The sequence below is a fragment of the Solirubrobacter ginsenosidimutans genome, assembly GCF_027587205.1.
Genome location: NZ_JAPDOD010000006.1, coordinates 1 through 56638 on the forward strand (window position 1 = coordinate 1; position 56638 = coordinate 56638).

The following is a 56638-nucleotide window of genomic DNA, read 5'->3' on the forward strand; positions in this document are numbered from 1 at the left end:
CGCCCGCCGGCGCGCGGCCGTCCGCCGCGCCGCGATCGCCCGCCGCGCCACGCTCCGCCGCACTTCCGCCCGCCGCGACGCCGCCGCTCTCCGCGCCCACCAGCGCGTCGCACCTCGCGGCCACGGACCGCACCCACGGGCGTGTGCGGTCGAGCGCGGCGACAAGCGCGCGGGCCTCGTCGTGGCGGCCGAGCAGGACCTTGGCCTCGATCGCGTCCGCCTGGTGGCGAAACAGCGCCGGTTCGCGCAGCTCGGTCTGCTCGATCCGGTCGCGAAGCGTGTCGAGGGCGGCGTCGGCGAGCGCGATCTCGCCCGCGGAGAGCTCGAGGAAGCCGCGGATCGCCAGCAGCTCCAACGCCGCCGGGCCCGTCCCCACGCGCTCGGAAAGCGCCAGCCCCTCGGCGATCAGCTCGCGCGCCCGTTCGATCTCACCGAGGTGAGCCAGGACCATCGCCTCGATCGTCAGCGCGTACGGCCGCTCACCCACCTGCCCGCTCTGCTCGACGGACTCGACGCACTCCGCCGCGTGCGCGCGGGCGGCGTCCCACTCGCCCAGCAGCAGCTCGGCGCGGGCGAGCTGGAAGAGCACGAACGGCAGCGAGTGCTCGTCGCCGCGCTCCAGCGCCTCGGCGTACAACGCCGCGAGGCAGTCCCGCGCCTCGGCCAGGCGCCCATCCCAGAAGAGCAGCATCGCCCGGATCCAGTCGGGCCGGCCGAGGATCTGGGTCCATTCCGGGTCCGGCTCGAGCGCGAGCGCACGGTCGATCGCGTCCATCGCCATCCCGGCGCCGCCCGTGGAATCCAGGAACGCGACGTGCGAGAGCGCGTGCGCCAGCAACGTGGGCTCGCCGAGCGCCTCGGCCAGCGCGAGCGCCGTGCGCCCGTGCCGCTCAGCCGGCCCGATCCCCTTCAGCGAGTGCATGCACCACGACAGGCCCTGGTGGATCTCGATCTTCAGCGCCACGTCGTCGGTCGGCTCGGCCAGTGCCTCCTCGAAGACGACCGCCGCGGCGCGGAACCCCTCGCGGTGCGCCCGCACCCACCCGAGGCGGGCGAGCGCGTACGCGCGATCGCTGCCGGACGGGATGTCGCCCAGCGCCTCCTCGAGCACGGCCTGCGCCCGCGCCGCGTCCCCCGCTTCGAGATGCCGTTCCGCGGCCTCGACCCCGCGCCGCCACGACGGCCCGGGTGTCAGCCGCCGGGCCTGTTCGAGCAACTCCGCGGCGGCGTCGGGAGCACCGCGTGCCCGTGCCCGGCGAGCCGCGTCGACGAGCGCGGAGGCGACCTCCTCGTCGGGCGCCTCGGCCGCGAGCGCGAGGTGCCGCGCCCGCTCCTCGGGATCGTCGACCAGTTGCGCGGCACGAGCATGAAGCGCGCGCTTGTCGGCCACCTGCTCGTAGGCGACGGTGGCGAGGAGCGGGTGGGTGAAGCGCACGCGGTCGCCTTCCACCTCCAGGACCCCCGGGGCACTCGTGGCGTCCACCAGCGCGGTCGTCGGGCGTGAGAGCGCGGCGGCCAATGCCGCCGCCTCGCGGCCCTGCGGCGACAGGGCGGCCAGGCGGCCGGCGACCAGCGCGCGCAGGCCCTCCGGGAGTATCTCTCTCCCCAGCAGTTCGAGCGAGTAGTACGGGTTGCCGCCGGTCGTTCGGTGCAGGCGGGCGAGTTCGGCGCGGGCCACGGGCGACCCGCTGCGCTCGGCGAGCAGTCGCCCCAACTCACCCGCCGCCAGCGGCCCGACCGTCACCCGCGCGTCCTCAGGCAGGTGCAGCGGCATCGCACCACTGCCGCGGCGGGCGACCAGCAGGCCGACCCGCGCATCCTCGAGCCGCCGCGCGACGAATCCCAGCACCACCGAGGACGGGTGGTCGAGCCATTGGACGTCGTCGACGGCGACGATCGCCGGCCGCGCCCGCAGCACCGCGAGCAGGCCCAACGCCACCGCCCGCTGCGGCGCGCCGCGCGAGCCCGGCTCCCTCCGCAGCAACGCGACCTCCAGCGCGTGCCGCTGGGGGTCGGGCAACGCGACCAGGTCCTCGTCGGACAGCTCGGCGAGCAGGTCGCCGAGCGCGGCGTAGGCCAGCTGGGTCTCGGCCTCGACCGGCCGGCACGCCAGGACGCGGTACGGCGAGCGCGCGATCGCCTCGCGCCACAGCGCCGTCTTCCCCACGCCGAGCTCGCCCTCGAGCAGCAGCGCAGCCGGCCCGTCGGCCACCGCGGCCAGGAAGGCGTCGACGCGGTCAAGCTCGGCTGCGCGCCCCACGATCATGAGAACTCACAGCATCCTATTCCCGGGGCTGACCGCCACATTACGGGGGGTTGCCCGCGTTCTTGCTTCGGCTGGCTCTATCGGAGTACGAGCCTCGCGGTGGGATCGTTACCGACCATGTCCAAGTCACTCCCCTACACCTTCGCCGCCCTGCTCGCCCTCGCTACGGCGGTCTCGGGTCTGTCCGCGTTCTCGTCAACGTCAAAGCGGCAAGCAGCACGATGAACGGGTCGATCGCCGTGCGGTAGCGCGGTGTCTCGACCACGAGGAAGACCACCCCCAAGTACATGAGCAGCGGTATCGCCCACAGCCACAATGGCGCCGCGCGCGCCCGTCGCGTCGTCGCCCCGAAGATCGCCAGCACCCCGAAGATCCAGAAGCAGATCACCCCGGCGATCGCCCAGCCGCGTGAGGCGCTGATCGTCCCCGCGGTGTGAATCGACCACTCCATCCCGGCGAGGTCGAGCATCCGGCGCGTCGTCCACCACGCGACCGTCAGCACGTAGCCCGGATGGGCCTTGATGAAGTCGACTGATGCGCTGCGCAACTGCTGCTCGAGCACCGGCTCGGGCGTGCTGCGGATCTTGCTGTAGATCGGCCGGTAGTCGTCGACGCGTTTGAGCGTCCGCCACGACGCGGGATTGACCTTGTCCGCCCGCGCCTCGCTGTTGTACGTCCCCGCCAGCGCCGATCCGAACTGCGTCGAGACCGGCACGAAGGCGTGGAACGTGTCGTAGTTGCGGATCGTCCACGGCGCGACCGTCAGCGCCGCGATCACACACAGCGCGACCGGTGCCTTCAGGCCCCATGGTCGCTTCCAGACCGCGAACGCCAGCGGCGCGAGCAGGATCAGCGCGTTGGCGCGACCGAGGATCGCGAGCCCGAGCAGGACGCCCGCCGCCGCCACCCACCCGGAGGCCCGGCTGTGCAGGATGCAGGCGATCGACCCCAGCATGCAGAGCACGAACAGCGGCTCGCTCATCACCGACTGCCCAACCAGGATCAGCGGGATGTAGATCGCGCCCAGTGCCATCGCGGCGAGCGCCTCGCGCCGCCCCCACAACTGGAACGCGATCAGGCCGATCAGCGCGACGATCCCGACACCCACGAACGCGTTGGCGATCCGCGCCCACTCGACCCGCTGCGCCTTGTCCCCGGTCCCGACGACCTTGTAGACGGCGGCGAGGAAGAACGGGTACGCCGGAGGGCGGAACGCGGTCGGGCGCCCGTAGCTCAAAGCGAAGCCATGGCCGTTGGCGATCGACGCCGCGTGCCGGTCGTAGTCGATCGCGTCGTGAACGAGCGTGTAGTTCGGGGTCGCCAGGACGAAGGCCACGCGAATGATCAGCGCGACCAGCAGAATCCCGGCGGCTATCCGCGTTCCGCTGCGATCCATGCGGCGGGACGGCGGAGCAGCGCCCAGCGACGGTCGAGCCGGTAGCGCGCCAGCACCCACAACGTCTTGAAGGCGTAGCGAAGGCTGGTGAGGAAGTCGACCGACGACGCCTCGTGGAAGTAGCGCGTCGGGATCGGGATCTCGCGCACGCGGGCGCCGCGCGCCAGCATCTGGGCGAAGATCTCCTGGTCGAAGACGAAGTCGTCGGAGTTGCGCAGGAACGGGATCGAGCGCAGGAAGTCGGCGCTGAACGCCCGGTAGCCCGTGTGGTACTCGGAGAAGCGCACCCCGAACACGCGGTTCTCGATCGTCGTCAGCAGCCGGTTGCCGACCCACTTCCAGCGCGGCATCCCACCCGCGATCGCGCGGTCGTCGAGCAGCCGCGAGCCGATCACGATGTCGGCCTCGCCGGCCAGGATCGGCGCGGCCATCTCGGCGATCAGGCTCGGGTCGTACTGGTTGTCGGCGTGCACCATCACGACGACCTCGGCGCCGTCGCGCAAGGCTCGCACGTACCCCGTCTTCTGTGAGCCGCCGTAGCCGCGATTCGTCGGGTGGCGGAGCACGTCGAGCCCGTGCTCGATCGCGACCGCCGACGTCGCGTCGGGCGAGTGGTCGTCGATCAGCAGCGCACGGTCGGCGACGTGGGCCGGCATCTCCTTGACCACGTCCGGGATCGTGCGCACCGCGTTGTAGGCGGGCAGGACGACGTGCACCTGCGCGTGGCCGTTGGTGCTGTGCAGCAGCGGCTCGAGCGGGTGGCGGACCGGCGTGCGGTGGGCGAGGATGACGCGCTCGTCGCCGAGCGAGAGGCTGATCGGAAACGGCGGCATGCGCTCGGCCGCCGCCATCAGCACGCCGCTCGCCGGCCCGAGCCGCTCCGCGAGCCCGGTCACCCAGCGCTTCGCCGCGAACGTCCGCACGAACGGCACGTCGGCGGAGATCACCAGGCCGCGGGCGGAGATCAGCTCGCGCAGCGTCCGGCGCGGGAGCAGCACCGTGTGCGCGGGGAGATAGCCCCACCAGCGGCCGCCCGCCACCTTCGCGGTCAGCGACGACGGATCCGGCGTGACGACGCACAGCACACCCGCCGGCCGCAGGAGGCGGGCGCAGCTGTCGATCGCGGCGACCGGATCGTCGAGGTGCTCGAGCACGTCGGCCAGCACGATCGCGTCGAACTCGCCGGGCGCGTCGCCGTTGCGACTCTGGCTGAAGGACTCGAGCGGCACTTCGCGGACGTCCAGCCCGAGCGTCTCGCGCCCGTAGCGCGCGCCCTCGCGGCTCAGTTCGAGCCCCACGGTGCTGTAGCCCCGACCGCGGGCTTCGTCGAGCAGCAGCCCATGCCCGCAGCCGATGTCGAGCAACCGGCCGGAGGGAACGTGCTCGCCGATCAGGTCGAGCAGGCGGTTCGCGGTCGCGCGCCGCCCGGCCTCCTCGCCGAGGTACTCCTCGTCGCGCATGTCCCGGTAGAGGTCGTGCAGCTCCGCGCCCTGGGGCAGGATCGGCTGCTGGACCGTCCCGCACTCGACGCATTCGAGCAGATCACCGTGGCCGCCCACCGCGTGAGCGGACGGCGACAGCGCGGCGGCCGTGACCGTCGCGCCATCTCCCTGCACCTTCAGCTCCAGATCTCCTGAGCAGATACGGCAGCCCGCCATGCGGCGCGCACGCTACCAAGCGAAAGCGGCGGGGCGGTGAGGTCCCCACGGGCGCGCGTCCTCGATCTGCTGGGAAAGGGCGAACAGCGTGCCTTCACCGTGCGGGCGGCCGACGAGCTGGACGGCCAGCGGGAGCCCATCCGGGGCGAAACCGGCGGGCACGGACGCCGCGGGCTGGCCGGTCGAGTTCCACAGGACGCCAAAAGGCACCCAGCCGCTCTCCCACAGGTACGTGACCGTGGCGCCGCGGCCCTCCATCAGCTGCGCGGGGACCGCGGGAGCCGCCAGGATCGGCGTCAACAGCACGTCGACCTCGTCCCAGAGGCGGCCGACCCGCTCGGCGAGCCGGCGCTCGGCGACGAGCAGCTTGTCGACCCGCCGATCCGAGACCAATCGGCCGGGACGGGCGAGGTGCCGGCTGCGCCGCTCCAGGCGCTGCGGGTGCTCGATCTCGTCCACGATGTCGCGGATCCCGCGGAACATGATCGCCAGGACGATCGGGAGGTCACGGACGCGGAAGTCGGGCCCCTTGTCGACGACCTGATGGCCCAGGTCGCGCAGGAGCGCCTTCGTCTTCCGCATCGCGGCCCGCATCTCGGGCGTCAGCTTTCCGCGCGTGCCCGGCGGGAACTGCTCGGAGTAGGCGATCTTGAGCGGGCGGGGCTCGGGGATCTCGATGCCCGGGGCGATGACGTCGAGCAGCAGCTTGGAGTCCGCGACCGAGCGGGTGAGGCCGCCGAAGCAGATCCAATGGCCATCCTCGTCGTGCGGCGTCTTCGGCACCCGCCCGCTGTGCGGCTTGAGGCCGAAGAGCCCGCAGCAGGCGGCGGGGATGCGGATCGAGCCCGCCCCATCCGCCGCGACGGCCGCGGGCACGAGGCCGGCGGCGACCGCGGCCGCCGAGCCGCCGCTGGAGCCGCCCGGTGTGCGGTCGGTGTCCCACGGGTTGCGGGTCACGCCCCAGGTGATCGACTCCGTGAACGGCCAGAGGCCGAGCTCGGGCATCTTGGTCTTGCCGACCACGATCGCGCCCGCTTCTCTCAGGCGGCGGACGATCTCGGAGTCGGCGGGTGCCCGCTCGGTGATCGCCCCCGTGCCGTGGCTGGTGATCTCGCCGGCGATGTCCATCTCGTCCTTGACCGCGATCGGCACGCCCGAGAGCGGACCGGGCCGCGGGTCCTCGGCCGCGCGGCGCGCCTGCTCCGCGTAGACCGCCGCGAACGCGTTCAGCTGCGGGTCAAAGCGCGCGATCCGCTCGAGGCTCAGGTCGACCAGCTGCCGCGCGGTGACCTCGCCGTCGCGGACGAGCTGTGCCTGGCGGGCGAGACCGGCGTAGGCGAGATCGGCGGGCAGCACACTCTGAGCCTACGTGGCCGAATGGAGCCCGGAACACCTCGTCGACGAAGTCCTCGCGCGAGCGCAGTGCTTCGAGCCCGACACGCTGCACCCGCTCGGCGGCCGTTCTACGACGGTGCGCCGATCCGCGGCGAGGAACTCGCAGACGCGCAGCTCACCGATGAGGAGCGCTGCGCACTCGGACGTCCGCTCGAGCACTTCCTGCGATCTCAGTGAGTGCGTCGCGCGCGTTGAAGACGTCGTCCGTGGCGATCACGACCTTGCTGCCACCGAGCGCCGTGTAGGCGAGATCGACGTTCACGTTGGCCTCGGACAGCGCGAGCATCACGTCCGTCAGGCCGCCGGGACCGACGTCGGCGACGATCACCTCGCGCGTGTCGGCGAGCTTCATCTTGGCCTGCTTGAGGGCCTTGGTCGCCTTCTCGACGTCGCCGTCGTCGACGAGCGCGTGCACGAAGCCGCGGCCTTCGCCCGTGAACGCGGCCATGCCGCGCAGGCACACGCCCGCGGCCACGGTCACCTCGCCGAGCCGGGCGAGCTCGCCGGGTTCATCCGCCAACACCACCGTGAGATCGGTCGGCATCGCCGACGCATCATCTCACCCGCGGTCAGAAGATGCGATCAAAGCGGCGCGCGAAGAGGGCGGTGGGGAGGCTGCCCTGGCCGATGCCGACCGGATCGCCGTACGCGTGCTCGATGTCGAAGTCGACCGACGTCCAGCCCTGGGCGCGTACGCGCACCACCACGGCGCGCGGCGGGGAGCCCGGCGCGGTGGGGTAGCGGCCCGTCCAGACGGTGCCGTCCGGGACCTGCATCAGGCCGCTCCGGCGTATTCCCGCGAGCGCTTACGAGCGGCGTCGCGGAAGGCGGCGTAGGCGAACGGGTGATGGAAGACGTCGAGCGCGCGCTCGCCCGGCCCGACCTCGACCTCGAAGCCCTCTCCCGTCTTGGCGTCGTGCAGCGCGACACGCACACGATCGGTCTCCGCGTCCCAGAGGAGGCGGATGTCCAGGCCGTCGTTGCGGCGGTGGGCGAGTTCGCGGGTGGAGGTGGTGGAGGTCGTCATGGCCGGGTCCTGTTCTGCGGGGGCGACTGACGTGAATAGTCCTATCTGTGAAGTTCTCGCCCCAGGGGGTTCACACCTGTTTGACGCGTGGCCTCCCCGTCTATTCCGGTCGGGCCAGCCGTACTCCGGCGTGGGGTTAAAGCGAACCGTCGGCGGCCGCGATAGCGGCGAAATCCGCGATGCGCCGTGACCGGCGCGAGGCTTCGTGTGCCAGCAGGACCTCGTCGGGCTCGGCATCGGTGACCGACACGTAGACGATGTCGGGGCGGGTGTAGTGCTTGGTGGCCGAGAGCGGCAGGACGATGATGCCGTGGCCGGTCGCGACGTATTCGAGCTTCTCCTCGACGCTGCGCAGGACGGTCGTGCGGGCGCTTGAGGTCTTCAGCGGCTCGAGGTAGCGCAGGTGGCGCTCGCCGGCCAGGTCGGCCTCGGTGAGCGTTTGACGAGTGGCGAGCGGGTGGTCGGAGCGCAGCGCGGCGAGCCGGCGCTCCTCGTAGAGCGGGATGAGCTTGAGACCGCGCGGGTCGATCGGACGGCGCACGTACGCGACGTCGACCCGCCCGCTCAGCACCGCCTGCTCCTGGTCGTCCCACTCCAGGCGTTGCACTTCGACGGTGACGTCCGGGTGCGCGGCGGAGAACGCGCGCACCGCGGCGGTCGGGATGATCCCGGTGCGGAAGCCGACGACGAGCGCGTTGGTGCCGCGGGCGGCGCGCTGCACGCGCCGGCGGGTGGCGTCGGCGGCGGCCAGCAGCGGCACCGCGTCGTCGAGCAGCTGCCGTCCCGCCGGGGTGAGGCTGACCGAGCGGCGGTCGCGCTCGAGGAGCTTGGTGCCGAGCTGCTGCTCGAGCGCCTGGATCTGCCGGCTCAGCGCGGGCTGGGCGATGTGCAACGCTTCCGCTGCCCGCCGGAAATGCAGCTCCTCGGCGACGGCGACGAACCCGCGGACCTTGACGAGATCGAGGTCTGTGATGCCGTGATCGTATCACCGGCGACCACATCGGTCTTGGAAAAGCGGGCGTTCGCGGGGCACGGTAGATGCCATGAACGTGTTCATCACCGGAGGTACCGGATACCTCGGCCCGGCCACCATCGCCGCGCTCAACGCAGCCGGCCATTCCGTCTCGGCGCTCGTGCGCACGCCCCGTGAGGTGCCGGGCGCGACGACCGTGCTCGGCTCCCTCACCGACCTCGACGTGCTGCGCTCGGCGGCGTCCCACGCGGACGCGGTCATCCACCTCGCCGCCGACTACGGCGGCGACGGCGCGCGGGTCGACCGCGAGGCGGCGCTCGCGATGCTCTCGGCGAGTGGCGTGTACGTCCACACCGGCGGCGTCTGGGTCTACGGCGACACCGACGGCATCGCCGACGAGGACGCGCCGCAGAACCCGCCCGCGATCGTCGCCTGGCGCGCGGAGAACGAGCGCTTGGTGCTCGAGGCGGGTGGGCGGCTGGTCATGCCGGGCCTGGTCTACGGCGGCCACGCCGGCCTGATCGAGCAGTTCTTCGCGGGGCCGCTGCAGTACATCGGCGACGGCGCAAACCGCTGGCCGCTCGTGCACCGCGAGGACATCGCGGATCTCTACGTCCGGGCGCTGGATGCGCCGGCGGGTGCGCGCTACCTCGGCGTCGGGCCGGGCGAACCGACCTTGCGCGAGGTCGTCGGCGCGCTCGGCGGGTCGTCCTCGATCTCACTGGAGGCGGCGCGCGCGTCGATGGGCCCGATCGCGGAGGCGTTCGCCCTCGACCAGCGCTTCACCTCCGCCCGCGCCCACACGGAGCTCGGTTGGACCCCGCGCTTCCCCGACCCGCTGGGTGAGCTCGCCCGCCCCAGATAACCTCCGGGCGGTGGACCGGCCGTTCGTGGATCTGGGGTTCGCCCGCGTCGACACGGACCGCGAGGCGCGTCAAGGCGCGCCCGAGGCGATCTATGCCGAGGGCAAGACGCCGGAGGAGATCGCGGCGATCGCGACCGCGCTGCTGGACGGCGGGGCGAGCAGCGTGCTCGTCACCCGCGCCGACGAGGCGGCTCGCGCGGCGCTGCGGAGCGTCGCGGCCGACGCGCAGGAGGACGAGCGCGCGCGGCTCGCCTGGGTGGCGCGCGAGACACCCACTCCGCGCGGCGTGGTGACGATCGTCTCGGGCGGGACCTCCGATGGCCCCGTCGTGCGCGAGGTTCAGGTGCGAGCGGAGCTGCTGGGAACGACCGTCGTCGTCCACCGGGACGCGGGCGTGGCGGGGCTGCACCGGCTCGAGCCGGCGCTGGAGGACTTGAAGCGCGCGGATTGCGTGGTCGTGGTCGCGGGGTGGGACGCGGCGCTGGCCTCGGTCGTCGGGGGGCTCGTCGCCGCCCCGGTCATCGCGGTGCCGACCAGCACCGGCTACGGCGCGACGTTCGGCGGCGTGAGCGCGTTGCTCGCGATGATCACGTCCTGCGCGGCGGGGGTGGCGGTCGTGAACATCGACGATGGGTTCGGCGCGGGCACGATCGCGGCCCGGATCGCGAGGCAGTCGGCGCCGCGCGATCACGACGCGGCGACGCGGGCGACGGCCGGCGGCCATGCCGCCGCGGAGCGGCCGGAATGACGCGCGTTCTCTACATCGACTGCATCGGCGGTGTCGCCGGGGACATGCTGCTCGGTGCGCTGATCGACGCCGGCGCGCAAGTCGAGCTGCCCGACCTGCAGGTCGACGGGCTGCGGATCGAGCTCGGAACGGCCGAGCGGCACGGGATCTCCGCGACGACGGTGACCGTCCACGGAGACCCCGGGCAGCCGCACCGGCACTGGTCGTCGATCCGCGCGCAGATCGACGCGGCGCAGCTTCCCGAGCGGCCGCGAGCCCGCGCACAAGCCGCGTTCGAACGGCTCGCGATCGCCGAGGGCCGCATCCACGGGATCGCCCCGGAGGCGGTGCACTTCCACGAGGTGGGTGCGGTCGACGCGATCGGCGAGGTCGTCGGCGTCGCGCTCGCGCTCGAGTCGCTGAACATCGAGCGAGTCGTCTGCTCGCCGCTCCCCGTCGGCCGCGGATTCGTCGACGCCGCGCACGGGCGGCTCCCGCTCCCCGCTCCCGCGACGCTCACGCTGCTCGAGGGCGCGCCGATCCACGGGGTCGACATCGCGATGGAGCTCGTCACGCCCACGGGCGCGGCGCTCGTCGCCTCGCTCGCGGACGAGTTCGGCGACATCCCGGCGATGCGCGTCGAAGGCTCGGGCTACGGCGCCGGGTCACGTGACCTGAAGCAGCTGCCCAACGTCGTGCGGGTGATCGTCGGCACCGAAGCGCGCACGCCCCAGGGCGTCTCGTTGATCGAGGCCAACCTCGACGACCTGATCCCCGAGCTCGCGCCCGACGCCGCCAAGGCCTGCTTCGACGCGGGCGCGCTGGACGTCTGGACCACGCCGATCCAGATGAAGCGCGGCCGCCCGGCGTTCACCCTGTCGGCGCTGACGCGACCGCAGGATCAGCGCGCGGTCGCCGAGGCGATGCTGCGCGAGACGAGCACGCTCGGCGTGCGCATCGCCCACTTGGACCGCGTCGAGCTCGCCCGCGAGTGGTTGAGCGTGGACGTCGGCGGGGAACCGGTCCGCGTGAAGGTGGGCAAGCTCGACGGCCGGATCGTCAACCTCGCGCCGGAGCACGCCGACTGCGAGCGCGCCGCGCGCATCCTCGGCGCCCCCGTCAAGGTCGTGTGGGCCCGGGCGCTCGCGAGTGGTCACGAATCCACCCAGGAGGTGGATTCGTGACCACTCTTGCCGAACTCGAGGCCCGGATCGTGCAACTCGACAGCGTCGTCGTCGCGTTTTCCGGCGGCGTCGACTCGAGCGTCGTGGCCGCGATCGCCCACCAAGCGCTCGGCGACAAGGCGCTCGCCGTGACCGCCGTGTCACCCGCCGTCGCGCAAGGCGAGCTCGACGGCGCGAGGCGCGTCGCCGCCCACATCGGCATCGCCCACGAGATCGTCAACACCAACGAACTGGCACGCGCGGGCTATCGAAAGAACGCCCCCGACCGCTGCTACTTCTGCAAGTCCGAGCTCTACGACACCCTCGCGGCGCTCGCGACGCACCGCGGCTACCACGCCCTGCTCTCCGGCGCCAACCTCGACGACCAGGGCGACTGGCGTCCCGGCCTCAAGGCCGCGGCGGAGCACGACGTCGTCCACCCGCTGCACGACGTCCCCAAGACCCAGGTCCGCGAGCTTGCGCGGCACTTCGCGCTCCCCAGCGCCGAGAAGCCCGCCACGCCGTGCCTGGCCTCGAGAATCCCCTACGGCACCGCCGTCGATCCCGACACGCTGAAGCTGATCGACCGCGCCGAGCGCAACGTCCGCGCCCTCGGCTTCCCCGTCCTACGAGTGCGCCACCACGGGATCATGGGCCGGCTCGAGGTCGACGCGAGCGACCTCCAACGCGCCCTCAACCACGAGCCGCAGATCCTCGCCGCCATCAAAGCCGCCGGCTACCGCCACGCGGTGATCGACAAAGAGCCGTTCCGCTCGGGACGGCTCAACGCGGCGCTAGTGCGTCCCGCAGCATCGCGGTGAGCGCGTCGCGGAAGCGCGCACGCGCCTCCGCCGTCATCGGGTCGATCCCGCTCAGCCGCGCGCGGAAGCCCGCGTCGGAGAAGTAGGTCGAGACGGCGCCGTAGACGAGCTGCATCAGCTCGACCGGGTCGTGCGGCCGCAGCCGCCCCGCCGCGACCTCGCGCTCCAGGAACGCCACGGCACGATCCAGGAACGGCCGCATGTGCTCGGCCATCGCGACCTCAAGGCGCCCGCCGCCCTCGATCGCCTCGCGCCGCCAGATCACGACGAAGTCATGATGGGTGGCGAAGAACTCCATGCCCGCGTTGACCAGCGCGGCGACGCGCTCAAAGCCGACCGGCGCCGCGGACACGGCGAGTGAGGTCATCGCGGCCCAGTCGAGCATCGCCTGCTCGATCACCGCGGCGTAGAGCTTCTCCTTGGAGCCGAAGTGGTAGAGCAGCGTCGGGTGGGTGAGACCCGCGCGCTCGGCGATGTCCTGCAGCCGGGCGCCATAGCCGTGAAGAGCGAACTCTCCACGCGCCGCTTCCAGAATGCGGTCCTGGGAGGCCATCTACTGACACGTTAGTAGAGAGGGTGGTACGGTGCCCCTCTGCCCGAGGAAGAGGTACTCAACGTGACGATGCAGGAGCGGCTCGCCGGTAAGGCGCTGCTGCTGACCGGTGCCTCCGGCTTCGTCGGCAAGGCCCTGCTCGCCCAGATCGTCCGCGAGCTGCCCGACACGCGCGTGACGGTCCTCCTGCGCGGCGACGCCGGCGACCGGCTCCAGAACCAGGTGCTCACGAGCGCGCCGTTCGAAGGTCTCGACGGCAGCGCGGTCCAAGCGATCAGCGGCGACCTCGGCGACGAGCACCTGACCGTCGAAGGGCACTACGACGTCGTCATCCACTGCGCCGCCTCGGTCTCCTTCGAGCAGGCGATGGACGAAGCCCTGGAGCTCAACAGCAAGGGCCCGACCCGGCTTCTGCAGGCCGTCCGCCACGGCGGCAACGATCCGTACTTCATCCACGTCTCGACCGCGTACGCCGCGGGCTCGCGCACCGGCCTCGTGCTCGAGCGCCCGAGCGGCACGGCGCCGGGTGAGCCCTGGCTGGACCTCAACGCGGAGCTCGACGCCGCCAAGGCCTGGCGCCGCGACATCGAAGCCGAGTCGCGCCTCCCGCTGCATCAGCACCGCTTCGTCAAGGAGGCCCAGCGCGACGTCGGCCCCGCGGGCGGCCCCGCGACCGGCACCCGCGCCGAGATCCTCCGCTACGCCTGGGTCCGCGACCAGCTCACGGAGCGCGGCCGCGAGCGCGCGCGAGCCCTCGGCTGGAGCGACACCTACGGCCTCAGCAAGGCGATCGGCGAGCGCACGCTGATGGCGGCCAACCCGCGCCGGCTGACGATCGTGCGCCCCGCGATCGTCGAGTCCGCCCTCCACACCCCGTACCCGGGGTGGATGGAGTCGCTGAAGGTCGCCGACCCGATCCTGCTCGGCTACGGCGCGGGGATCATCCCGGGCCGCTTCGCCGCCAGCCGCTCGATCCGGATGGATCTGATCCCGGTCGACTTCGTCGCCAACGCCTGCCTCGTCGCGTCCGCGTTCCCGCCGGCCGACGGCACCGTCCGCACCATGAACGTGTCGACGGGCATGCGCAACCCGTTCACGATCCACGACATGGCCGTGATCACCACGCGGTACTTCCGCGACCGGCCGATCCCGGACGAGGACGGCCTCCCGGTCGACGTGCCGGAGTGGCGCCTCTCCAGCCGCGCGGAGATCATGACCGCGCTCAACCGCGCGGACAACGTCCTCAAGAAGGGCCGCGAGCTCCTCGACCGCCTGCCGATCCCGCGCAGCGACGACATCGAGCTGCGCCTGCACAAGGACCAGCGCAAGGTCGACCGGCTGCGGCGATTGAACGAGATCTACTCGCCCTACGGCGCGCTGGACTGCGTCTTCGACGACCGCAACACGCGCGAGCTGCTCGACCAGCTGCACCCGGACGACCGCGAGCGCTTCGGCTTCGACGTCGACGAGATCGACTGGGACCACTACCTCGGCGAGGTCCATCTGCCGGCGCTGCGCGCGATCGCCGTGCCGCCCGCCGCGGGCCCGAAGAAGACCCGCTCGGCCGGCCGCCGGCCCGCGCCCGAAGGCCCGCCCGCGCTGGCGGTCTTCGACGTCGAGGGCGTCGTCCTGGACTCGACCGTCGCCCACTTCTACGCCTGGCTGCGCACGCGCGACATGCCGGAGCTGGACAAGCTCGTGTGGTCGGCGGGCGTCGCCGCCCGCGTGCCCGGCTGGATCATGGAGGACCGGCGCAGCCGCACGGCCTTCAACCGCAGCTTCTACCGCCTCTACAAGGACCTGCCCGCGCGCGAGCTGCGCCGCCAGGCCAAGGAGGCGCTGCCGGACTTCATCCAGCCACGCATCCAGCACGAGGCGATCCGCCGCATCCGCGAGCACAAGCGCCGCGGCGACCGCGTCGTCCTCGTCACGGGCGCGCTCGACTTCCTCGTCGAGTCGCTCGAGCACCTCGCGGACGAGCTGATCGCCGCCCGGCTGGTGGAGCGCGTGGGGCGGTTCACGGGCGAGCTCGCCGAGCCGCCGCTGACCGCCGACGGCCGCGCGAGCCTGACCGCCCGCCTCGCCGCCGACCACGGCGTCGAGCTGAGCGACTGCCACGCCTACGGCGACAGCCTCGCGGACCTCCCGATGCTCGAGCTGGTCGGCCACCCGCACCCGATCAACCCGGACTTCCGGCTCTCGCGGGAGGCCCGGCGCCGCCGCTGGCCGATCGAGACGTGGACGACCGAACGGGCGGCGGTGTAAACCGTGCAGGCGCTGACCTACACCCCGAGCCTCGCGAAGTACGTCGCGGCCAAGGCGAACCTTCCGGGCGCGGGCGCGCTGGAGCTGAGCGAGATCCGCCCGCCGCGCGCTCCCGGCAAGGACTGGCTGCCGATCCGCCCCACGCTCACCGGCATCTGCGGCTCCGACCTCGCGCTGCTCTCTGGCAAGGCGTCGCTGCACCTCGCAACGCTGACCAGCACGCCCTTCGTCCCCGGCCACGAGATCGTGGGCGAGATCGGCGCCGGCCCGCGCCGCGGCGAGCGGGTCGTCGTGCAGCCCGCGCTCGGCTGCAGCGCCCGCGGCCTGACGCCGTGCCCCGAGTGCGCGCAGGGCCTGATCGCGCTCTGCCGCCAGACGACCGACGGCACGATCAGCGCCGGCCTGCAGACCGGCTTCTGCCGCGAGACCGGCGGCGGCTGGAGCGAGGGCCTGGTCGCGCACGAGTCGCAGCTGCACACCGTCCCGGACGACCTGTCGGACGAGGACGCCGTGCTCGTCGAGCCGCTCGCCTGCGCGCTGCACGCCGCCCGCATCGCCGACATCCAGCCCGGGGACAACGTCGCGATCATCGGCGCGGGCACGATCGGGCTGCTCACGCTCGCGGCCGTGCGCGAGGCCGCGCCGAGCGCGACGCTGATCGCCGTCGCCAAGCACGCGGGCCAGCAGACCGCCGCGCGACGCTTCGGCGCCGATGACGTCTGCGCGCCCGATCGCATCTACATCGAGGGCGCGCGGATCACGAATTCCCGCAGGCTGGTCGGTCATCAGAACCGCGAACTGTTGCTTGGCGGCTTCGACCGTGTACTTGACTGTGTGGGGACCGGAGCGAGCCTGGAGCAGGCCACCACGATCACGCGGGCGCGAGGCCGCGTGATCCTCGTCGGCATGCCCGGCGAGCTGAAGGCCGACCTCGCCGCGGCGTGGCTGCGCGAGCTGCAGATCCAGAGCGCGTACGGGTACGAGAACGACTTCCCGGCCGCGCTGGAGTTCGCCAAGACGCTCAAGCCCGGCCGCCTGATCGACCGCGGCTGGCCGCTGCGCTCCCACAAGAAGGCCATCGAGCACGCCCCGAAAGCCGCGCGAGCGGGCCACGCCAAAACTGTCTTCGAGATAGCCGCCTGATGAGCATCGCGCCCACCCGCATGATCGAGCGCTCCAAGCGCCGCCACCCCGCCGCCGAGCGCGAAGCCTGCGTCGTCGAGGTCCACGAGAACTCGCCGCCGACGCTCTTCCACTCCGGTGAGACCTTCCGCCTGGAGCGGCTCCCGGTCGGCAGCCGGATCGTCTACCCGCCGCCGCCGCTGAAGGGCCTCATCGACGTCGACGCCGCGATCGCCGCGGCGCTGGACTCCCCGCTCGGCATGGACCCGCTGGACTCGCTCCTGAGCCCGGGCATGAAGCTGACGATCGCCTTCGACGACATCAGCCTCCCGCTGCCGCCGATGAAGCTGCCCGACATCCGCGGCCGCGTCATCGAGCACGTGCTCGAGCGGGCGTATCGCGCGGGCGTCGAGGACATCCACCTGATCGCCGCGCTGGCGCTGCACCGGCGGATGACGCCGAACGAGCTCAAGCGCGCCGTCGGCGACCGGATCTTCGACGAGTTCTACCCGGACCGGCTCTACAACCACGACGCCGAGGACCCGACGGAGATCGTCGACCTGGGCGAAACCCGCCACGGCGAAGCGGTCGAGCTGTCCAAGCGCGCGGCCGAGTCCGACCTACTGATCTACGTGAACATCAACCTGGTCACGATGGACGGCGGCCACAAGTCGGTCGCGGTCGGCCTGGGCACGTACAACAGCGTCAAGGCGCACCACAACGTGCACACGATGCGCCACTCGAAGTCGTTCATGGACCCGTCGAAGTCCGAGCTGCACAACAGCGCCTCGCGGCAGGGCGACGTCGTCGAGGCCGTCGTCCCGATCTTCCACATCGAGACGACGCTCAACAACGACATGTTCGACGGGCCGCTCGCGTTCCTCGCCAAGCCCGAGGCCCGCTGGACGCCGCGCGACCAGGCGACGTTCGCGGCGCTGAAGCGCACGACGGACCGGATGAACCCGAAGCTGCGGCGCGCCGCGTTCCACAAGTCGACCGCGCCGTACGCGGTGACGGGCGTGCAGGCAGGCGCCGTCGCCCCGGTCCATGAGGTGACGCTCGAGCACTGCGCGGCCCAGCAGGCGGTCGGCGTGCGCGGGCAGGCGGACATCGTCACCGCCGGGCTGCCCTACGTCGGCCCGTACAACGTCAACTCGATCCTCAACCCCGTGCTCGTGATGTGCATGGGCCTCGGGTACTTCTTCAACCTCTACCACGGGGTCCCGCTCGTGCGCGAGGGCGGCGTGATGATCTTCACCCACCCGGTCACGCGCGAGTTCCACCCGGTCCACCACCCCTCCTACGTCGACTTCTACGAGGAGGTGCTGGCGACCACGACGGACCCGATCGAGATCGAGCAGCGCTTCGAGAAGTCCTACGCCGAGGACGAGTGGTACCGCCACCTGTACCGGAAGAGCTACGCCTACCACGGCGTCCATCCGTTCTACATGTGGTACTGGGGCGCGCACGCGCTGCAGCACCTCGGCGACGTGATCTTCGTGGGCGGCGACCCCGAGGCCTGCCGCAGGCTCGGCTTCCGCCGCGCGGACACGATGCGCGACGCGCTGGAGATGGCCGAGCAGGTCGTCGGGCGCGATCCGTCGCTGACCCATTTCCACTGCCCGCCGCTGTTCTACGCGCAGGTCGAGGCCTAATGAAGTTCGCCTCTGGAGGCCGCCGGCTGGAGAAGCTGGCGGGCTCCAACCCCACCCGCCGGGAATCCACACCCCGCAAGTGGCGGACGGTCAGCGCCGGCAAGGACCCGTGGGCCGAGCGCGGCGTCGAGGACCAGGCGTGGCTGCGCGAGCCGCGCCCCGCGCTGCTGCGCGAGATCGCGCAGCAGACCCTGCTCTTCCCGGCGACGAAGCTCGTCTCCCAGCCGACGGTGGTCGGCGCCGAGGACCTGATCCATGCGCCCCAGCCCGCGATCCTCGCGCCCAACCACGAGAGCGACATCGACACGCCGCTCGTCCTGCTCAGCCTCCCGCACTCCTGGCGCTCGCGCACGGTCGTCGGCGCCGCGTCGGACCGCTTCTACCGCAAGCGCGGCTACGCGCTGGCGTCCGGGTTCTGGATCAACACCTTCCCGTTCGACCGCGGCGGCGGCCAGCGCCGCGGTCTGGCCGCGGCGGCCGCGCACCTGCGCGACGGCCGCAACGTGATGCTCTTCCCGCAGGGCACCCGCGGGGCGGGGCCGGACGGTTACCGCCACGGCGTCTCAGAACTCGCGCTGACCGCCGGCGTCCCGATCATCCCGGTCCACATCGAAGGCTCGGCGCTCGTGATGCCCAAAGGGCGCGGGCTCAACCGCCGCGCCCGCACCACGGTCACCTTCGCGCGCCCGCTGCATCCCCGCCCGGGCGAGACGCCCGCCGAGCTCACGCAGCGCCTGCACGACGCGATCGAGGCCTGAGCCTCAACTGCCGTTCTGCCAGGCCTTGCAGAGCTTGGCCTGTGCCTTGGAGGATGACCGCAGCCAGGCGACGACCCGGCTGCCGACATCGGTCGATGCTCGAACGTGACCACGCCGAGCGCGTGCAAGTCGGTCTGCGGCGAGATCTCGGTCCCGATCGCCTGATCCGGGGCCATGTAGGTGGGCGTGCCGATCATGAACCAGGTCTGGGTGAGGTGCTGGCTGACGCGCCCGAACGCCTTGGCGATCCCGAAGTCCGCGATCTTGACGCCGCCGTCGGCGGTGACGAGCAGGTTCTCCGGCTTGAGATCGCGATGCACGACGCCGGCGTCGTGGGCGTGCGCGAGCCCGGCCAGTACCGCCTCCAGCACGCCGGCGACCTGCGCGACCGTGGTCAGCCCGACGTAGCTCCGCAACGACCCGCGCTCGAGGTACTCCATTGCGATGTAGGGCGCGCCGTCGTGCTCGAAGAACCGATGGACCGTGACGATGTTCGGATGCCGCAACGAGCCGGCGATGCGCGACTCCGCGAGGAAGCGCTCGACCAGCCGCGGATCCGAGGACCGCAGGTCGAGTTCCTTGAGCGCGACGTGGCGGTCCAGGCTGGCCTCGTAGGCGAGATAGACGACCGCCATCCCGCCGCGGACTCCTAACCTTTCGGTCATGATCGACCGCGCCGCCGCCGCGCGCGCTCCCCGAAGAAACCTAAAGGGGACTGTCCCCTTTATCTTCAGGGCGTGGCCGAAGAAGCGGTAATCGAGCTCGCCGGGCGCGAGGTGCGGATCACCAGCCCGGACAAGGTGCTCTTCAACGAGCGCGGTGAGACCAAGCTCGACCTCGTCCGCTATTACGCCGCGGTCGCCGAGCCGCTGCTGCGGACGATGGGCGGGCGGCCGGTGCTGATGCAGCGCTTCCCGCAGGGCGCCAGCGGCAAGTCGTTCTTTCAGAAGCGGGTGCCCGACAGCGCGCCCGACTGGCTGCAGACGACGACGGTCGAGACCGTCAACGGCACGCCGTCGCGCGCGCTGGTTGCCGCGGACGCCGCGCACGTGGCGTGGGCGGTCAACCTCGCCTGCCTCGGCTTTCACGTCTGGCCGTACCTCGCCGAGGATCCCGCACACACCGACGAGCTGCGCCTCGACCTCGACCCGACGCCCGGAACCGGGTTCGCTGAAGCTCGCGCCGCGGCGTGGGAGCTCAAGGCGCTGCTCGACGAGCACGGCATCGCCAGCTTCCCCAAGACGACCGGCAACCGCGGACTCCACGTCTACGTCCGCCTGCAGCCGCGCTGGGACTCCTACGAGGTGCGGTCGGCGGCGGTCGCCGTCGCGCGCGAGCTCGAGCGCCGCCGTCCCGACATCCTCACCGCCGCGTGGTGGAAGGAGGAGCGCGGGAAGCGCATCTTCGTCGACTACAACCAGAACGCGCCGCACAAGACGGTCTTCGGCGCCTGGTCGGTGCGGGCGCGCAAGGGCGCGCAGGTCTCGACGCCGCTGAGCTGGGACGAGCTCGACGACGTCCACCCCGACGAGCTGACGCTCGCGACGGTCGTCGGCCGCGACGACCCGTGGGCCACCATCAACGAAAACCCGCAGTCGCTCGAGCCGCTGCTGGAGATGAACGCCCGCGACCGCGCCGGCGGCCTGATGGACGCGCCCTGGCCGCCCGTCTACCCGAAGCAGCCCGACGAACCGCCCCGCGTCGCCCCCAGCCGCGCCCGGCGAACATAAAGGGGACTGTCCCCTTTATGTTGTGAGGATGATCAAGCGCGCCCCCTTCGGCGCGACCGGACACGAGTCCAGCCGCGTGATCTTCGGTGCCGCGGCGCTCGGCGACGTCTCCAAGACGGACGCCGACCGCACGCTCGAGGTGATCCTCGAGCACGGCATCAACCACATCGACGTCGCGGCCAGTTACGGCGATGCGGAACTGCGCATCGCGAACTGGCTCAAAGGCGACCACGAGTTCTTCGTCGCGACCAAGACCGGGGAGCGGGAGTACGCCCCGGCGCGCGAGCAGATCCGCCGCTCGCTCGACCGGCTCGGGGTCGACCACGTGGACTCGATCCAGCTGCACAACCTGTGCGACGTGATCGAGTGGGACATCGCCCTCAGCCCCGGCGGCGCGCTGGAGGCCTGTCTCGAGGCGCGCGACGAGGGTCTGGTGCGCTTCATCGGCGTCACCGGCCACGGCCTGAGCATCCCGAAGATGCACCAGCGCAGCCTCGCCCGCCACGACTTCGACTCCGTGCTGTGCCCGTACAACTGGGTGCAGATGCAGGACCCGCGCTACGCCGAGACCTTCGACGGCCTCGCGGCGATCTGCAAGGAGCGCAACGTCGCGCTGCAGACGATCAAGAGCCTCGCCTACAAGCCGTGGGAGGGCCGCGAGCACACCGCCTCGACCTGGTACGAGCCGCTCACCGACCAGGGGGACATCGACCTCGCCGTCAGCTGGGTGCTGTCCAACCCGCAGACGTTCCTCCTGACCACCGGCGACGTCGACGTCCTGCCGAAGCTGCTCGACGCCGCCGAGCGGGCGGGGGAGCGTCCGCCGGACGAGGCGATGGCGAAACTCGACCTCGCGCCGCTCTTCACGTAGAAGAGGGCGCCGATCACCCCGCCCACGGCAACGTGACAGGTGGGAAGGTGAGCGAGCGTCGACTTTCGTGAGCAGAGCGCGAGAAACTCGACGCTCGCGTCGCGAGCGCGAACCTGATCAAGACCCGCGCACGGGCCCTCAAACGCGCACGGTCGACCACGGCGACCGGGACAAAGCGCGCGCGGAGTTGACGTTCGACCTAAGAGCGATCAAGCAGTTCCCGCAGCGTTCGCAGCAGCGTCTCGCGGTCGAACGGCTTCTCCAGGAACGCGCTTCCCGGCGGGAGGTTCCCACGACCGTGCACGGTGTCGCGCGCGTAGCCGGAGACGAACAGCGTGCGCAGACCGGGCCGCGAGTCCTGCAGGCGGCGGGCCAGCTCCGGCCCCGGCATCTCGGGCATGATCACGTCGGTCACCAGCGCGTCGATGTGCGGGTCGTCGCGGGCGAGCACGGCGGTGGGCCGCGCCTCGCTCAGCACGCGGTAGCCGGCGCCCGAGAGGATCAGCTCCACGAGCGCGCGCACGCCCTCCTCGTCCTCGCACAACAGGATCGTCTCGTGCCCGCCCACCGGTTCCGCGCCCGCGACCGCCGCAGGAGCCGTGGCGTGCCCGGACGTCACCGGCAAATAGACCTCGAACGTCGTGCCGATCCCCGGCTCGGACTCCACCCGCACGTGCCCGCCGGACTGCGTGATCGCCCCGTGCACGGAGGCGAGCCCGAGCCCCGTCCCCTCACCCACCGGCTTGGTCGTGTAGAAGGGCTCGAAGACGTGCGGCAGTGCCTCCGGCTCGATCCCAATGCCGGTGTCGGTGACGCGCAGGCACACGAATCCGTCGGAAGCAGCGGTCTCGATCAGCAGCCTGCCGCCCTCGGGCATCGCGTCACGCGCGTTGACCGCCAGGTTGATCAGCACCTGCTCGATCTGCGCGGCGTCCGCGAACACCTCGGGCAGCGCGCCGGGCGAGCGCAGTTCGACCTCGATGTCCTCGCCGATCAGGCGCTCGAGCATCGGCGTCAGCCCGCGCGCCACCGTGCTGAGATCGAGCACCTCCGGATCGAGCATCTGCCGGCGCGAGAACGCCAGCAGCTGGCGCGTCAGGACCGTCGCGCGTTCAGCCGCCCGCTCGATCTCCCCCAGCTCGGCCGCCCCGTCGCCCGCGCCGATCCGCGCCAAGGCCAGCTGACCGTACCCCGAGATCACCGTCAGCAGGTTGTTGAAGTCGTGCGCGATCCCGCCGGCGAGCTGACCCACAGCCTCCATCTTCTGCGCCTGGCGCAACTGCTCCTCGAGCTCGTGGCGGGCGGTGATGTCGCGCGCGATCAGCGACAGCCCGACGAACGCGCCCGACGCATCGGCGATCGCTGAGACGGTCGACTCGGCGGGGAACTCGGCGCCGTCGCGGCGCATGTGGCGCGACTCGGTCCTGATCGTCCCCGCTGCTTGCAGCAGAGCGAGCTGCGACTCGAGCTCGTGCCAGCGGTCCGGTGGCCAGATCACCTCGGAGATCGGGCGCCCGATGGCCTCGTCGCGAGCGTACCCGTAGACGCGCTCCGCGCCGGCGTTCCAGCTCGTCACCTTCCCGTCCAGTCCGATGGCGACGATCGCGTCCCACGACGACTCGACGAGCGACGCGAGATAGCGCGCCGCCAGCTCGCCCTGCAACCGCTCGGTGACATCGCGCACATGGCCCACGAACAGCGCCGGTCCGCGATCCAGGAGGCGGGAGATCGTCACCTCGGCGGGGAACTCCGACCCGTCGGCGCGCAGCGCGGTGAGCTCGACGGGGCGCCCGATGATCGACGACGAGCCGGTCGCGACCGCGTGGGCGAGCCCGCGCCGGTGCGCTTCGCGATGCTCCGGCGGGATCACGAGCGGTGCCAGCTCGCGCCCGATCACGTCCCCGCTGCGGCGGCCGAACAGCCGCTCGGCGGCGGGGTTGAACTCGCGCACGCGGCCGCCCGCGTCGAGCGTGATCACCGCGTCGACGGTCGCGTCGATGATCGCCAGCTCCCGGAACCGGTTGCGCTCCAGCGCGCCGCCCATCATCACGCCCAGCGCGCCGAAGATCAGGATCAGGCACGCCCCGAGTAGGCCCAGACCCTCGCGCATGCCGAACACCCCGTGCCGCTGACCTTCGAGGCACAGGAAGGTGAGCGCGACCGGCAGGACGATCACCACCGGCGCCAGCCGCCGCAGCAGCGCACCGCCCGGCCCGTCGCTGACCCACAGCGCCCGCAGCCCGCCTTCGCGGCGCACGGCGAGCAGCCCCGCGCTCAACGCGAGGATCGCGAAGGCGGTCGGCAGCGCCATCGGGGTGAACGGCGACGAGCGCAGCCCGCGCTGCAGCTCGGGCACGCTGAAGAGGTAGCCGATCAGGGCCAGCCCCGCGATCACGGCGGCGACCAGCGCACACCCGTCGGCGAAGCTCGGGCGCCGGTCCAGTGCGAGCAGCGCCGCCCCGATCAGCACGACGCAGACGGCGGCGTTGACGGGGATCTCGTTCCCGCTCGGGAGCAGGCCGGCGAGCGCGACGACACCGCCGAGCACCAGCGGCGCGCCGAGCGCCCGCCAGCGCGCCAGCCCCGCCGCCGCGGTCAGGATCGCCAGCGCGCCGACCGGGAGCATCGCCCGCGCTCCCCCGAAGTCCTGCAGCACCTCGATCTCGAACAGCGCACCCGCCAGAACCAGCACGGCGATGGTCGCCGCGGTTGCCGCCCCCAGAAAACCGAGATCCCTGCGCATTCAGGCCAACTGCGGCCGATCGTACCTACGCTGCGGGCGGTGCGGCGGCGCGATCGCGGAGCCAGCCCGTGAGCGCCGTGGCCGTCATCGGGCGGCTGAGGTAGAAGCCTTGCGCCTCGTCGCACTGCAGGCCCGCGAGCGTGTCCCAGGTCTCCAAGGTCTCGACGCCTTCGGCGACGACCCGCATCCCGAGCCGGCGGCCGAGATCCACCGTCGTGTGCACGATCGCGGCGTCGCGGGCGTCGTCGGCGAGCCGCATCACGAAGGAGCGGTCGATCTTGATCTCGTCGAGGTCGAGTTGCTTGAGGTGGCCGAGCGACACGTGCCCGGCGCCGAAGTCGTCCAGCGCCGTGGCGACGCCGATCGCCCGCAGCCCCGCAAGCACCTCGAGCGTGCGCTCGGGGTCGGCCATGACCACGTCCTCGGAGACCTCCAGGCGCAGGCACGACGGCGGGAAGCGCCGCTTCTCCAGCGCCCGGTCGATATCGCTGGGCAGGCCGAGGTCCAGCAGGTCCGCAGGGCCGAGGTTGACGGCGACGCTGAGGTCGAAGCCGTGGCGGCGGCGGTCCCCGATCTCCTGCAGCGCGCGATCGAGCACGTACGCGGTGAGCGAGCGGCCGAGGCCGGAGTGGTCGGCGAGCGGCAGGAAGTCCGACGGCATCAGCAGGCCGCGGCGCGGGTGCACCCAGCGCACGAGCGCCTCGACACCGTGCACCTCGCCGGTCGCGATGTCGGCCTTGGGCTGGTAGTGCAGGACGAGCTCGTCGCTCGCCAGGCCGTCACGCAGCTCGCCCAGCAGCTCCAGCCGGCGGCGGCTGTGATGGTCGCGCGCGGGCAGGTAGACCTCGTGGCCGGTGCGCGTGCGCTTGGCCTCGTACATCGCGACGTCGGCGCGCTGCAGCAGCCCGAGCGCGTCGTCCGCGTGCTCGGGGAAGAGCGCGATGCCGATGCTGGCGTCGATGTGGACGCGGATGCCGCCGACGCCGAACGAGCGCTCGAGCGCGGCGCGCACGCGCAGCCCCGTCGCGCTGGCGCTCGCCTCGTCACCCGGGTCCAGGACGACCGCGAACTCGTCGCCGCCGAGGCGGGCGAGCGTCGCGCCCTCGCGCAACGCGTCGTGCAGCCGCGGGCCGATCTGGCGCAGGACCTCGTCCCCCGCGGAGTGCCCGAGCGTGTCGTTGAGCTCCTTGAAGCCGTCGAGATCGATCAGCAGCAGAGCGACCTCGTGGTCCTTGTCGGAGATCGACTCCCCGAGCCGGCTGAGCAGGTAGCGCCGGTTGCCGAGCCCGGTCAGGTCGTCGGTGACGGCGTCGCGCTCGCTCGCGCGCAGGCGTTCGACGATCGTCAGGCCCGCCCGCGCCATCCCGGTCAGCACGGTGACCGTCGCGAGTGTGGCGGCGACCGGCGGAAGGCTCACGAACTGGCCGATGACGAGCAGCGTCAGCGCCGTGCCGGCGAACGCGAGGATCGAGGCGAGCACGACCGGACTGAACGACGGCCCCTCCTCGGCTTCGGGCTCTGGCACCCAGACGGCGGCGATGAAGGGCAAGGCCGCGAGCAGCGGCGCCTCGCCGAGCGCGACGACCCCTACGAGGCCGCAGCCGAGCGCGATCGTCACCCGCCAGCGCGCGAGCCCGAGCGCGGCGGCGACGGCGACCGCCGCGAGCGTCGCGGGCAGCTCCGCCCCGGTCGTGACGGCGAGTGAGCCGACGGCGCAGGCGCCCATGGCGGCGTCCAGGAACGACATCGTCAGCGGCCGGCCAAGGCGCAGGAGCACCATCGAGACGACCCCGCCGAACGCCAGGCCGGTCGCGACGTCGTCGAAGGCCTCACCGGCACCGAAGGCATCCGCGGCGGCCGCGGCCAGGGCAGCTGCGAACCACACAGCCGCGACGCGACTGCGATGCCGGAGAACGGCCGATCCCACACACACCAGGCTCGCCGCGGCGAGCAGACCACCAACCATCAGCCCTATCCAACCAGTCTCGGGCCTGATCGACCAACGGACCCGTTTCCAGGTCATACCCAAGAACGACCCCACTTCGTCCGAGCGATGGACGACAAGGCTCCGTCGCGCTGGGAATCTGTCGCGGTGAAACTCCTCCTCGCCACCGCAGCTGTCCTGTTGGTTCCACCCGCGCCGCGGCGCTCGGCGGCTCACGCTCAGCGTGGGTGGCAAACGCGCGAGCGTGAGCTTCCGGGTCAGGGCCTGATCATCTCGAAGAGCTCGGTGACGGTGGCGTAGTCGCCGCGGTAGCCGCAGCGGGCGATCGGCCTGACGCCCGCGGTGTCGAAGCGGCCGTCGACGATGTGGCGCTCGTCGACGTGCACGCCCACGACCTGGCCGAACGTGACGATGTTGTGGGCGAGCTGCACGCGTTCGATCACGCGGCATTCGAAGGCGACCGGAGAGGCGGCGACCCGCGGCGGCTTGACCAGCCGCGACGCCGCCATCTCCAGCCCCGCGTGCTCGAACTCGCTCTCCCCGCGCGGCAACGCCGCCGAGGTCTGATTCATCGCCTCGCGCAGGTCGAAGGTGACCATGTTCCAGACGAACTCCTCGCACGCCTGCGCGTACGTCGCGGAGTCCTTCGGCCCGTCGCTGGAGAACATCACGGTCGGCGGCTTGTCACTGACCGCGTTGAAGTAGCTGTACGGCGCGAGGTTCACTTCGCCGTCCGGGCCGACGGTGGAGACCCACCCGATCGGCCGCGGGGCGACAAACGCTTTAAAGGGGTCATGCGGCAGCAGGTCGCGGTCGCGATGTTCGGGTTCATAGAAGACCATTGAGAGGCATACTCCTTGACGTGGGAGCGACCAGCGAGCGGCGGCGCACCTGGCGGACCGAGATCTCGCTCCAGTGCACGCTGCACCGGCGCACGGGCAAGATGATCGAGGCGCAGACGGTCGACGTCGGCCCGGGCGGCATGCGCGTGCACACCAACCGGCCGCTCGGCGTCGACGAGACGCTCGACTTCGAGCTCCCCGACCACGGGCGCATCAACGGCCGCGCCCGCGTGCTGCGCGAGCAGGCGTACCGCATCTACGCACTGCGCTTCGAGAAGCTCGGCGACGAGGCGCGCGCGGAGATCGCGAGGCTGACGCAGCCCCGCGATCGCGCCGCCGACCTTTAGGCCCTTTCGAGGACCACGATCGGGATCTCCCGATCGGTCTTCTTCTGGTAGTCGTCGTAGGCGGGCCATTCCTTGGTCATGGTCGGCCACATCGCGGCCTTCTCCTCGGGCGTCGCCACCCGCGCCTTGGCCTTGAAGCGATCCTCCTTGACCTGGACCTCGACCTCGGGATCGGCCTCGAGGTTCAGGTACCAGGCGGGCGGCGCGTCGGCCCCGCCCTTGGACGCGACGATCAGGTACGTGTCCTCCCAGGGGGCGTAGATCAACGGCAGCTCCCGGAGCTCGCCGCTCTTGCGTCCCTTGGTCGTCAGCAGCAGCGTCTGCGTGCCCTGCCAGTCATGACCGACCTCGCCGCCGGTCTCGCGGTACTTCCGCGTGTGTTCCTCGCCGAAAAGCATGCCTCACACGCTACCCCGCGCGCCCGATCAGGTTCCGGACCTCGCGCAGCGCGACCGGAAGCGTGGTCAGATCGAAGGTGCCGCCCGAGCGGATCTCACCGAGGATCTCAGCGGCGCGATCCGCGGCCTGCCGGTTGGCGGCAAGCCACGCGTCGATGCCGCCGTAGCGCAGCACGTCGGTGGTCAACTCGGCGTGCAGCGAGAACAGGTCGTCGCGCAGCGCCGCGCGCGCCATCGCCTGCCAGCGGTTGGCGCGCGGGAGCAGCGCGATGCGGTCGCGCAGCCAGTGCAGGTTGAGGTTGCCGCCCAGGAGGAAGTGCAGCGCCGCGACCTCGTCCACCGGCCGCTCCGTCGCGCCGGCGACCTCGACGATGTCGAGTGCGCTGAAGAGCGCGCCCTGCGCCGCCACCCGCCCGGCGACGGCCTCCGGCACACCCGCCTCGGTCAGCTTGCCCACGCGCTCGCGCCACGCCTCCTGCTCGGACTCGACGAGGATGCCCGGGAGCGCGCCCGCCACCGTCTGCGCGCCCTCGGCGTAGCGCAAGCTCAGCGCGCTGATGTCCAGCGGGAGCGGCCGCGTGCGCAACAGCCAGCGCGTCGCGCGCTCGACCGACCGGCGTGACGAGAGCAGCATCTCGCCCTGGACATCGGCGGCGACGACGCCGTCGAGCGCCTCGATCTCCTCCCACAGCGACCGCACGCCGAAGACCTCGCGGGCGACGATCGAGGCGCGCGCGATGTCCGCCGGCGACGCGCCCGTGTCCTCGCGCAGGCGGAAGACGAACGTCGTCCCCGCCCGGTCGATCAGGTCGTTGGTGACCCGCGTGGCGACGATCTCGCGGCGCAGGCGGTGCCGGCGCATGACGTCGCCGAAGCGCTCGGGCAGCGGCGCCGGGAAGTACAGGTCGAGCTCGTCGTCGAGCGCGGTGTCCTCGGGCAGGTCGGACTCCAGCAGCGCCGCGTAGAGCGTGATCTTCGCGTAGGCGAGGACGACCGCCAGCTCGGGCTGCGTCAGCCCCAGGCCCGCCGTGCGCCGCTCGGCGACCGTCTCGGCGTCGGGCAGCGCCTCCAGCGCGCGGTCGAGCCGCCCCTGCGCCTCGAGGTCGCGCATCGCGCGATCGTGCACGTCGAGCATCGCGGGCGCCTGTGCGCGGGCGAGCGACAGCGCCTGCGTCTGGGTGTAGGACCCGCGCAGCACCCGCTCGGCGACCGCGTCGGTCATCTCGGCGAGCAGCGCGTTGCGCTGCTTGACCGTCATGTCGCCCTCGGCCACCACCGTGTCCAGCAGGACCTTGATATTGACCTCGTGGTCGGAGCAGTTGACGCCGCCGGCGTTGTCGATCGCGTCGGTGTTGACCCGCCCACCGCTGAGCGCGAACTCGATCCGCCCGCGCTGGGTCAAGCCGAGGTTGCCGCCCTCGCCCACGACCTTCGCGCGCAGGTCGCCGCCGTTGACGCGCAGCGCGTCGTTGGCCTTGTCGCCGACGTCGGCGTGGGTCTCGGACTTCGCCTTGACGTAGGTGCCGATGCCGCCGTTCCACAGCAGGTCGACGGGCGAGCGCAGGATCGCCGACATCAGCTCGTTCGGCGTCAGGTGCTCGGCGGTGACGTCGAGCGCCTCGCGGACCTGCGCGCTGAGCGGGATCGACTTCGCGGTGCGCGGGAAGACCCCGCCGCCCTCGGAGATCAGCGCCGTGTCGTAGTCCGCCCACGACGAGCGCGGCAGCTCGAACAGCCGCCGCCGCTCCGCGTGCGAGGTGGCCGGGTCGGGCGTCGGGTCGAGGAAGATGTGGCGGTGGTCGAACGCGGCCACGAGCCGGATGTGCTCGGAGAGCAGCATGCCGTTGCCGAACACGTCGCCGCTCATGTCGCCGATCCCCGCGACGCGGAAGTCCTCGCTCTGGACGTCGACGCCGAGCTCGCGGAAGTGGCGCTGCACGGACACCCACGCGCTGCGCGCCGTGATGCCCATCGCCTTGTGGTCGTAGCCGACCGACCCGCCGGACGCGAACGCGTCGCCGAGCCAGAAGCCGTAGGACTCGGCCACGCCGTTGGCGATGTCGGAGAACGTCGCCGTGCCCTTGTCGGCCGCGACCACGAGGTACGGATCGTCGCCGTCGTGGCGCACGACGTGGGCGGGCGGCACGACCTCGCCCGCCGCGTTGTAGGTGTCGGTGATGTCCAGCAGCGCGCTGATGAACGTCGTGTAGTTGGCGACGACGTCGTCACCCGCCCGCTTGACCACGAAGCCGCCCTTGGCCCCCACCGGCACGATCAGCGCGTTCTTGACCATCTGGGCCTTCATCAGGCCGAGCACCTCGGTGCGGAAGTCCTCGCGCCGGTCGCTCCAGCGCAGACCGCCGCGCGCGACCGACCCGCCGCGCAGGTGCACGCCCTCGACCCGCGGCGAGTGCACGAAGATCTCGAATTTCGGCTTCGGCAGCGGCACCAGCGGGATCTGCGTCGGATCGAGCTTGAACGACACGTAGGGCTTCGGTCCCGGCAAGTAGTAATTGGTGCGCAGCATCGCCTCGACCACGCAGAGGAAGCTGCGCAGGATGCGATCCTCGTCGAGCGAGTCGACGGCGTCGATCTCGGCTTCGATCTGCTCCAGCACCGCGCCCGCGTCCCCGCTCGTCTGCGCCGGGTCGAAGCGCGCGTGGAAGAGCTTGACCAGCCCCGCCGCCACGTCCGTGTGGCAGAGCAGCGTCTGCTCCATGTAGCGGTCGCTGAACGGGATCCCGGCCTGGCGCAGGTAACGCGCGACCGAGCGAACCACCGTCACCTCGCGCCAGTCCAGCCCGGCGCTGATGATCAGCCCGTTGAACCCGTCGAGCTCCGCCTCGCCGCGCCAGACGCGCGCGAACCCGTCGTGGAAGCGGTCGCGGATCGCGGTCACGTCGGCGTCCGCCGGCGCCACCAGGCCGAAGTCGTAGATCCAGGCGGGCGCGGCGTCGCGCGGCGTGACCTCGTACGGGCGTTCGTCGGTGACGGTCAGGCCGAGCGACTCGAACATCGGCAGCACGTCCGAGAGCGACACCCGCCCACCGCGCCGGTAGAGCTTGCAGCGCAGCACGCCGGGCGCGGCCTCCAGCGGGCGGTAGAGCGACAGGTCGAGCGCGTCGCCGCCGCTCAGCGCCTCGATCCGCTGCACGTCGGCGAGCGCCGAGCGCGCCATCAGGTCGTCGCGGTACGCGGCCGGGAACGCCGATCCATAGCGGCGGAAGAGCGCGGTCCCGGCCTCCTCGCCCGCCTCCTCGGTCAGCACGGCCGAAAGCTCGTCGTCCCACGTGCGCGTCGCCTCGACGACCTTCGCCTCAAGCGCCCGCACGTCGACGTCCGGGAGCGTCCCGGGCGCAAGCCGCAGCGTGTAGTGGATCCGCACGAGCACCCACTCGGTCAGCCGCAGCTCCCAGTCGACGCTTTCGGCTCCGTGTGCCTCCCTGAGCAGCTCCCCGATCCGCAGCCGGTTGGCGGTGTTGAAGCGATCGCGCGGGATGTAGACCAGGCAGGAGACGAAGCGCTCATAGCGGTCCGCGCGCAGGAACAACCTGACGCGCTGGCGCTCGCCCAGTTCCAGGATGCCGCGAGCGACCTCGTAGAGCTCGTCGGCGCTCATCTGGAACAGCTCGTCGCGCGGGAACGTCTCGATGATCTCGTTCAGCGCCTTGTCGTCGTGGCTGCCCCGTGGGAAGCCGGCGCGCTCGAGCACCTCGTTCACCGTCCGGCGCAGCAGCGGGATGTCGCGCGGGAGCTCGCGGTAGGCGACGGTCGTGTAGAGCCCGAGGAAGCGCCGCTCGCCGACGACCTTGCCCGCCTCGTCGAAGCGCTTGACGCCGATGTAGTCCAGGTAGCTGGGCCGGTGGATCGGCGAGCGGGCGTTGGCCTTGGTCAGCACCAGCAGGTGCGGCTCCAGCGCGAACGCGCGCACCTCGGGCGGCAGCTTGGCGAACGCGGTCGAGACGTGCCCGACCGCACCGCGCAGCAGGCCGAGCCCCGAGCCCTCGACGGCCCGCAGATCGTCGCCGTCCAGCGAGTACTCGCGGTAGCCGAGGAACGTGAAGTGGTGGTCGCCGATCCACGCCAGCAGCGCCTTGGACTCCTCGATCTCGGCGGGGTCCACGCCCGCCGGGGCCGGCTCTTCGACCAGCGCCTGCAGGCGGTCCTTCATCGGCTGCCAGTCGTCGACCGCCGCGCGCACCTGCGCCAGTACGTGGCGGAGCGCGTCGGCCAGCTCCTCCAGCCCGCCCGCCTGGCGATCGATCTCGATGTGCATGTAGGACTCGGCGCCGATGACCGGGTGCACGAGCACGTGGATGCCGGCCTCGCGGCGGCTGAGCTCCATGCTCACCGAGTCCACGAGGAACGGCATGTCGTCGCAGACGATGTCGATCGCCGTGTGCTGCGACTGCCAGCCGTTGGCCTCGAACGTCGGGTTGTACACGCGCACCAGCGACGCACCCGCCTCGCGCTCGCGCCCGAACGTCCAGTGCGACAGCGCAGCACCGTACAGGTCGACGGGCTCGCGCCCGCGCAGGTCCTCCGCCGGAGCGCCACGGTAATACGCGCGGACGAACGCCTCGGCTTGCTCGACCTCCTCGGGCGCGACGCGCTCGCGCACCCGCTCACAGACGGATTCGATGAGCTCCGATTCGACGGCCTGCGTACTCGTGGACATAGCGCCCCACGCTACGCCTCCGAGCGCGATGAGGTCAACGCGCCTCGAGCTCGAGTACACGAGCGCGCAACGCGTGCAGGCGCTCGGCCACGGCGAGGCGCATCGCCAGCTGGTTGCGATCCAGCGGCTTCGTGAGAAAGTCGTCCGCTCCGGCGTCCATCGCGGCGCGCACATGGGCCTCGCCGGACAGTGCCGTGAGCATGATCACGTAACAGGACTCGCCGTGGACCTCGCGCACCTTGCGGCACAGATCCGGCCCCGCCAGCCCGGGCATCATCCAGTCGGTGATCAGGACGTCCGGGACGCCTTGGGCGAGTTGCGCCCAGGCCTGGTCACCGTCCTCGGTGACGTCGCACTCGTGACCCATGCGCTCGAGCACGGCCTCGAGCACGCGGCGGGAGACGGCGTCGTCCTCGGCGACCAGGATCCTCATGCAGGTGTTTTGCCCAGTGCGGCGTGAGTCAATTCCACGGCATCGGTCAGGCGTGTCAGCCAGAGAGCGGCCGCGTCGAGGTCTCCGGCGCCCGCGAGCCGCTCGATCTCGGAGGCGGCACCGGCGACCATGACCGCCCCGACATTCGCCGCGCTGCCCTTGAGCGTGTGCGCGTCGGTGCGCAGGCGCGCCAGGTCCGCCTCCGCCGCGGCGGCCTTCAGCGCCGCGACGCGCGGGCCGGTCTCGGACAGGAACAGCTCGCAGATCTCGTCGACGATCGCCTCGTCCCCGACGTCGCGGGCGAGCGATTTGAGGATCGAGCGGTCCATTACGGTCGGCTCGGTCGCGGCGATCCAGCGCTGCAGCACCGCGTCGAGATCGTCGGCGTGCAAGGGCTTTGAGACGTAGTCGTCCATCCCCGCGGCGATGCAGCGCTCGCGGTCGCCCTCCATCGCGTGGGCGGTCATGGCGATGATCGGCGTCCGCCCCGCCGCGCCCTCCAGGCGGCGGATCTCAGCGGTCGCGGCGTAGCCGTCGAGCACGGGCATCTGGCAGTCCATCAGCACCGCGGCGTACGTCTCGCGACGTACGGCGTCGACGGCCTCGGCCCCATGGGCGACCACCTCCACGCGGTAGCCGCGACGGCGCAGGATGTTGACGGCGACCGCTTGATTGGTCGCATTGTCCTCGGCGAGGAGGATCGATGCGCCGCGCCCGCGCGAGGCCGCCACGGTCTGGGGTTCCTGCCGCGGCGGCGCGCCGCCGCTCATCGCCGTGGCGATCGCGTCGTAGAGCCGTGAATCGCGGACCGGCTTGGCGAGCGTTGCGCTCACGCCCGCCCCGCCGCGGGTCCGGCCGGCGGACGAGAGCAGGATCACCCGCGGGCCCGCGCCCGCCAGCGCGCGCACGACGCCGGTGCCGTCCAGCCCGGGCATGTGCTGGTCGAGCAGGACGAGGTCGTACGGCCGGCCTTCGGCCTCGCGGAGGCGGATGCGCTCGAGCCCTTCCTCGCCGCCGGACGCGACCTCGCAGCTCATGCGCCACGACGCGAGCCGCCGCTCGAGGATCTCGCGATTGGTCGCGTTGTCGTCGACGACGAGCACGCACAGGCCTTCGAGGTCGCGCGGCGGGGCGGGCGGCTTGACCACCGCCGCGCGGACGTCGACGGTGAACCAGAACAGGCTCCCGCGCTCGAGCGCGCTCTCGGCGCCGATCTCGCCGCCCATCATCTCGACGAGCTGGCGGCTGATCGCCAGCCCGAGCCCGGTGCCGCCGTAGCGGCGCGTGGTGGAGCTGTCGGCCTGCGAGAACGCCTCGAACAGGCGGCTGAGCTGCTCCGGGTCGATGCCGATGCCGGTGTCGTGGATCTCGAAGCGCAACTTGGCGCGCTCCCAACGGACCGCAACGAGGATTTCACCCTCGTGCGTGAACTTCACGGCGTTGCCGATGAGGTTCGTGAGGATCTGGCGCAGCCGCCCGTCGTCGCCGTGGACCGTGGCGGGCACGTCGTCGGCGATGCGGGTGACGAGCTCGAGCCGGCGCTCGTGCGCGCGGCTCGCGAGCATCTCCATGACGTCCGCGACGGCATCGCGGAAGTCGAAGTCCGTCGGGTCGAGCTCGAGCCGTCCGGCCTCGATCTTCGAGAAGTCCAGGATGTCGTCGATGATCGACAGCAGCGCGTCGCCGGACGTGCGGACGGTCTCGGCGAAGCTGCGCTGCTCGGCGTCGAGGGCGGTGTCCAGCAGCAGATCCGTCATCCCGAGGACGCCGTTCATCGGCGTGCGGATCTCGTGGCTGACGTTCGCGACGAACTCGGACTTCAACCGCGCCGCCTCGAGCGCCTCGTCGCGCGCGATCACCAGCTCCTGCTCGGCGCGGCGGCGCTCGATGAACTGGCCGAGGAACCCGGCGATCGAGGTCATCGTGCTCTCGAAGTCGAGGTCGCGCTCGTGCTTGACGCTGTCGACGAACTCGAGCGCCCCGAGGCAGCGGCCGTCGCTGAGGATCGGGACCGCGAGCCCGACGCGAAGGGCGCGGCGGCGGATCACCGTCGAGTCGGCCGGCCGCTCGTCGCCGCCGAGGTCGCCGATCCAGACCGGTGCGCGCTCGGACCAGGCGGTTCCGACGAAGCCCTCGCCGCGCCCGAACGCCTTCCGGTCGCCGCCCGCCTCGCGGATCGCGTCCAGCAGGTCGGGGTCGGGCGACCACATCGAGGTCATCCGCAGGACGCTGCCGTCGAGCAGCCAGACCGCGCCGAAGCTCCAGCCCAGCGCCTCGCAGACCGCGTGGCTGAGCCGCTCGGCGGCGTCGGAGATGCTCGTCGCCTCGGCCAGGACGCGCCCGGCGGCGTGCTCGGCCTCGGTCCGGCGCTCCCGCCGCGCGCGCTCTGAGACGTCGCGGAAGATGATCGTCGCGCCGGCGATCCGCTCGCCTTCGCGCAACGGCGTGACGGTGTAGTCGACGAGCGCCTGGGTGCCGTCCGGGCGCCGGCTGGGGTGGGCGTGGCCCTCCCGGCGCTTGCCGTCGGCGAGCGTCTGGAAGGCGGGCGAGCCCGGCGGCGCGGCGGACTCGCCGGCCCGCTCCTCGCCCCCGGCGCGCTTCGCGGCGGCGTTGGCGAAGACGGTCTTGCCGTCACGGTCGACGGTGACGATGCCGTCGGCGACCGAGTCGAGGATCGCCTCGTTCTGGTGCGCGAGGTCGCGCAACTGGATCCGCGATCGCCGCAGCCCGAGGCCGGCGGCGATCGACAGCGCGAGCAGGAGCGCGCCGAGGCCGATCTCGAGCCGCAGGAGGAAGCGCTCGTCGTCGCGGCGCGCCTGCTCGATCTCCCGCAACGCGACGTCGCGGTCGGCGAACATCGCGATCAGCGCGGCGTCGTTGCGCGGCTCGCGCAGCACCACGTCGACGTCCGTGCAGAAGCGCCGCACGCTCGTTCGCAGGGCGCCTTCCCGGGCGTCGGCGAGGAAGCGCCGGCAGGCGGTCGTGGCGCGGTCCCCGGCGACGGCCGCGTCGCGTGGCCGGCCTTGGTTGGCCCGCAGCGTCGCGAGCGTGGCGTTCCCGCGCGCCGTGGAGAGCAGCTCGCGCCACGTGGAGGACTGGTTCAGGGTGCCGCGCGCGTTCTCGTGCTCGAACCCGAGGACAGCGGCGGCGACGAGGACCGCAAGCACCAGGAGGAGCGCAGCGCCGGATACATGTGCAGCCGACCGCCCGAGTCTCACTCGCTCACAGGTCCTCTGCGGTCACGGCGCCTTAAACTACTGGGACCGTTCCGCGGAAACTCACGCCTGTGAGGTTCTCCGAGAGGACCCACAGCTTGCGAGCGGTCTCCTCGTCGGTCGCGGCCGTGCTGCGCGAGACGAGCGTCGGGTGCCCGCGCATCTCGAAGCGCCCGTCCGGTCCGGCGTAGCTGTTGCCCGGGATGTCGGCGGTGGCGGCGAAGAGGGTCGGCTCGGCGCCCATGTCGCCGGTCTGCGCGAACAGGCGGTTGCCGATGCCCATCAGCGTGTCCTCGATCCGGTTGCCGGAGCGCGACTGGAGGTTGGTCGAGGCCCAGCCGGGGTGGGCGCCGACCGAGCGCACGCTCGAGCCGGCCTCGTCGAGGCGCCGCTGGAGCTCGGCCATGAACAGCAGGTTGGCCAACTTCGCCTGCCCGTAGGCGAGGTGGCGCTTGTAGCCCTGCTCCCAATTGAGGTCATCGAGGCGGATCTTGCCGTAGCGGTGCGAGCCGGAGGCGACGGTGACGACGCGGTCCTTGATGTGCGGCAGCAGCAGGTTGGTCAGCGCGAAATGCCCGAGGTGGTTGGTGCCGATCTGCATCTCGAACCCGTCCGCGGTGTGCTGCAGCGGCACGTTCATCACGCCGGCGTTGTTGATCAGGACGTCGACGTCTGTGTGGGTGGCTTCGGCGAAGGCCCGGACGGAGGCGAGATCGGCGAGGTCGAGCGGGCGGACCTCGGTCTCGCCGCCGATCGTCCGCGCCGCCTCCTCGCCCTTGGCGGTGTTGCGGACCGCGAGGACGACGTGCGCGCCCTTGGCCGCGAGCGCCTTCGCGGCGCCGAGCCCGATGCCGCTGTTGGCGCCGGTGATGACGAAGGTGCGGCCGGTCTGGTCGGGGATGTCTTGCGGGGTCCAGGAGGAGGTCATGCGATTCAAAGTAGACGATGACAACAATGATGTCAACGACAACATGTAAGATCGTCGGTGCCTTGACGACGTCCGCCCGCACCTACCACCACGGCAACCTGCGCCCGGCGCTGCTCGCGGCCGCCGAGAGCGCCCTGGCGGCGGGGGAGGATCTATCGATGCGCGAGCTGGCGCGCCAGGTGGGTGTGAGCCACGCGGCGCCGCGCCGGCACTTCCCGGACAAGCAGGCGCTGCTGGACGCCCTGGCGGAGGACGGGTTCGTCCGGCTCGGGGACGAGTTGCGCGACGCGATCGCCGAGGGGGACTTCTCGGCGCGGCTGCTGGGGTTCGCGCGGGCCTACGTCGCCTTCGCGGTCGAGCACGCGGCGCTTTTGGACCTCATGTGGGCGGGCAAGCACCGCCTCGAGGCGGTGCGCGTCGCCTCCGATCAGGCGTTTCGCGCGCCGCTGGCCCTGATCGCCGAGGGCCAGGCGGCGGGCGAGGTGGTCGCGGGCGACCTCGAGGAGGTCGGAACCGTCGCCGTCGCGACGCTGCACGGGCTGGCGGCGATGGTCAACAACGGCATGCTCGACGCCGCCGCCCTGGACGAGATCGTCCCCGCCACCGTGGAGCGCTTGCTGCTGGGCTTGCGCCCTAGGGCTCCTAAGCCTTGAGCCAGCGGCGCAGACGCTGCCAGGGCCCGATGAACACGGCCCGCAGCACAAGCGTGCCGTCGGCAGTGCGGGTCGGGATGTACTCGAGCTTGCTCATGAGTTGCAGATTGCCACCAAGTCCTGAAGGACACATCAACTTTGTCTGGTGAGATGCGGGCGCCGATGCTCCGGATCTTGCTCCTTTGCTGGTTGGCGGTCGTCGCCGCCGGGTGCTCCGACCTCACGGTCGTGGCGGAACCGCCGACGGTCACGCCGACACCGGCGGTCGCGGCGCGTTCGTGCGTCACCCCAGCGGGCGTCGTGAACATCTCCTTCTCCAAGACCAAGTACCCGAACATCCGCCGCCACTACTTGGCCGCGATCCGCGAGGGCTGGCCCAAGGTGCTGACCGTGCACCGGGCGGGCGCGGACACGCGCCGTGACCGGCTGCTGCGCGGTGTCGCCACCCGCCCGGGGATGGATCGCGACGAGTACCCGCCCGCGGTCGCCCGCGGCTCCTTCCGCGCCGACGTCGCGTACGTGCCGAGCTCGGAGAACCGCTCGCACGGCTCCACGATGGGGTTGAAGCTGCGCCGGTACTGCGACGGCACGCGCTTTCGCTACGTCTTCTACTAGTCCAGGTCGAAGCGGGCGAAGACGGGCGCGTGGTCGGAGCCGTCGGAGGCGGGTCGGGGGCCGGTGATCGACGGCAGGTCGGTCGTGCCGGTGTCGACCGCTTGGAGGGCTTGGGCCAGTGGATGGCTGACGAGGATGTGGTCGATGAGCTCGGGCCGGCCGCTGAAGATGCGGCTGAACGCGCGGCCCTCGGGGAGCATCGGCGCGAGGTTCCACAGCCGTTGCGGATCGCCCTTGTCGGGCTTGTCGAACCCGCCCGTCTTGAACTCCGAGCCCGGCGGGCCGAGCAGGATCTGGGTGGTCGCCGCCAGCGGCTCGTCGTTGAGGTCGCCGAGCACGACCACCGTGCGGCCCTCCTTGAGCAGCGTCGTCGCGTGGTCGCGCAGGGTGATCGCCTCGGCGGTGCGGAGGGCGAGCGCGTAGCCGGCGTAGCGGGCACGCTGGTCCTCGTCCTTGGGCTGGAAGCGCCCGGCGTAGGTCAAGAGCTTGGACTTAAGGTGGGTGGTGATCAGGTCGATGCCGGCGACCTGGACGCGGAGCGCGCCGCGGCCCATCTGCGTCGTGGTCGTGCCGTCGTCCTCGAGCCGCACGGGGTCCGTCTCGGCGGGGAACGCCCGGATCCGCTCGACGTCGGTGAACGGCTCGCGCGAGAGGAAGCCGACACGGATGCCGCGGTCGTCGGCGTCGGGGGAGAGCTCGGCGTGCCACTCACCCTCGAGCTTGGCGCGCAGGTCCTCGAACGCCTGCGCGTCGCCGACCTCCTGCGCGGCCAGCACGTCCGGCGCGATCTGCGTGATCATCGCCGCCAGCGAGGCGAGCTTCGTGTCGTAGGTCGCCTGGTCCGGCGGTCCTGCCTCGGTTCCGGGGAGAAACAGGTTCTCCAGGTTCCAGGTCGCGATCGTGAACGTCACCCGAGCAAGGCTTGCAGCTGCCGGCGCACCGCGTCCCGCAACCACGCGGGATCTTCACCGGAGAGCAGGACGGTCAGGCGCAGGCCGTCGAGCGTCGAGACGATCAACCGGATGTCGACCTCGGGGGTGTCCTGGAGGACGCGCTCGCCGAGCGCGCGCAGCCCTCGACCCCAGTTGTGGTGGGTCTCTTTCGCGCGCGGCGAGTCGGCCAGCTCGATCTGCAGGCGGTACAGCGCGACGACGACGTCACGCTCGGTTGTCACCTGCTCGATCAGCCAGTCGGCCAGTTCCTGCGCCCAGGCGTGCGGGTCGAAGGCGGCGTCTCCGAGCCGGTCGGCGATCTCCGCGATCCGGGCGACCTCATGGTCCGCGGTCCAGCGCAGCGCGGCCTCGAGGATGTCGGCCTTGGTGGCGAAATGCCAGGTGGTGGAGGAAAGCGACACACCGGCCTCGGCGGCCACGCGCCGGTGGGTGAGGGCGCCGACGCCCTCACGCGCGACGATCGCGACGGTGGCCGCGACGATCGACTCGCGGACCCGCTGAGAAGCCTCTGCGCGCGTCACTGCCGGAATCCTAACCAGTACGTTCGTACTTGCGAAGGCAGTACGCCCGTACTAGATTCTCCGGCGGTCATGGGGTCCGGGTCACTCAGCACTCGTCGCTCGTTCTTCGGTGCCGCGGGCGGTGCTGCCCTGCTGTGCACGATCGGCGGCGAGACGGTGACCATCGACGGTCCCCGCTCCTTACGGAAGGCCGACGCGGCCGCCGCGCGGGTTGGTCGCCCGCGCGGCGCCGCGCTATCTCAGGCGATCCTGCCGATCCAGCCGGCGCCCGGCGGCGTGCGCAAGGAGTACTGGATCCAGGCCGAGACGGCACGGCTGGCGATCACGCCGGGGCGCCGCGACGAGTGGCACGACAAGGCGGTCCCCGGCGGGCGCAACGAGTTCACCGCGTACGTCTACCGCGAGATGACGCCCGGCTTCGCGGAGTACCGGTTCGGCGCCGCGATGCCCGGGCCGATGCTCACCGCCGAGGTCGGCGACGTGCTCGTGGTGCACTTCCGCAACGGCGACACCAAGCTGCGCCAGGCGGTCACCATGCACCCGCACGGGGTCAAGTACAACCCGGAGTACGACGGCTCGTACATGGGCGAGTTCACGCGCGCGGGCGGGTTCATCGCTCCCGGCGAGTCGTTCACCTACCAGTGGGAGTGCACGCCGGACTCGGTGGGTGCGTGGCCGTACCACGACCACGGGCCCAACCACACGCTGAACACGTTCCGCGGGCTGTTCGGGTCGATCGTCGTGCGCCCGCGCGGCGCGAAGTGGCCGGACCGCGTGTACACGCTCTTCGCTCACACGCTCCCGCCGCCGGTGACGGGGTTGGAGCGGGCGTTTCAGTGCTTCAACGGGCGCGCGTACGCGGGCTCGACGCCGATGCTGGTGTCACGCGTGGGCGAGGACGTCGAGGTCCACGCGATCGGCATGGACTCCAACTTCCACACGTTCCACATCCACGGCCACCGCTGGCGCGATCCCGCGGGTGCCTTCATCGACAACCCGACGTTCGGCCCGAACGAGACCGTGACGGCCCGCTTCGTCGAGGACAACCCCGGTCGCTGGCTCTACCACTGCCACGTGTTCTCCCATCAGGACGCGGGGATGGCGGGCTGGTACGTGGTCGAGTAAGCAGTAGGAGAGAGGGAGAGGTCAATGCGCAAGACGTTGCTCGCCGTGCTGGTCGTGGGGCTCGCGGTGCCGGCCACCGCCGCCCGTGCCCAGACGTACCCGGAGCCCAAGCAGCCCGGGCCGGTCGAGTCGGCGCCCAAGGGGCCGCACAAGACGTACACCGTGTGCAAGTCGGGGTGCGACTTCATGGCGATCCAGAAGGCCGTGGACAAGGCGCGCGCGGGCGACACGGTGCGGGTGAAGAACGGCACGTACCGCGAGGCCGTGAAGGTCAACGGCTCCGGCAAGCGCTACCTCAAGCTCGTGGGCAACGTGAAGGACCCGTCGAAGGTGTTGCTGAAGGCGAAGGGCTCGATGCAGAACGGGATCTTCGTCAACGACGCCGACGAGGTCACCGTCGACGGCTTCATGGCCCGCGGCTACAAGTCCAACGGCTTCTTCTTCACCAACCTCAACGGCTACACGATGAACCACCTGATCGCGCGCCAGACCGGGGTCTACGGCCTCTACGCGTTCAACACCATCGGTGGGTCGATGCTCAACTCCGAGGCCTACTACGTCAACGACGGCGCGTTCTACATCGGGCAGACGCCGCCACAGGCCAAGCCGATCCGCTCGATCGTGCGCAACGTCTCCGGGTGGGGCTCACCGATCGGCTTCAGCGCCACCAACATGCGCTACGTGACGATCACCAAGAGCCGCTTCTACAACAACGCGCTCGGGATCGTCCCGAACGCGCTGGACAGCGAGAAGTACCCGCCGGCCGAGGACAACGTCATCACCGACAACGACATCTTCTGGAACAACTTCAATTTCCATCAGGGCAAGCCGCCGTTCGCGGTTCGCTCCGAGGGCACCGCGGCGCTCGCACCGGTCGGCACCGGCGTCCTGCTGCTCGGCGGGCGCGGCAACCGGATCGAGAACAACCGCATCTACGGCAACTTCATGACCGGCGTGGCGGCGGTCGAGGGCATCCTGCTGGCCAAGAACCCCGATGCGCGAGCGCTCGCCAACAACGTCGTCCAGAACAACCAGTTCGGCCTCAACGGGACCGACGTCAACGGCTACGACATCTCCTACGACGGCAACGGCACCAACAACTGCTTCTCGATGGCGGGCGTGACGTCGATGTTCCCCGCCGACGGTTCGACCTTCGCCGGCTGCGGCGGCGCGAACGCGTTCAGCAAGCCGACGCAGGACGCGATGACCGGCTGGATCGGCGAGAACGCCCTGAAGTTCTGGAACAAGCACCCGCACCCGGCCAAGCCGGGCTTTGAGCCGCTGGAGGTCTTCGGCTCGTGATCCGAGGGTTGGTCATCGGCGCCACGCTGCTGGTCATGGGCGTGGCGCCGGCGTACGGCGCGGCGTCCAAGACGATCAAGGTCGGCGACAACTTCTACCTGCCCAAAACCGTCACGGTGAACCGTGGGACCACGGTGACGTGGAAGTGGCCCGGCTACGACGAGGCGGGTGACGTGCATGACGTCAAGCTCAAGACCGGGCCCAAGGGCGTCAAGAAGTTCCAGTCCGAGGCGGCGTCGACGGACTACTCGTTCAAGCGCAAGCTCACCGTCGCGGGGACGTACAAGCTCATCTGCACGCTGCACGAGGAGATGACGATGACGATCAAGGTCCGGAAGTAGGCGGGGTCCAGCCCGGACCCTTCAGTAGCGTCGCGAACTTCGTCTTGATGCCGTGCGCGTCGCGTGTGTCGCGGGCGAGCGCGATGTACTCGTGGAACGCGACCTTGAACGGGTGGTGGGTGGTGAGCTGGGTCGTCAGGCCGTACTTGACCCGCTCCTGTTCGGGCTCGTAGGTCCCGAACAGCCGGTCCCAGATGATCAGGATCCCCGCGTAGTTCTTGTCCAGGTACTGGTGGTTCATCCCGTGGTGGACGCGGTGATGTGACGGGGTGTTGAGGACGGCTTCGAGCGGCTTTGGCAGCTTGGTGATCCGCTCCGTGTGGATCCAGAACTGGTAGATCAGCGACCACGCCTGCGCGAGCAGGATCATCCAGACCGGGAAGCCGAGCAGCGGTAGCGGCAGCCAGAACGGGAAATAGGTCATCGGCACCCACGTCTGCCGCAGCGCGGTGCTGAGATTGAAGTGCTGCGAAGAGTGATGGACCACGTGGCTCGCCCAGAACACGCGGCTCTCGTGGCTGACCCGGTGAAACCAGTAGTAGGCGAGGTCGTCGGCGAAGAAGAGCGCGATCCAGGTCAGCGGGTTGTGCGGATCGAGGCGGAGTGGGGTGAGCTCGTATAGGGCGGCGTAGATCGCGACCACGACGAGCTTCCACCCCACGTTGATGATCACGTTGCCGATGCCCATCGAGAGCGACGTCCCGGTGTCCTTGAGGTCGTAGCCGACGAGGTCGCTCTCGTCGTCGTCCTTGAGGTGCCGGAACGAGGCGTACTCGGCGATCAGCAGCAGGACGAAGAACGGGATCGCGTAGTAGAGGACCTCGGCCATGGTGCGTCAGATCGACCGTTCGAGGAGCTCGCGGGCGCGCGCGTGTGCTTGCTCGTCCTCACCGTCAGCGATCGCGCGGGCGAGCGCGCGGATCGCTTCTGCGTCCGTCAGCTCTCGCTTCACCGCGTCGGTGTCGATCGACGCGATCTTCTGCCGCGCGACCAGGGTGGTCAGCGCGAGCCGGTAGGCGATGTTGTCGGCGCCGTCGACGATCTCATCCCAGAGGATCTCGTAGTGCGCGTTGCGGGCGGCGAGGTCCTCGACGGCGGCGAGCTGCTCGGCGCGGGCGACGAGCTGCGCGCGCTGGGCGGCGTCGGCGCGCTGCGCGGCGCGGCGGGCGGCATCGGCGCCGATGCACGCCCGCATCTCCATCGCGGCTCTCGCCGCATTCAGCGACTCGGGCACTTCGCCCTCCAGCAGCAACTCGAGTCCGCCGTGGTGGCGCCAGTCGCGCACCCGCGTCGCGCCGCCCTGGCTGATGGCGACGAGCCCGGCCTGCTGGAGCCGCTTGAGCGCCTCCCGCACCACGTGCCGGCTTGTCTGCAGCTCCTCGCTGAGGTTGCGTTCCGAGGGCAGCGCGTCGCCGGGCGCGTACCGACCGCCGAGGATGTCCGCGCGCAGGCGAGCATGAACCTGGCTCGAGAACGTACTGGTTGAACCAGTCATCTTCGCTGGTTATACCAGTTGCGTCTTTGCAACGGAAGTGCACCGAAACACGCGTTCGGGGGTGGTACGCCCGGACCGCCTTGTACGGTCGGCGGGGAATGTTCGATGGCGAGCCCGGGGCGGCGTTCGAAGACGAGGTGGTGATCCGGCGGCTGCGCTTCACGGCCGAGGACACCGGCTTCGCGGTCGTGGACGCGGACCGCGGGGGCGACGACGTCGTGCTCGTCGGGACTTTGGCGCACCTCGAGGAGCGCGAGCGGGTGCGGATCGAGGGCATCTGGGCCGACGACAAGCGCTTCGGCATGCAGGTCAAAGTGCGCGTGGCGGAGTCGGTCCCGCCGTCGGGCGAGGAGGCGCTGCTCGCGTATCTGAAGCGGGTGAAGCACATCGGCCTCGGCCGTGCGGGTCGGTTGCTCGACCGCTACGGGGACGACGTGCTGTTCGCGATCGACCAGGACCCGGCGGCCGCGTTCCGGATCGCCGGGCTGAACCCCAAGCGGGTCAACGAGGCGATCCGCTCCTGGAACGCGCTGCGCTCGACCCGCGCCCTGCACCTGCTGCTCGCGCCCCACGGCCTGGCGTGGCTCGTCCCGCGAATCGCCGCCGAATACGGCGACCGCGCGCACGACGTCGTGCGCAGCCGCCCGTATGAGCTGACCAGCGTGTTCGGCGTCGGGTTCGCGATCGCCGACACGATCGCCCGCGCCGCGGGCGTCCCGCGCGACTCGATCGGCCGCACCCGCGCGGCGGTCATCCACGTCCTGACCGAGGCCGAGCGCGACGGCTCGACCTGCCTCCCGGTACCGGACCTGGCGACATCAGCCGCGAAGCTCCTCGGCGGCCCAGCGCCGGACGCCGCGCTGCTGCAGGACATGTTCGCCGCCGAACAGATCGTGCTGGTGCAGGACGCGACCGTGCTCTGGGCGTATCGCCCGCCGACCGCCAAGCTCGAGGCGGAGCTCGCCGACACGATCCGCCGTCTGCGCGAAGCCGAACCGGTCCTCGAACCGGCTCACCTCCCCGGCCCCGCCCCGGCAGTCCCGGCGACCGCCGGCGGCGTGTCGCCCGGCGCCACCGGCGAGCTCATCCCGGCCCCCGAGCAATGGGCCGCGGTCGAGGCGGCGTTCGCATCGCGGCTCTCGATCGTCACCGGCGGGCCCGGCACCGGCAAGACCGCGACGATCCGGCTCATCTGCGCGGCGGCCAAGGCGCAGCGGGCGTCGATCGCGCTCGTCGCCCCCACCGGCCGCGCGGCGCGCAGGATGGCCGAGTCGACCGGGATGGACGCGTCGACGATCCACTCCGCGCTCGGCTGGATTCCCGGCCAGGGGCCGACCAAGGACGAGATCGACGCCGACCTGCTCGTCGTCGACGAGACCTCGATGGCGAACCTCGAGCTGCTGGTCACGCTGCTCCGCGCCGTCGGCGACGAGATGCACGTGGTGCTCGTCGGCGACGCGGATCAGCTCGCGCCTGTGGGCGCGGGCAAGCCGTTCGCGGAGCTCGTCGCCACGAAGGTCGTCCCGGTCGCCGAGCTCACCCACATCTTCCGCCAGGCGGCCGGCAGCATGATCGTCCGCGGCGCGCACGCGGTTCGCAAGGGCGAGCCGCCGAGCTTCGTCGCGGGCGAGAACCTGCGGCGGGACCTCTTCCTGATCGAGCGCACCGATCCCCAGCAGGCGCTCGACGAGATCGAGTCGCTGGTCACGCAGCGCCTCCCCGCCCATTACGGCGTCGACCCGCTGACCGACATCCAGGTCTTCGCTCCGATCTACCGCGGCGCGCTCGGCATCGACGCGATCAACACGCGCCTGCGGCATGCGCTCAACTCGCGCGGGGAGCAGGTGCTCGGCGGTCGGCTGCGGATCGGCGACAAGCTGATGCTCTCCGGCCGCAACCTGCACGAGCTCGGGCTGATGAACGGCACGATGCTGCGGCTGCTCGAGCACCGCGACGAGAAGCTGATCGTCACCGCCGACGGGATGCTGGTCGAGCTGCCCGAGGAGGAGGCGCCGCGGTTGCAACTCGCGTACGCGTGCTCGATTCACAAGGGGCAGGGGATCGAGCTGCCGGTGGCGATCGTCGTCGCTCACCCGGCCGCGGGCCCGTACTTCCTGCGCCGCGAGATGCTCTACACGGCGATGACCCGCGCGAAAGTGGCGACCCTCGTGGTGGGCACGCGGCAGGTCGTCGCACGCGCGGCGGCGACGCCGGACACGTCGCGGCGCTTCTCGCGCCTGGGGGTTAGGCTTGCGGAAGGGTGACGATTCGTGTCCGCCTCGGCGCAGGGCTCTCGGCCGCGCCCTTCAAGACCGTCGAGGTCCCGGAGGGCGCCACCGTCGACGCCCTGTTCACCAGGCTCGCTGACGACGAGCCGGATCTCGCTTCGACCCTGCGCTCCGTGCTCCCGATCGTGGCCGGCGAGCACGTCACACGCGATCACGTTCTGGCCGACGGCCAGGAGGTCGCGCTGCTCATACCGATATCCGGAGGTTGACGCTGATGGCGATCGAGACGACATCCCGACGAACAGTGGTCGTGGACACCTTCACGGACGGCCTGCTCGGGCCAGATGTCGCGATGGCCGGTCCCGTCGCGGACGGCGGCCACATCGTGTGGAACTCCGCGCCCGGCTGCTGGGGCCCGATGATCACGCCCGCGATCCGCGGCGGGCACGAGGTCTGCACGCCGGTCTTCGTCGAAGGCGCCGAGGTCGGCGACGCGATCGCGATCCGCATCAAGGACATCGCGGTGACGAGCCTCGCCACGAGCTCCGGCAACGATCAGGCGATGGAGGGCCGCTTCAACGGCGACCCGTACTGCGCGCCGGTCTGCCCCGGCTGCGGGACCGAGTGGCCCGAGACGCGGCTGGAGGGCATCGGCGAGACCGCGGTGCGCTGCACCAACTGCGGCGCCGACGCCACGCCGTTCACCTTCACCAACGGCTACACGGTGGCGTTCGACGGCAAGCTCGGCGTGACCGTCGACCAGGCCCGCGCCGAGGAGCTCGCGCACGACGCCGCGCGTGCCGCGGCGCTGCCCGACAACTCGATCCAGAACCCGATCCTGACGTTCGCGCCGCACGACATCGTCGGCCTCGTCACCCGCATGCGCCCGTTCCTGGGCCAGCTCGGGACCTCGCCGTCGACCACGCTGCCGGACTCCCACAACGCGGGTGACTTCGGCGCCTTCCTGGTCGGCGCGCCGCACAGGTACGCGCTCGACGCCCAGCAACTCCAACAGCACAAGACCGACGGCCATCTCGACATCGACGCCGTCCGGGCCGGCGCGACGCTGGTCTGCCCGGTCAAGATCCCCGGCGGCGGCGTCTACCTGGGCGACATGCACGCGATGCAGGGCGACGGCGAGATCGCCGGCCACACCGCGGACGTCGCCGGCACCGTCACGCTCCAGGTGACGGTGATCAAGGGCCTGAGCATCGACGGCCCGGTGCTCTTCCCGCTCGCCGAGGACCTGCCGTTCCTGGCCAAGCCGCTGACGGCGTCGGAGAAGACCCGGGCCGAGGCGCTCGCCGCCCGCGAGGGCTTGGGCGCGATCGAGGAGTCGCTGCCGATCAGCGTCGTCGGCACCGGCCCTGACCTCAATTCGGCGACCGACAACGGCCTGCGCCGGGCCGCCGAGCTGCTCGATCTCACCGTCCCAGAGGTCATGAACCGCGCGACGATCGCGGGCGCGATCGAGATCGGTCGCGCCCCGGGCGTGGTCCAAGTGACGTTCCGTGCCCCCGCCGCCGCACTCGAGGCGGCAGGCCTGAAAACCTACGCAGAGGAGCTGTATGCCTGAACGTGACGGGTTCGCCCCGGGAACCCCGAGCTGGGTGGATCTCGCGACGCCCGACGTCGACGACGCCGCCCGCTTCTACGGCGAGCTCTTCGGCTGGGAGACCGAAGAGACCGGCACGGTCGAGGAGACCGGCGGCTACCGGTTCTTCCTGTCGGGCGGGAAGAAGGTCGCGGGCGTTTCCCCGCTCATGTCCGAGGGTCAGCCCGTCGTGTGGGCGACGTACTTCGACACCGACGACGTCGACGCGCTCGCCGAGCGCGTCAAGGAGTTCGGCGGCGAGTCCTTCTTCGACCCGATGGATGTGATGGACGCGGGCCGCATGGGCTTCTTCGGCCACCCGGCAGCGGGGGCGTTCGGCGGTTGGCAGGCCGGTCAGCACAAGGGCGCGGAGCTCGTCAACGAGCCGGTCAGCCTCGCGTGGAACACCCTGATCACGCCCCACCCGGAGGACGCGGCGGCGTTCTTCGGCCTGATCTTCGGCCTCGGCACCGAGACCCAGCGCTTCGGCGACTCCGACTACGTGCTCTTCACGCTCGGCGAGAACGCGATCGCCGGGCTGATGGGCCCGCCGCCCGGCATGCCGGAGGGCGCGCCGGCGTTCTGGGGTGTGTCGTTCGCCGTCGAGGACGCCGACGCCTCGGCCGCCCTTGCCGTCGAGCGCGGCGGCACGATGCTCATGGAGCCGATGGACATGCCCGGGATCGGGCGCATCGCCACGGTCACCGACCCGTGGGGCGCGTCTTTCAGCGTCGCGGCACTCGACGGTTAACGACGAGGGGCGCGGGCTCTCGCGAGCCCGCGCCCCCTCGTTTCACGCGCCCTCGACACGGGCCGAGTCGCCCGCGCCCATCGCGCGCTTCACGCCCGAAGGCGCGTCACAGCGCGCCCGCCGCGAAGCCGGTGACCACCGCCGGCGTCGCGGTGTCGAACCCGACGATGTCGAGCATCCCCGGGTCCTCGGGATCGGCGATCGAGAACGCATTCGCGACCATGCCGACCACGACGAGACGCGCCGCGATGCCAGTGCGCTCGCGGTAGGTCCGCAGCGCCTGGACCGGGTGGACGGAACCCGCCCACGTCTCGGAGTCCGTGTAGACCACGAACGTGTCGATCTCGCGCTCGTGCTCGAGCGCGTACAGCATCGGCTGCGCGCAGTCCGTCGCCCCGAACGGCAGGTTCGAGACCGCGCGGATGGCATCGTCGAGGCGCTGGCGCGGGCTGATCGCCAGTGGCGTCAGCCCGTCCGTGAACCCGACGATCTCGTGCTCGGGCTCAGTCGCCGCGGTCACGAGCGCCATCGCTGCCGACGCGTCGCGCGGCGTCAGCCCCGGCACGCCGGCGATGTCGCCCCACGTCATCGACCCGGACACGTCGAGGGCGAGCAGCATGCGCTTGCCCGCCGGCTCGACGTTCCCGAACGCCGTGTAGAACGCGCCGTCGAGCGCGTCGACGACCCGCGCCACCGGCGCCCAGGTGTGCTTCCCGCGCACGCCGTGGCCGCTCGCGTACGTGCGCAGCGCGGCGAGCACGGCGATCGGGTGGACGCGCGCCTTGCGCAGGCGCTCGCCGTCGCCGATCTGCGCGATCGCGTGCTTGGCCCCATCGGAACCGGGCACGATCACGCCGACGCGGGTCAGCGTGGCGAGGTTGCGGATGAGCGCCGTCATCGGCATCCGCTCCAGCAGCGCCGCCCACACCTCCTGGCTGTCGAGGAACTCCGGAAGCACGGCCTCGCGCGGCAGGTCGTAGGCGCGGATCAGCTTCGCCGTCTGGCGCGCGTCCTTCGCGCGCTGGGCGGCGGTGAAGCCCTCGACGATGCGCGGCAGTCCGTCCGTCTCACCGCCGCGGACGATCCACTCGAACAGCTGCGCGTGCTCAGGCGTCTGTGCGACCGGGTGCGACAGGCGCAGGAGGTCGCGGTGCGTCATGCCGTCGCGCCGGCGGTACTTGACCGCCTGGTGGGCGAGCTGGTCCGGTGTCTGATCGAGGTACCACGTCGCGATCCCGCGACGCAGCGAGCGACCCCAGCCGCGGAACCCCTCGACGTAGCGGGCGAACGCGAACAGGTGCGTGCCCGTGCGGCACACGTCGGGCAGTGCGGCGAGCGCGGCCTGGCGGGTCACGTCCTCGGTGGCGGAGGCCGCCAGCGCGAGCGCGAAGATCGCCGGGTCGTTCTTGGCGGCGCGACCCTCCTTGCTCACCGCGACGATCTCGCGCAGTGCGCGGGCGCCGTCGGCCTCGACGCAGCGCCAGACGGCGGTCGCGTTCTCGCGCGTGAGGGTCAGCTCGCCCGCGTAGAAGGAGCCGCCCTCCGAGCCGAGGATGAGGAAGCGGCGCAGCCGCGTCCAGTCGTCGACGGCGTACGCGGTGCCGCCTGCCGAGTTGCGCGCCGGGCGGCGCGCGAAGCGCATCAGGTAACTCATGGGTTCTCCTCCTTTCTTGGTGTTCGCAGGGGTTCGCCGCGGTCATGTGATGGAGACCGGGTTAGCGGCCCCCAGGGGCCACCCGTGTTAGAGCGGTAACCGGCTTCCTCCGGCCCGCGGCGAAGTACGCCCAGCTGGATTCGAACCAGCGACCTCTGCCGTCGCAGGGCAGCGCTCTCTCCACTGAGCTACAGGCGTGTGTTGTCTGCTGTCTTCAGTTGTCAAGGAACGAAAAAGGGCGACCCATACGGGTCGCCCTCGTGCGGAGCCGTCGAGTGTCCGAGCAGGGGCGCTCAGGCGGGGACGGGCCTCCGGACGAGGTCGGTGGATCGGTCGTGGCGCAGTCGTTCGCTCATGCGGTGGACCACAGTAGGGGCTCGTGGCAGACGTGGCAAGGGGGTCCCGGGTTCGAGTCTTTGACACTCGTCGGATGTGTTGATCCCGCTTTCCGCCCGCAGGCGCTCGTCACATCGCGAGACCGGTGAGAGAGTGGTGATTGCACGTCACTCACAGGGGAGGGGACCTCGTGAAGCGAACCGTCGCGACGCTCGCGCTCGGTGGTTTTGTCGTACTCGCAGGTGCTGCCGCAGCCGGGGCCTCCGAGCTTCCGGTCAATCTCGCGTCGCCCGGCCTGGTGCCGGTGACGGTCACGGATCCGTCCGCCTCGATCGGTGGCGTCAAGCCCGCCCGGTCCGGTCTCGTCGAAGGGCGCGTCGTCGCCCACTACGACAAGCAGGCGCTGATCCGTGCGGGCGCGCTGGGCCCGGCAACGACCCAGCTCGTCGCCTCCGACGGCTCGGTCGAGCCGGTCGCGCCGAACGTGACGCTCGAAGTGAAGGTCACGGGCAGCAAGAGCAAGGTGCGGTCGGTCGCGGGCGCGGGCGTGCTCGAGCCGCTCGTGCCGGATGTCGACCTGGACAAGCTCGCCGCCAAGGCGCGCGCCCGCACCGGACGGGTCATCCCGGACATGGCGGCATGGCAGACGCTGACGCTCCCGGCGGGCACCGACGCCGACGCGGCGATCAAGGACCTGCTCGCCTCCGGCCAGGTGTCCGACGCCTACGTCGCACCCGAGGCGGCCCCGCCGCCGCAGACGCAGCCGACGCCCGACTTCACCGCGATGCAGGGCTACCTGCGCCCGGCGCCGCAGGGCATCGACGCCGACTTCACTCGCAAGGACCCGCGCATCCGCGGCGCGGGCGTGACGATCGCCGACCTCGAGTACTACTGGACCGCCAACCACGAGGACCTCCAGCTCGACCCGATCGCGACCGACCTCGGCAAGACGACGTACCCGCAATACCCGAACTTCGCCGACGAGCACGGCACCGCGGTGTTCGGCGAGATGGTCGCCAAAGACAACGGCTACGGCGTGACCGGCGGCGTGCCGGACGCGACGATGCGCGGCATCTCACCCCAGCGCGCACGACCGACCGGCAGCCCGCAGTACAACACGGCCGCCGCACTCACCTACGTCGCCCAGTTCCTCTCGCCGGGCGACGTCGTTCTGATCGAGCAGCAGACCGTCGGGCCTGGCGGCGGCACCAAGTACGTGCCGATCGAGTGGACGCAGGCGAACTTCGACGCCATCAAGCTGCTCTCGGACATGAAGGTCATCGTCATGGAGACCGGCGGCAACGGCGGCGAGGACCTGGACTCCGCACCCATGCTCGGGCGCTTCGACCGCACCGTGCGTGACTCCGGCGCGATCATCGGCGGTGCCGGCAGCGCGACCACCCACGCCGCGCTGAACTTCTCCTCCTACGGCAAGCGCGTCGACCTGCAGGGCTGGGGCGAGTCGATCACCACGACCGGCAGCGGCGGCAACCTGTTCGGCGGTACCGCGCCGGAGATGCTCACCCGCCGCTACACCCGCTCCTTCAGCGGCACGTCGGGCGCGGGGCCGATCGTCACCAGCGCGATCGCCGCCGTCCAGTCCTATTTGAAGGCGACCGGGCAGACGCCGTACACCAGCGCGCAGATGATCGACCTGCTCCGCCGCACCGGCACGGCGCAGACCGGCACCCGGCAGGTCGGGCCGCTGCCGAACCTCGCCGCCGCCCTGAAGGACATCGAGGTCGACGGCCCGGTGACCAAGGCGTCGCTCTCCCCCGCGCCCGTCGAGGGCTGGTACCTGAACCCGACGATCACCCTGTCCGCCGACGACGGCTGGGGCGTGGGCGTGAAGGACGGCACCCTCGAATACCGACTCGACGGCGGCGACTGGAAGCCGTACACCGCGCCGTTCAGCGTTCTGACGCCGAACGCCCACACGCTCGAGACCCGCGCGACGGACCTCAAGGGCAACACCGCGACCCGCACGACGACGTTCAACGTCTACGACCTCGATACGCCTGTCGACGGCGCGGCCGGCGGCTCGGTGCCGGCGACTCTCGCCCTGACGCTGGGTGGCGCGGCGAGCTTCGGCGCGTTCGTGCCGGGCGTCGACCGCGTCTACTCGGCGTCGACGACGGCGAACGTCATCTCCTCGGCGGGCGACGCCCTGCTGACGGTGAGCGACCCGAGCGCCGTGTCGCCGGGCCGGCTCGTCAACGGCACGTTCGCTTTGAACGAGCCGGTGCAGGCGACGGCCAAGGCGGGCACGTACGCCGCGGTCACCGGCGCCGGCCTCTCACTGCTCACCTACGCCGGCCCGATCAGCAACGACTCGGTCGCGATCGGCTTCCGCCAGCACATCGGGGCGGGTGACGCGCTGCGCACGGGCGCGTACGGCAAGACCCTGACGTTCACGCTCTCCACGACGACCCCCTAGCCCTCGCAGGCGGCGGGTTCCGCGAGTGGTCGCTGAAGCACCTCACAGGTGCTTTGGCGACCACTCCGCGTGTGCGCTCGACGAATCGGCCCCCCAGATCGCGCCGCTCGCCCACCCGCGCCTCGCCGCGTGGTCACTAAACCGCGCTATGCAACGTTAAGTGACCACTCGCATTGCGCGGCGCTCCGCCAACTGTGCGCGACCGCTCCACCCGCGCCGCGCCGCCGACTTCGCCCCGGCGCTGCGCCGGCCGCTCCACCCGGGCCGCTCCGCGCCATCTCTCCCGCCACCCGCACCGCGCCGGCCGCTCCACCCGGGCCGCGCCGCGCCACCTCTCCCGCCACCCGCACCGCGCCGGCCAACCCTCGCCCGCGCCGTGCGGCCCCGCGCGGCCGCCGCGTCACGCTTCCCCGCGCGACTTCCACCGTTCCAGCGCGCGCCGGATCGGGCCCGGGCGGCGCGGCTCGACCTCGTCGCGGAAGGGCAGGCGGCCGGCCTCGCGTTCAGCCAGCACGCACGCGGTATGGGCGTGGCGCCGGCGGCGGTCGTCGGCCTCGGGCTTGATCAGCATGTGCTCGCTGAGCGCCGAGAGGTACTGGTTGCAGAACGGGCAGCGATACGTCGCGGGCTTGCGGTTCGCCGCGGGGCGGACCGTCCACCACCGCGGCGGCTCGTTCAGTGGTTGCGCAGGGCGTCGATGAGCTCGTCCTTGGTCATCTTCGACCGGCCGTCGATCCCGATCTCCGCCGCGCGCTTTTCGAGGTCCTCCTTGTTCCACTCTTCATAGGAGGGTGCCTTACCGCCCTTCTCGGCGGTCGAGTGGCGGTCGGAGTTGGCGATCCGCGCCGCCTTCTCCTTGCTCGCGCCCTGATCGCGCAGGGCCTCGTACTGCTCGGGATCTTTGACGCTCGGTCCAGGGCTCTTCTGTGGCATGACCTCGCCCTACCCGGTCGGCCAGCGCTGAATGCCCTCACCGCCCACCGGGTCATACGCCGGCGGACCGAGCGCCGCGATCCGGCGCAGCGCGGCATCGTCCGCCTCGCGCAGCAGGTCGTAATCCTCCTGCCCGCGGGGATACGCGCCCATCACGCGGAACGCGCCGTCGTCGCGCGCCCGCCGATGGCCCGTGCCCGCAGGAAGCACCAGCACGTCCCCCGCCGAGACCTCGAAGGCCTCGCCCTGCGGACCGCCGAGCTCGATCGTCGCGCTGCCCGACAGCACCGCCAGCGCCTCGTGCGAGGTCGAGTGGAAGTGATGGAAGTCGAAGACCGTGCTCACCCACGTGCCACCCCACCCGTGCGCCGCGAACCGTTCCCGGGGATCGTCGAGTTCGACGCCGCGATAGAGCAGCACGGGGAACCGCGGGTGGTTCGGGATCACGTCGCCTGGCGGCGCATGCCAGAGCTCCAGCCGCAAACGTGCCCTCAGTCGTCGTAGTCGCCGGTCAAGGCCGCGAAGGTCGCGCCCTGCGGGTCGGTGAAGAGGGCGAACTTCCCGCTCGGCACCGGCACAGGGCCGACGACGACCGTCCCACCGAGGCCCGGAACCTCGGCCACCACTTGCTCGACGTTCTCGTGACCGAAGTACGGGACCCAGCTCGGAGCGCCGGCACCCGGTTCGAGCGTCATCATCCCGCCGTTGGAACGGTCGCCGTTCGTGATCACCCGGTAGCCGTGACCACCTGGGACCTCGACCGTCGTCCATCCGAACAGGTCGCCATAGAACTTCGCGGACTCCGCCGGATCGGGCGTCAGCAGGTCGTTCCACGCCATGGCGCCGGGCGCGTTGACCAGCGTCGCACCGATGTTCTTGCGCGGCTCCCACAGGTACAGGTGCGCGCCGGCCGGGTCCGCGATCGCCGCCGAACGCCCGATGTCGAAGATGTCGAACGGCTCCGCCACCAGTGTCGCGCCCAACTCGACCGCACGCGCCGCGGACGCGTCCACCGACTCGACCGTCACGTAGCAATTCCAGTGCGGTGGCTGCTCGGAGGCATACAGCGCACCCACGTCGCCGCCGCCGCGCAACGCGGTCGAATAGATCATCCCGTCACCGATCGGCACGTCGCGGTAGTCCCAGCTGAAGATGCTGGTGTAGAACGCCTTCGCGGCGTCGGCGTCGCTCGTCGCCAGCTCGGCCCAGGAGAAGGTCCCCGGCGCGTAGCTCGTTCGTTCACCCATGCGACGATCCTACGCCCGATGCCCGAGACCTACACCGACCGGCCACTGCTCGGAGACAACTTCGATCGTGCCCTGATCCTCGCCGCCGACCATCACCGCCGGCAGCTGCGCAAAGGCACGCAGATCCCGTACGTCGCGCACCTGCTCGGCGTCACGTCGCTCGTCCTCGAGATGGGAGGGAGCGAGACCGAGGCGATCGGCGCGCTGCTGCACGACGCGGTCGAGGACGGCGGCGGCCCGCCGATGCTCGAGCGCATCCGGACCGAGTTCGGCGAGGACGCCGCGCGGATCGTCGCCGCCAACTCCGACAGCGACGCCGAGCCCAAGCCGCCGTGGTACCGGCGCAAGCGCGCCTACCTCGACGCGATCGCCCACAAGCAGCCCGACGAGCTGCGCGTGTCCCTGGCCGACAAGCTCCACAACGCCCGCGCGATCCTGCTCGATTACCGCACCCACGGCGAGGGTCTGTGGGATCGCTTCAAGACCGGCGAGGGCGACTCGATCCGCTGGTACTACCGCTCGCTGTATGAGGCGTTCTCCGCCCGCCGCGAGGACCTCAGCGCCCTCGCCCTCCCCGCGCTCGACGAACTCGGCCGGACGGTCGCCGAGATCGACCGTCTCGCCGACCGCGCTAGACCGGCTTCTCCTCGGCAGCCTTAGTGCCGTCCAGCTCAGCGGTCGCCGAACGACCGCTGATGCTGTCCTTGAACTCGCGGATCCCGGCCCCGAGGCTGCGGCCGGCGGACGGCAGGCGCTTCGGGCCGAGCACGAGCAAAGCGATGACCGCGACGATCGCGATCTCCATGGGTCCGATGTTGGGCATGCCGGAAGCATTGACAGAACCACGACCGGCCTTAGTGCAATTCCTGTGAAGCGGCCGCGTCGTGCCGTTCGAGCACCGCACGAACGGCCGCGGGGTGCTCGAGTGCCGGACACGCCGTCTCCCAGTTCGTGAAGACCTCCGTCAGCGCCTCGCCGAGCGAGATCTCCTCGTAGAGATCCCGCGAGTGGTACGCGAAGGCCCGGCCGTCCAGACCCAGGTGCAGGTAGCGTCGCGTCGAGAAGTGCTTGTACGCATGGACCTCGAGCCCGTCGTCGAGCTCGATGCCGCCCATCCACATGAAGCCGTCATCGACGAGCTCGAGCCCGAGGAGCTCGAGCAACGGCTCCCACACCGGCCGCTCGAGGGTCATCGGCTCTCCCCGCTGCATCCCAACCACCTCACGCCGTCTCGGACGCCGCCGAGCGGTGCCGTTCCAGCAAGGCTCGGACGGCCTCGGCGTTGCGCGGTCGCGGCACGGCGTCCTCCCACCCGTTGAACGCCTGCTCCAGCGCCTGCCGCGCCGAGACCTCTTCGTAGCGCTCGGTCCCCGCCCCGACGGCGAACGCCCGTCCGTCAACCGCGAGATGGATGTACTGGCGGGTGGCGATGCTCTTGTACGCGTGAACCTCCGCGCCGTCGTCGAGCTTGAGCGCGAACATCCACATGAAGCAGGGCACGACGTCCCGCCCCACGAGGTTGACCAGCGGCTCCCAGGAGGGCTTGAGGCCCTTGGTGATCGTTCCGGTGTGCATGGCCGGAAGCATCCGCCTGGCGCTTGCGACGAGACAAGACGTCTTTGTTCCAACTCTGCGACGAAATCGTCACAATTTCGCGCAATAGCGCGATCGATCCAGAT

General features: G+C 71.2%; 51 protein-coding genes, 1 tRNA gene and 1 pseudogene. 22 read left to right on the plus strand and 31 right to left on the minus strand.

All coding sequences use genetic code 11. From position 1 onward, the window contains the following. The 8 genes from OM076_RS09615 to OM076_RS09650 form a co-directional block, all read right to left on the minus strand. A partial coding sequence (locus tag OM076_RS09615) for an AAA family ATPase (RefSeq protein ID WP_270039428.1) occupies positions 1-2266 on the minus strand: 2266 nt, incomplete at its 3' end. Positions 2267-2429: 163 nt separating this feature from the next. Next, a complete protein-coding gene (locus tag OM076_RS09620; protein ID WP_270039429.1) occupies positions 2430-3662 on the minus strand; it encodes an ArnT family glycosyltransferase in 1233 nt (410 codons plus the stop codon). Then, the gene (locus tag OM076_RS09625) at positions 3638-5320 is read right to left on the minus strand and encodes a methyltransferase domain-containing protein (protein WP_270039431.1); all 1683 of its coding nucleotides are present in this window, start codon (positions 5318-5320) and stop codon (positions 3638-3640) included. Before OM076_RS09625 ends, OM076_RS09620 begins: the two co-directional genes overlap by 25 nt. A 12-nt stretch (positions 5321-5332) precedes the next feature. Further along, complete coding sequence (locus OM076_RS09630) at positions 5333-6676, minus strand: amidase family protein (protein ID WP_270039432.1); 1344 nt, start codon at positions 6674-6676, stop codon at positions 5333-5335. Positions 6677-6830: 154 nt separating this feature from the next. After that, entirely contained in the window at positions 6831-7259 is a 429-nt protein-coding gene (locus tag OM076_RS09635; protein ID WP_270039434.1) for a hypothetical protein, read from the minus strand. A gap of 25 nt (positions 7260-7284) precedes the next feature. Beyond that, on the minus strand, positions 7285-7491 hold the full coding sequence (locus tag OM076_RS09640) for a hypothetical protein (RefSeq protein WP_270039435.1): 207 nt from the start codon (positions 7489-7491) through the stop codon (positions 7285-7287). Continuing rightward, positions 7491-7742: a hypothetical protein gene (locus OM076_RS09645; protein ID WP_270039437.1), complete on the minus strand. Its 252-nt coding sequence runs from the start codon at positions 7740-7742 to the stop codon at positions 7491-7493. Before OM076_RS09645 ends, OM076_RS09640 begins: the two co-directional genes overlap by 1 nt. A gap of 136 nt (positions 7743-7878) precedes the next feature. Beyond that, positions 7879-8715 carry a LysR family transcriptional regulator gene (locus OM076_RS09650; RefSeq protein ID WP_270039736.1) on the minus strand — a complete coding sequence of 279 codons (837 nt, stop codon included), beginning with the start codon at positions 8713-8715 and terminating at the stop codon, positions 7879-7881. 70 nt (positions 8716-8785) lie between these two features. Between OM076_RS09650 and OM076_RS09655 the strand changes: the two genes are divergently transcribed. The 4 genes from OM076_RS09655 to larE are packed head-to-tail and all read left to right on the plus strand — an operon-like array spanning position 8786 to position 12291. Then, positions 8786-9580 (plus strand): NAD-dependent epimerase/dehydratase family protein, encoded by a 795-nt coding sequence (locus tag OM076_RS09655; protein WP_270039438.1) that lies wholly within the window; start codon positions 8786-8788, stop codon positions 9578-9580. A 10-nt stretch (positions 9581-9590) separates the two neighbouring features. After that, a complete protein-coding gene (gene larB / locus OM076_RS09660; RefSeq protein ID WP_270039439.1) occupies positions 9591-10328 on the plus strand; it encodes a nickel pincer cofactor biosynthesis protein LarB in 738 nt (245 codons plus the stop codon). Continuing rightward, the gene (larC, locus tag OM076_RS09665) at positions 10325-11491 is read left to right on the plus strand and encodes a nickel pincer cofactor biosynthesis protein LarC (protein ID WP_270039440.1); all 1167 of its coding nucleotides are present in this window, start codon (positions 10325-10327) and stop codon (positions 11489-11491) included. The genes larB and larC overlap by 4 nt, the downstream gene beginning before the upstream one ends. Next, the gene (larE, locus tag OM076_RS09670; RefSeq protein ID WP_270039442.1) at positions 11488-12291 is read left to right on the plus strand and encodes an ATP-dependent sacrificial sulfur transferase LarE; all 804 of its coding nucleotides are present in this window, start codon (positions 11488-11490) and stop codon (positions 12289-12291) included. Before larC ends, larE begins: the two co-directional genes overlap by 4 nt. Here the strand turns inward: larE and OM076_RS09675 are convergent. Beyond that, positions 12254-12844 carry a TetR/AcrR family transcriptional regulator gene (locus OM076_RS09675; protein WP_270039444.1) on the minus strand — a complete coding sequence of 197 codons (591 nt, stop codon included), beginning with the start codon at positions 12842-12844 and terminating at the stop codon, positions 12254-12256. The two genes, larE and OM076_RS09675, sit on opposite strands and share 38 nt — an antisense overlap. A gap of 69 nt (positions 12845-12913) precedes the next feature. Between OM076_RS09675 and OM076_RS09680 the strand changes: the two genes are divergently transcribed. The 4 genes from OM076_RS09680 to OM076_RS09695 are packed head-to-tail and all read left to right on the plus strand — an operon-like array spanning position 12914 to position 18644. Next, positions 12914-15109, plus strand: a complete 2196-nt coding sequence (locus tag OM076_RS09680) for an HAD-IB family hydrolase (RefSeq protein ID WP_270039739.1) — start codon at positions 12914-12916, stop codon at positions 15107-15109. Positions 15110-15112: 3 nt separating this feature from the next. Next, complete coding sequence (locus OM076_RS09685) at positions 15113-16252, plus strand: zinc-dependent alcohol dehydrogenase (protein WP_270039446.1); 1140 nt, start codon at positions 15113-15115, stop codon at positions 16250-16252. Between the two features lie 20 nt (positions 16253-16272). Next, the gene (larAH, locus tag OM076_RS09690; protein ID WP_372518018.1) at positions 16273-17886 is read left to right on the plus strand and encodes an NPN-dependent hydroxyacid isomerase, LarAH14/15/16 family; all 1614 of its coding nucleotides are present in this window, start codon (positions 16273-16275) and stop codon (positions 17884-17886) included. Continuing rightward, complete coding sequence (locus tag OM076_RS09695; RefSeq protein ID WP_270039448.1) at positions 17886-18644, plus strand: lysophospholipid acyltransferase family protein; 759 nt, start codon at positions 17886-17888, stop codon at positions 18642-18644. Before larAH ends, OM076_RS09695 begins: the two co-directional genes overlap by 1 nt. Positions 18645-18802: 158 nt before the next feature. Here the strand turns inward: OM076_RS09695 and OM076_RS46805 are convergent. Further along, positions 18803-19309: pseudogene (locus OM076_RS46805) on the minus strand (serine/threonine-protein kinase); the annotation flags it as partial. Between the two features lie 72 nt (positions 19310-19381). On the opposite strand from OM076_RS46805, the gene ligD reads away from it, so the two are divergent. Then, the gene (ligD, locus tag OM076_RS09705) at positions 19382-20374 is read left to right on the plus strand and encodes a non-homologous end-joining DNA ligase (protein WP_270039451.1); all 993 of its coding nucleotides are present in this window, start codon (positions 19382-19384) and stop codon (positions 20372-20374) included. Positions 20375-20402: 28 nt separating this feature from the next. Next, on the plus strand, positions 20403-21245 hold the full coding sequence (locus OM076_RS09710; protein ID WP_270039452.1) for an aldo/keto reductase: 843 nt from the start codon (positions 20403-20405) through the stop codon (positions 21243-21245). Between the two features lie 199 nt (positions 21246-21444). Here the strand turns inward: OM076_RS09710 and OM076_RS09715 are convergent, their stop codons facing one another. The 3 genes from OM076_RS09715 to OM076_RS09725 all read right to left on the minus strand — a co-directional run bounded on the left by OM076_RS09715 (position 21445) and on the right by OM076_RS09725 (position 26775). After that, complete coding sequence (locus OM076_RS09715; RefSeq protein ID WP_270039454.1) at positions 21445-23988, minus strand: hybrid sensor histidine kinase/response regulator; 2544 nt, start codon at positions 23986-23988, stop codon at positions 21445-21447. A gap of 25 nt (positions 23989-24013) precedes the next feature. Continuing rightward, entirely contained in the window at positions 24014-25873 is a 1860-nt protein-coding gene (locus OM076_RS09720) for a putative bifunctional diguanylate cyclase/phosphodiesterase (protein WP_270039455.1), read from the minus strand. Positions 25874-26190: 317 nt separating this feature from the next. Beyond that, entirely contained in the window at positions 26191-26775 is a 585-nt protein-coding gene (locus tag OM076_RS09725; RefSeq protein WP_270039457.1) for a flavin reductase family protein, read from the minus strand. Between the two features lie 20 nt (positions 26776-26795). On the opposite strand from OM076_RS09725, the gene OM076_RS09730 reads away from it, so the two are divergent. Beyond that, positions 26796-27122 (plus strand): PilZ domain-containing protein, encoded by a 327-nt coding sequence (locus OM076_RS09730; RefSeq protein ID WP_270039459.1) that lies wholly within the window; start codon positions 26796-26798, stop codon positions 27120-27122. Here the strand turns inward: OM076_RS09730 and OM076_RS09735 are convergent. The 5 genes from OM076_RS09735 to OM076_RS09755 form a co-directional block, all read right to left on the minus strand. Beyond that, a complete protein-coding gene (locus tag OM076_RS09735) occupies positions 27119-27520 on the minus strand; it encodes a nitroreductase family deazaflavin-dependent oxidoreductase (RefSeq protein ID WP_270039461.1) in 402 nt (133 codons plus the stop codon). The genes OM076_RS09730 and OM076_RS09735 overlap by 4 nt on opposite strands. A 10-nt stretch (positions 27521-27530) precedes the next feature. Further along, positions 27531-32198, minus strand: a complete 4668-nt coding sequence (locus tag OM076_RS09740) for an NAD-glutamate dehydrogenase (protein ID WP_270039463.1) — start codon at positions 32196-32198, stop codon at positions 27531-27533. Between the two features lie 34 nt (positions 32199-32232). After that, positions 32233-32631, minus strand: coding sequence for a response regulator transcription factor (locus OM076_RS09745; protein WP_270039465.1), 399 nt, complete (start codon positions 32629-32631; stop codon positions 32233-32235). Beyond that, on the minus strand, positions 32628-35798 hold the full coding sequence (locus OM076_RS09750; protein ID WP_270039466.1) for a response regulator: 3171 nt from the start codon (positions 35796-35798) through the stop codon (positions 32628-32630). Before OM076_RS09750 ends, OM076_RS09745 begins: the two co-directional genes overlap by 4 nt. Positions 35799-35880: 82 nt before the next feature. After that, a complete protein-coding gene (locus tag OM076_RS09755) occupies positions 35881-36774 on the minus strand; it encodes an oxidoreductase (RefSeq protein WP_270039468.1) in 894 nt (297 codons plus the stop codon). A 62-nt stretch (positions 36775-36836) separates the two neighbouring features. Between OM076_RS09755 and OM076_RS09760 the strand changes: the two genes are divergently transcribed. Together OM076_RS09760 and OM076_RS09765 are read left to right on the plus strand one after the other, a co-directional pair. Continuing rightward, complete coding sequence (locus OM076_RS09760; RefSeq protein WP_270039470.1) at positions 36837-37427, plus strand: TetR/AcrR family transcriptional regulator; 591 nt, start codon at positions 36837-36839, stop codon at positions 37425-37427. A gap of 162 nt (positions 37428-37589) precedes the next feature. Beyond that, on the plus strand, positions 37590-38042 hold the full coding sequence (locus OM076_RS09765) for a NucA/NucB deoxyribonuclease domain-containing protein (protein WP_270039471.1): 453 nt from the start codon (positions 37590-37592) through the stop codon (positions 38040-38042). Here the strand turns inward: OM076_RS09765 and OM076_RS09770 are convergent. Then, positions 38039-38953 carry an endonuclease/exonuclease/phosphatase family protein gene (locus tag OM076_RS09770; RefSeq protein ID WP_270039472.1) on the minus strand — a complete coding sequence of 305 codons (915 nt, stop codon included), beginning with the start codon at positions 38951-38953 and terminating at the stop codon, positions 38039-38041. The two genes, OM076_RS09765 and OM076_RS09770, sit on opposite strands and share 4 nt — an antisense overlap. Then, on the minus strand, positions 38950-39516 hold the full coding sequence (locus OM076_RS09775; RefSeq protein ID WP_270039473.1) for a TetR/AcrR family transcriptional regulator: 567 nt from the start codon (positions 39514-39516) through the stop codon (positions 38950-38952). Before OM076_RS09775 ends, OM076_RS09770 begins: the two co-directional genes overlap by 4 nt. A gap of 69 nt (positions 39517-39585) precedes the next feature. On the opposite strand from OM076_RS09775, the gene OM076_RS09780 reads away from it, so the two are divergent. The 3 genes from OM076_RS09780 to OM076_RS09790 are packed head-to-tail and all read left to right on the plus strand — an operon-like array spanning position 39586 to position 42284. After that, entirely contained in the window at positions 39586-40641 is a 1056-nt protein-coding gene (locus OM076_RS09780; RefSeq protein WP_270039475.1) for a multicopper oxidase domain-containing protein, read from the plus strand. Between the two features lie 24 nt (positions 40642-40665). Next, the gene (locus OM076_RS09785) at positions 40666-41943 is read left to right on the plus strand and encodes a right-handed parallel beta-helix repeat-containing protein (RefSeq protein WP_270039477.1); all 1278 of its coding nucleotides are present in this window, start codon (positions 40666-40668) and stop codon (positions 41941-41943) included. Further along, positions 41940-42284, plus strand: coding sequence for a cupredoxin domain-containing protein (locus OM076_RS09790; RefSeq protein ID WP_270039479.1), 345 nt, complete (start codon positions 41940-41942; stop codon positions 42282-42284). The genes OM076_RS09785 and OM076_RS09790 overlap by 4 nt, the downstream gene beginning before the upstream one ends. Here the strand turns inward: OM076_RS09790 and OM076_RS09795 are convergent. Both OM076_RS09795 and OM076_RS09800 read right to left on the minus strand, forming a co-directional pair. Then, positions 42268-43113 carry a sterol desaturase family protein gene (locus OM076_RS09795; protein ID WP_270039481.1) on the minus strand — a complete coding sequence of 282 codons (846 nt, stop codon included), beginning with the start codon at positions 43111-43113 and terminating at the stop codon, positions 42268-42270. The genes OM076_RS09790 and OM076_RS09795 overlap by 17 nt on opposite strands. Positions 43114-43119: 6 nt before the next feature. Next, positions 43120-43779: a winged helix-turn-helix domain-containing protein gene (locus OM076_RS09800; RefSeq protein ID WP_270039483.1), complete on the minus strand. Its 660-nt coding sequence runs from the start codon at positions 43777-43779 to the stop codon at positions 43120-43122. A 98-nt stretch (positions 43780-43877) separates the two neighbouring features. Here OM076_RS09800 and recD2 point away from each other — a divergent pair, with 98 nt between their 5' ends. Genes recD2 through OM076_RS09820 form a run of 4 tightly spaced genes read left to right on the plus strand, consistent with a single transcriptional unit; the run spans position 43878 to position 48352 of the window. Next, on the plus strand, positions 43878-46043 hold the full coding sequence (recD2, locus tag OM076_RS09805) for an SF1B family DNA helicase RecD2 (protein WP_270039484.1): 2166 nt from the start codon (positions 43878-43880) through the stop codon (positions 46041-46043). Beyond that, positions 46040-46276, plus strand: a complete 237-nt coding sequence (locus tag OM076_RS09810; RefSeq protein ID WP_270039486.1) for a MoaD/ThiS family protein — start codon at positions 46040-46042, stop codon at positions 46274-46276. Before recD2 ends, OM076_RS09810 begins: the two co-directional genes overlap by 4 nt. A 5-nt stretch (positions 46277-46281) precedes the next feature. After that, entirely contained in the window at positions 46282-47583 is a 1302-nt protein-coding gene (locus OM076_RS09815; protein WP_372518014.1) for an acetamidase/formamidase family protein, read from the plus strand. Then, positions 47576-48352, plus strand: a complete 777-nt coding sequence (locus tag OM076_RS09820) for a VOC family protein (RefSeq protein ID WP_270039489.1) — start codon at positions 47576-47578, stop codon at positions 48350-48352. Before OM076_RS09815 ends, OM076_RS09820 begins: the two co-directional genes overlap by 8 nt. A gap of 106 nt (positions 48353-48458) precedes the next feature. On the opposite strand, the gene OM076_RS09825 is transcribed toward OM076_RS09820, so the two are convergent. Together OM076_RS09825 and OM076_RS09830 are read right to left on the minus strand one after the other, a co-directional pair. Then, the gene (locus OM076_RS09825) at positions 48459-50006 is read right to left on the minus strand and encodes a TROVE domain-containing protein (RefSeq protein WP_270039490.1); all 1548 of its coding nucleotides are present in this window, start codon (positions 50004-50006) and stop codon (positions 48459-48461) included. 125 nt (positions 50007-50131) lie between these two features. Next, positions 50132-50204: transfer RNA gene (locus tag OM076_RS09830), tRNA-Arg, on the minus strand. A 328-nt stretch (positions 50205-50532) separates the two neighbouring features. Here OM076_RS09830 and OM076_RS09835 point away from each other — a divergent pair. After that, the gene (locus tag OM076_RS09835; protein WP_270039491.1) at positions 50533-52779 is read left to right on the plus strand and encodes an OmpL47-type beta-barrel domain-containing protein; all 2247 of its coding nucleotides are present in this window, start codon (positions 50533-50535) and stop codon (positions 52777-52779) included. A gap of 400 nt (positions 52780-53179) precedes the next feature. Here the strand turns inward: OM076_RS09835 and OM076_RS47160 are convergent, their stop codons facing one another. Genes OM076_RS47160 through OM076_RS09855 form a run of 4 tightly spaced genes read right to left on the minus strand, consistent with a single transcriptional unit; the run spans position 53180 to position 54959 of the window. Further along, the gene (locus OM076_RS47160; RefSeq protein WP_505017719.1) at positions 53180-53557 is read right to left on the minus strand and encodes an Rv1322 family protein; all 378 of its coding nucleotides are present in this window, start codon (positions 53555-53557) and stop codon (positions 53180-53182) included. Continuing rightward, positions 53455-53712 (minus strand): DUF7218 family protein, encoded by a 258-nt coding sequence (locus tag OM076_RS09845; protein WP_270039493.1) that lies wholly within the window; start codon positions 53710-53712, stop codon positions 53455-53457. The genes OM076_RS47160 and OM076_RS09845 overlap by 103 nt, the downstream gene beginning before the upstream one ends. A 9-nt stretch (positions 53713-53721) precedes the next feature. After that, positions 53722-54195: a cupin domain-containing protein gene (locus OM076_RS09850; protein WP_270039495.1), complete on the minus strand. Its 474-nt coding sequence runs from the start codon at positions 54193-54195 to the stop codon at positions 53722-53724. A gap of 8 nt (positions 54196-54203) precedes the next feature. Beyond that, positions 54204-54959 carry a VOC family protein gene (locus tag OM076_RS09855; protein ID WP_270039496.1) on the minus strand — a complete coding sequence of 252 codons (756 nt, stop codon included), beginning with the start codon at positions 54957-54959 and terminating at the stop codon, positions 54204-54206. 18 nt (positions 54960-54977) lie between these two features. Between OM076_RS09855 and OM076_RS09860 the strand changes: the two genes are divergently transcribed. Continuing rightward, complete coding sequence (locus OM076_RS09860; RefSeq protein WP_270039498.1) at positions 54978-55619, plus strand: HD domain-containing protein; 642 nt, start codon at positions 54978-54980, stop codon at positions 55617-55619. On the opposite strand, the gene OM076_RS09865 is transcribed toward OM076_RS09860, so the two are convergent. The 3 genes from OM076_RS09865 to OM076_RS09875 are packed head-to-tail and all read right to left on the minus strand — an operon-like array spanning position 55591 to position 56534. Continuing rightward, complete coding sequence (locus OM076_RS09865) at positions 55591-55764, minus strand: Sec-independent protein translocase subunit TatA/TatB (protein ID WP_270039499.1); 174 nt, start codon at positions 55762-55764, stop codon at positions 55591-55593. The two genes, OM076_RS09860 and OM076_RS09865, sit on opposite strands and share 29 nt — an antisense overlap. Before the next feature lie 49 nt (positions 55765-55813). Next, positions 55814-56170, minus strand: coding sequence for a hypothetical protein (locus OM076_RS09870; protein WP_270039501.1), 357 nt, complete (start codon positions 56168-56170; stop codon positions 55814-55816). Positions 56171-56180: 10 nt separating this feature from the next. Further along, positions 56181-56534, minus strand: a complete 354-nt coding sequence (locus OM076_RS09875; protein ID WP_270039503.1) for a hypothetical protein — start codon at positions 56532-56534, stop codon at positions 56181-56183. Positions 56535-56638 lie beyond the last annotated feature (104 nt).

Bases quoted from the DNA above. Each gene is read 5' to 3' on its own strand.
- OM076_RS09620 (WP_270039429.1), bottom strand. From the start codon at position 3,662: ATGGATCGCAGCGGAACGCGGATAGCCGCCGGGATTCTGCTGGTCGCG.
- OM076_RS09625 (WP_270039431.1), bottom strand. From the start codon at position 5,320: ATGGCGGGCTGCCGTATCTGCTCAGGAGATCTGGAGCTGAAGGTGCAG.
- OM076_RS09635 (WP_270039434.1), bottom strand. From the start codon at position 7,259: ATGCCGACCGATCTCACGGTGGTGTTGGCGGATGAACCCGGCGAGCTC.
- OM076_RS09640 (WP_270039435.1), bottom strand. From the start codon at position 7,491: ATGCAGGTCCCGGACGGCACCGTCTGGACGGGCCGCTACCCCACCGCG.
- OM076_RS09645 (WP_270039437.1), bottom strand. From the start codon at position 7,742: ATGACGACCTCCACCACCTCCACCCGCGAACTCGCCCACCGCCGCAAC.
- OM076_RS09655 (WP_270039438.1), top strand. From the start codon at position 8,786: ATGAACGTGTTCATCACCGGAGGTACCGGATACCTCGGCCCGGCCACC.
- larC (WP_270039440.1), top strand. From the start codon at position 10,325: ATGACGCGCGTTCTCTACATCGACTGCATCGGCGGTGTCGCCGGGGAC.
- OM076_RS09675 (WP_270039444.1), bottom strand. From the start codon at position 12,844: ATGGCCTCCCAGGACCGCATTCTGGAAGCGGCGCGTGGAGAGTTCGCT.
- OM076_RS09680 (WP_270039739.1), top strand. From the start codon at position 12,914: ATGCAGGAGCGGCTCGCCGGTAAGGCGCTGCTGCTGACCGGTGCCTCC.
- larAH (WP_372518018.1), top strand. From the start codon at position 16,273: ATGATCGAGCGCTCCAAGCGCCGCCACCCCGCCGCCGAGCGCGAAGCC.
- OM076_RS09695 (WP_270039448.1), top strand. From the start codon at position 17,886: ATGAAGTTCGCCTCTGGAGGCCGCCGGCTGGAGAAGCTGGCGGGCTCC.
- OM076_RS09710 (WP_270039452.1), top strand. From the start codon at position 20,403: ATGATCAAGCGCGCCCCCTTCGGCGCGACCGGACACGAGTCCAGCCGC.
- OM076_RS09715 (WP_270039454.1), bottom strand. From the start codon at position 23,988: ATGCGCAGGGATCTCGGTTTTCTGGGGGCGGCAACCGCGGCGACCATC.
- OM076_RS09725 (WP_270039457.1), bottom strand. From the start codon at position 26,775: ATGGTCTTCTATGAACCCGAACATCGCGACCGCGACCTGCTGCCGCAT.
- OM076_RS09735 (WP_270039461.1), bottom strand. From the start codon at position 27,520: ATGCTTTTCGGCGAGGAACACACGCGGAAGTACCGCGAGACCGGCGGC.
- OM076_RS09740 (WP_270039463.1), bottom strand. From the start codon at position 32,198: ATGTCCACGAGTACGCAGGCCGTCGAATCGGAGCTCATCGAATCCGTC.
- OM076_RS09745 (WP_270039465.1), bottom strand. From the start codon at position 32,631: ATGAGGATCCTGGTCGCCGAGGACGACGCCGTCTCCCGCCGCGTGCTC.
- OM076_RS09755 (WP_270039468.1), bottom strand. From the start codon at position 36,774: ATGACCTCCTCCTGGACCCCGCAAGACATCCCCGACCAGACCGGCCGC.
- OM076_RS09765 (WP_270039471.1), top strand. From the start codon at position 37,590: ATGCTCCGGATCTTGCTCCTTTGCTGGTTGGCGGTCGTCGCCGCCGGG.
- OM076_RS09780 (WP_270039475.1), top strand. From the start codon at position 39,586: ATGGGGTCCGGGTCACTCAGCACTCGTCGCTCGTTCTTCGGTGCCGCG.
- OM076_RS09785 (WP_270039477.1), top strand. From the start codon at position 40,666: ATGCGCAAGACGTTGCTCGCCGTGCTGGTCGTGGGGCTCGCGGTGCCG.
- OM076_RS09795 (WP_270039481.1), bottom strand. From the start codon at position 43,113: ATGGCCGAGGTCCTCTACTACGCGATCCCGTTCTTCGTCCTGCTGCTG.
- OM076_RS09800 (WP_270039483.1), bottom strand. From the start codon at position 43,779: ATGACTGGTTCAACCAGTACGTTCTCGAGCCAGGTTCATGCTCGCCTG.
- recD2 (WP_270039484.1), top strand. From the start codon at position 43,878: ATGTTCGATGGCGAGCCCGGGGCGGCGTTCGAAGACGAGGTGGTGATC.
- OM076_RS09815 (WP_372518014.1), top strand. From the start codon at position 46,282: ATGGCGATCGAGACGACATCCCGACGAACAGTGGTCGTGGACACCTTC.
- OM076_RS09820 (WP_270039489.1), top strand. From the start codon at position 47,576: ATGCCTGAACGTGACGGGTTCGCCCCGGGAACCCCGAGCTGGGTGGAT.
- OM076_RS09825 (WP_270039490.1), bottom strand. From the start codon at position 50,006: ATGAGTTACCTGATGCGCTTCGCGCGCCGCCCGGCGCGCAACTCGGCA.
- OM076_RS09845 (WP_270039493.1), bottom strand. From the start codon at position 53,712: ATGCCACAGAAGAGCCCTGGACCGAGCGTCAAAGATCCCGAGCAGTAC.
- OM076_RS09855 (WP_270039496.1), bottom strand. From the start codon at position 54,959: ATGGGTGAACGAACGAGCTACGCGCCGGGGACCTTCTCCTGGGCCGAG.
- OM076_RS09860 (WP_270039498.1), top strand. From the start codon at position 54,978: ATGCCCGAGACCTACACCGACCGGCCACTGCTCGGAGACAACTTCGAT.
- OM076_RS09865 (WP_270039499.1), bottom strand. From the start codon at position 55,764: ATGGAGATCGCGATCGTCGCGGTCATCGCTTTGCTCGTGCTCGGCCCG.
- OM076_RS09870 (WP_270039501.1), bottom strand. From the start codon at position 56,170: ATGCAGCGGGGAGAGCCGATGACCCTCGAGCGGCCGGTGTGGGAGCCG.
- OM076_RS09875 (WP_270039503.1), bottom strand. From the start codon at position 56,534: ATGCACACCGGAACGATCACCAAGGGCCTCAAGCCCTCCTGGGAGCCG.